Origin of the sequence: Paenibacillus sp. FSL H7-0714, from assembly GCF_038003765.1 — a bacterium.
Lineage (GTDB): Bacteria > Bacillota > Bacilli > Paenibacillales > Paenibacillaceae > Paenibacillus_AQ.
Genome location: NZ_JBBOPT010000001.1, coordinates 5593499 through 5649951, shown reverse-complemented (window position 1 = coordinate 5649951; position 56453 = coordinate 5593499). Strand labels below are relative to the sequence as shown.

Genomic DNA, 56453 nt, shown 5'->3' with positions numbered 1-56453 from the left:
TTTTGGATTTATTACTTATCCGATCGTGAAGCTTGCGGTGGGCAAGGGCAAGGAAGTACCTCCTGCGCTGTATGGGATTGCGGGTTTATTTGTAGCTAACTTTATTTTGCAAGCTGTGCTGTAGTCGTATGTTCGCTTGAAAGATTTGGTATTTTAGTGCTGATTATGCTACAATGGGTATCCTTTTTGCGTGAGAAGAGGGAATGAGGAGAATGAAAATTTAAGCTCGATAAACTTTTAGGAGGTAACTGAAATTGGAAGACAACTTTCAAAGTGCCTATCAAGAGGAAGAAGACAGGCTGAATCAAGCGCTTACTGAGATTGACACCTTACTGGAGAAACTTAACCAGACTCCGGTGTACACGGGACATGATTATACGGAACAGGTGTTAGAAGCGAACCGTGATCAGAAGCGCAAAGATCTTGCCAAGCTTCGGCAGGAGCCTTATTTCGGACGGCTTGATTTTCAGGGCAATGATGAGAAGCAGCGGAAGGCACTCTATATAGGCAAAATCGGCGTAGACCGCGAGCAGGTAAGCGACCGTCCGCTAGTCATCGACTGGCGCGCACCGGTAGCAAGCCTGTTCTATTCGTTTACCGGTGGTACGGAGCCTGCCTCCTATGAAGCTCCCGAGGGGCTGATAGAAGGACTGGTATACCTCAAGCGCAACGTGGTGATCCGGAAGCAGATTCTGGAGCGGGTCGCAGATACGTACAACCGGGAGAGTGACGCACCTGTGGTGTCAGATGAGTTTCTCGTCTATCGCCTGGGTGAGAACAAAGATAATCGTCTCCGCGATATCGTATCGACCATTCAGGAGGAACAGGACAAGATTATCCGGGCCGCCAAAAATACAGCATTGATCATACAGGGCGTAGCGGGAAGTGGTAAAACTACAGTTGCACTACACCGTTTAGCTTTTCTGCTGTATCAATACAAAGATCAGGTCTCTGCAGAAAAAATGATTATTTTTGCACCGAACCGAATGTTTCTGGATTATATTTCGGATGTGCTACCTGAACTTGGTGTAGGAAATATTGCTCAGAGTACCTTCCCGGATTGGGCTGCAAATGTACTAGGTCTGGAGCTTCCAGAGCAAGATGCTACGGAGACGATGAACCGTTGGTTCGAAACTCCGGGCGGCATGCCTGTGATTACAGAAGAGACACCTGGACGCTTCAAGGGTTCTACGGTGTTGATGGGAATAATAGAGTCCAGCATCAAGCTATTGGAAAGCAGCTCGGTACCTGAGGGTGATTTTATCCCATGGGAAGGCGCTGTACTGCGCCGCTTCATGATCTTGCGCTGGCATAATGAGGAGTACGCTCCTTATCCGCCAGCGAAGCGTAAGGAACGTGTAATGGCACGGATACATCGCTGGATTGAGATGGAGCTGAAGAAAAGCCCTTCAGCTGCAGCTATGAAGGATCGCAAGAAAAAAGGTGCTGCGCGAGAAAAAGCATACAGTGCAAAATGGCCTAAGTATGATCCGCTGACGATCTACAAGCAAATCTTTCGTGCGGCTAAAGTCCCGGAAGATTGGCCGGTGGATCCACCTGAGAATATTCCAGCAGCTGTGCTGAAGGAAACGGCAAAAGACCTGAAAAAAGGGATTATACGTGAAGAGGATTTACCACCGCTGTTGTATATTTATTATCTTTTGAATGGGAACGAAGGCGGCACTCGTTTTGATCATGTGGTGATCGATGAAGCCCAGGATTTCTCCCCCTTCCAAATTGCCGTGCTGGATTTATACGTGCGTGGACATTCCTTTACCATTCTAGGCGATCTGTCGCAGGGTATACACGCTTATAAAGGCGTACACGCATGGGAAGAGATGCAGACCTTATTTGCCCCTGAGAACACGGCTTACCATGCGCTGACACGCAGTTATCGTTCAACCATGGAAATTATAGACTTCGCTAATGGAATTCTATCCTCGGGAGTAGAAAGTTCATTGTTGGCTGTTCCTGTCTTTCGTAGTGGGGACCCTGTTCGGATGATCGCCTACGGAGAAATAGTCGGAGAACGGGAAGCTGAAGGAAATGCTCGTTTGAGCACTATACAATCGGCACTGAAGTCCCTGTCTGGAAGGGAATATCGTACGGTGGCTGTGCTGACACGTAGTCTACGTGAAGCCACAGAGCTGTACGCTGAACTGGAGCAGCATTTTGAAGATATTCATCTGATCGACGGTAGTATGACGCAATATCAGGGTGGATTATCGGTACTACCTGTGTATTTATCTAAAGGTTTGGAATTTGATGCGGTCATCTTAGCAGATGCCGATCAAGACCATTACGGAGCGACAGCATGGGATGCGAAGCTGATGTATGTAGGTTGTACACGAGCGCTTCACGAGCTGTGGTTACTCCATAATGGGGAAATGCCTTCCTATGTGCAAACGGCGGCTGAAAGCGATTCTGAGGGGAACTAAGACTGGTGGAGAACAGTTATAACTGTTTTTGAACTTGTAACTCCCCTACGGGTATGGCTTAATAATAAGTGTCCGGCCGGGCAAGAACACTTCTGGAAGGAGGCTGAGTGAGATGATTTCAGTATACGAGGTGGTTTCCGTCTAAGACGGAAACCCGCTTAAAGCGAGGAGGCCGTAAGGCCTCCTTATTTCAAAACATGAGATATATGTACCGATTATCCATTAGGATTACGAAATGTGAATTAGAATGTAGACGCTACCAAGAGGTTTTTATATAATGAAATTACGGATTTTTCCAAATATGAGGAGAAGAAAGGAGGCAGGTGACGTGGAAATTACTTTATCAGTAGTTGACGGACGCATAGGAACACACCTGTTGAAGGAGGAAATGCAAGTTGAGTTATGTAAATGGGAAGGATGTGCTCCCCCCTGGCTTGCTCAAAGAGCTTCAGGGATACATCCAAGGTGAACTGCTCTACATCCCGAAGAAAACGGAAGAGCGGGTTAGATGGGGCGAGAACAGCGGTTCGAGGAAAGAGATAGCAAACCGCAATGAGGAAATTTTCAGTTGTCATCGAAAAGGCGATTCCGTAGCAGAGCTTCAGAAGAAGTATCATCTGTCGGAAGAGAGCATTCGGAAAATAATATCAAAAATGCGGCTGGCAATAAATTGCTAGCGTACAATTCAAGCATAAACGCCTTTGGCGGCCCTATAAGGACGGTAAGCGTTTATGCGAGAAATAATAAGGATAAAGTATAGCGTGGAACCTATACTTTCGTATATTTTGAAAAAAGAGCATGGCTCCCGCCTTTCTAAGACGAGATCATGCTCTTTTTATTTTTTTGTGAAAAATAAGTCTATGGTATGATAATGGGAGATGTACATTGGCTTTTATAAGAATATAGCAAGGAAGTGGAGTTATGGATTTATTTTCTATGGGAGAGGACAACGGGAGCGGACGGTTGCTTGCGGACCGAATGAGACCGGAGAATCTGGATGAATATATTGGTCAAGAACATATCATAGGCCGGGGAAAGCTGTTGCGAAGAGCGATCGAGGCAGACCAGGTCTCTTCGATTTTGCTTTATGGACCTCCTGGATGTGGCAAAACAACATTAGCTCATATCATTTCTCATCACACACAAGGTGAATTCGTACGCCTGAATGCGGTGGAGGCTTCTGTGAAGGATGTGCGGGAGGTCATTGAACGAGCTCAAAATAATAAAACACTTTATGGTTCTAAGACGATTCTTTTTCTGGATGAGGTGCATCGGTTTAACAGTTCACGTCAGGATGCGCTATTGCCAGCAGTAGAAAAAGGTACCATTACATTTATTGGCGCAACTACGGAGAACCCGTTCCATTACGTTAACGGAGCACTTATGAGCCGTTCTACCTTGTTTCAGCTAGAGGCGCTAACGAGTGAACACAGTCTGGTCGCGATGCGCAGAGCTTTAGCAGACAAGGATAGAGGGCTTGGATTCATGGAGCTTCAGGTCGATGAAGAAGCATTACTGCATATTGCTACCATGGCTAATGGAGATATCAGGCGGGCTTTAAATGCTCTGGAACTTGCAGCGTTAACTACTGCTCCAGAGGTAGACGGGAGTGTGCATATCACGCTGGAGGTGGCGGAAGAGTCGATTCGGCGCCCCATTGTGAAGGCAGATGAATCGACGCAGTATGATGTTCTATCTGCTTTTCACAAAAGCATTCGAGGTTCTAGTGATGCTGCCTTGTTCTGGTTTCTGTATGCGGTAGAGAAATTGGGGATGGACCCGATGACTTTTATTCGTCGACTAATTGCAGCGAGCAGTGAGGATATCGGCTTAGCTAATCCCCAGGCTATGGTCCAAGCGGTGAGTGCGCTTGAAGCCTATAGAAATAACGGTTGGCCAGAAGCGAAGCTGAACATTGCGCAAGCCATTCTTTTCGCGGTGGAGAGTCCGAAGTCTAATGCCGTCTATACTGCTATTTCAAATGCAATGGCGAGTATGGATGAGATTAAATCCGCCGAGGTACCGCTACATTTACGTGATACACACTATAAAGGTGCTACTGCTCTAGGGCATGAAGGGTATCAATATCCGCACAATTTTCCGGGGCATTATGTGAAGCAGGAGTATCTGCCTAAGGAGATTTCTCAGCGTGTCTTTTATCAAGCGACCGAGCAAGGGAATGAAATTAAAATCCGTCATAACCAACGACTCCGACGAGAACAATAATCCACCAGTGACTGTAGTATCTTCCATTTTAATGCTAATAAGCAAATAAATTTAATGTAACACAAAAAAATATTTATTCCAAAAAAAGGCGGCCTAGAGCCGTTTTTTTGTTGTCTGCGTTACTTTTAATCACATGAACGAATTTTTTTTATAGGAAAAGATTGATAATTTACCATAAGTTAATTAAAATGAACTACAAAGTTACGGAGAAACAAGTTTTAATTCCGATGGAAGTACTTGTACTATTCTTAATGGTGTTAATAATCATAACAGTCAATGTTTGATATGTTTCATGAAAAGAATGCTGTTATATCAAAATTTACATAATATTTCATTGGGTAAATTTTGAAACTTTTGCCGTTAGGGGGATTAATTTGAGCGAAGAATTACTAGAAATCAAGAATTTGTCCACATCGTTCAGAATCGTAGATGACTATTATGCTGCAGTAGACGATGTTACCCTGTCCGTTCGTAAAAATGAGATTCTTGCCATTGTTGGAGAATCCGGCTCAGGAAAAAGTGCGCTCGCCTTTTCAATTATGGGATTGCACACAAGGGCCAAAATAGACGGAGAAATCAAATACAAAGGTCAGGATATCGTTACTATGTCTCCTGCTGCACTCAACAAGCTGCGCGGTCAAGAAATGTCTATGATTTTTCAAGATCCTTTATCCGCATTAAATCCACTCATGATTATCGGTTCACAGATTGAAGAAGTACTCATCCTACATGATTCCAAGCTTTCGAAGAAGCAAAGAAAAGAGAAGGTCATTGATCTTTTGACCAAGGTTGGAATCTCCCGTCCCGAACATACATATCAGCAGTACCCCCACGAATTATCTGGTGGAATGAGGCAGAGGGTTGTGATTGCTATTGCGATTGCCAACGGCCCCAAGCTTTTGATCGCCGATGAGCCGACTACGGCACTAGATGTAACCATCCAATTGCAAATTCTTGAACTTATAAAAAAATTAAAAAACGATATGCAAGCAGGCATTATCTTAATTACCCATGACCTAGGGGTTGTGAGTGAAATGGCTGACCGGGTTGCGGTAATGTACGCCGGGCAAATCGTAGAAATCGCAGATATTTATACGTTAACGTCTAATCCAAAGCATCCGTATACAAGATCCTTGTTGAACTCCATTCCAACCGTTAAAGAAGAGAAGTCTAGACTTCATGTGATTCAGGGAATTGTCCCACCATTACAGAACCTTCCGCGTAAAGGATGCCGTTTCGCGGCCCGAACACCTTGGATTCCGGAATGGGAGCATGAGGAAAATCCGCAGCTGCATGAAGTAGCCCCAGGGCATTTTGTTCGCTGCACCTGCCATAATAACTTTCATTTCCCGGATACTAACGAGGAGGCAATCTACAATGGGACTTCTTGAGGTTAAAAATTTAGCAGTTCATTTTCCAATCCACGGCGGCGTTTTTCGAAGAGAAATTGGCGTAGTCAAGGCAGTTGATAATGTTAGTTTTACTATTGAAGCAGGCAAAACTTACGGTTTGGTTGGTGAATCCGGATCAGGTAAGACGACTACTGGTCGTGGAATCATTGGACTCAATTCTATTACTAGCGGTAGTGTGATTTTTGAAGGACAGGATTTGGCTTCAAAGGGTGTACGTAAGCAAAAAAATATCCGCAAGGACATTCAGATGATCTTTCAGGATCCGTACTCTTCCTTGAATCCTAAGAAACGTGTGCTGGATATTATTGCTGAACCCTTACGTAATTTCGAAAAGATGTCTCCGGGCGAAGAAAAAAGACGTGTGCAGGAATTGCTTTTGCAGGTTGGATTAAGCCCTGAAAATATTCTTAAATATCCGCATGAATTCTCAGGCGGTCAACGGCAGCGGATCGGTATTGCAAGAGCTATTGCGCTCAAACCGAAGTTGATTATTGCGGATGAACCTGTCTCTGCGCTGGATGTTTCCGTACAGGCACAGGTGCTCAATTTTATGCAGGATATTCAAAAAGAACTGAATCTTACGTTTCTGTTCATCAGTCATGATCTCGGAATCATTAGGCATATGTGTGATCACATTGGGATTATGTATAAAGGACGTCATGTGGAGCAAGGGACTGCTAAAGATATTTTTGACAATCCTCGCCATATTTATACCAAACGTCTAATTGCTGCCATTCCTGATATTGATCCTAAGCAAAGAGAGAAGCAGACGGAGTTTAGAAAATCAGTAAGTCTGGAATATGAACAAGCGCACCGGAATTATTTTGATGAACAAGGCATGCCTTATCCATTGAAATCCATTTCCGAGACTCATCTGGTAGCCTTGCCTGAGAAAGGTTGAGAATATGTGGAAGATTATTGTTCGTAGAATTCTTATTATGATTCCTCAAATATTTCTATTAAGTATTCTTGTTTTTCTAATGGCGAAGGCGATGCCGGGAGATGCGTTATCAGGGATGCTTGATCCAAATATTGATCCTGCGGCCATCGATGCGATGAGAGAAAAGCTAGGCTTAAATGATCCGTGGTACATCCAGTACTGGGATTGGATCACTAAAGCGATTCAAGGTGATTTTGGTCAATCCTTCCGTTTCAAAATGCCTGTATCAGAGCTTATCGGTCAACGCCTCATGAATACACTTTGGCTGGCGATTGTCACGCTGATCCTTACATACCTTATTGCTATTCCACTTGGTATTACTAGCGGTCGTTATAACGATTCATGGCTGGATCGCCTCATTACTGGATACACCTATATTGGCTTTGCCGCACCATTGTTTATTTTCGCTCTCTTAATGGTATGGCTCTTCGGATTTCATCTTCATTGGTTTCCTACTAGCGGCAGTGTTAGTCCTGGAGAAGTTCCGGGTACGCTAAGCCACTTCTGGAGTAAGTTATACCATTTGCTACTCCCTGCTTTATCAATGGCGCTGATTGCAACGGTAGGAACGGTACAGTATTTGCGAAATGAGATCATTGATACGAAACAAAAGGATTTCATCCTCACGGCAAGAGCCAAAGGCGCTTCAGAGTCTCGTGTATATAATCGCCATATTTTGCGTAATTCCTTACTGCCGATTGCTGCATTTTTCGGGTATGAGATTACTGGGCTCATTGGTGGTACGGTGTTCGTTGAAAGTATCTTCAGCTATCCGGGTATGGGTATGCTGTTCCTCAGCTCGATAACGATCCGGGATTTCAGCGTAGTAACGGCCCTAGTTCTTCTGTATGGGGTTGCTGCCATCGTCGGTGCGTTGTTATCAGACATTATCTTAAGTATCGTAGATCCTCGTATCCGGATTAAATAAGAAGATGAACACTTTGAGGTGAATGAAATGGCAAAGACAAGCGCAGAGATAGCTCTGCTGCAGGAAACAGATAAAAGTCCATCAGGCTTCAGAATTGTTTGGCGAGAGATTATCCGGGATAAATTGGCTTTGGTCTCACTGGTTTTCCTATTTGCGATTATCGCCGCTGTTTATGGGATTTCCTTATTTTTAGATCAAAAAGAAATTGTTACGGTTGACTTGTTCGCCCTGTATGAGAAACCTTCGGCTGTACACTGGTTAGGGACCGATTATGGAGGACGGGATGTATTCGGTCAATTAATTATAGGCACACGAAATTCCATGTCGATTGCTTTTATGGTTACTTTTTTTACGGGAGTCATCGGTATTCTAGTAGGTTTGATCTCAGGTTACTTTGGTGGAACGATAGATAATATTTCGATGCGTGTTGTCGATTTCTTCATGATTTTGCCTTTTATAATGATTGTTATAGCTTTTGTGAGTGCAGTTCCTAAATACAATACGTTAACCTTCTCCTTTATCATGACTGCCTTTCTATGGATGGGGATTGCCAGGTTAATTCGTTCCAAGACGTTACAAGAGAAGGAACTGGATTACGTTCAGGCATCTAAGACCCTAGGTTCCTCCAATCTGAAAATAATGTTCACACAAGTGCTGCCGAACTTAAGCTCAATCATTATCGTCACGATGACTTTAAATTTGGCAGCTAATATTGGATTGGAATCAGGCCTATCCTTTCTAGGTTTTGGTTTTCCAGAAAGTACACCCAGTCTGGGTACTCTTGTAAGCTATGCGAGAAATCCGCAAACGCTTGAGTTCAGATGGTGGATCTGGTTACCCGCATCACTGCTGATCTTGGTACTGATGTTGAGTATAAATAATGTGGGTCAAGCGCTCAAACGTGCGACCGACGCAAGACAAAGAAAAGGATAATAAGGGAGGAAATGATTAAATGAGAAAAGCCATTCGTTCAAAAGCTCTACTAGTTTCATTGATGTTAGTAATGTTGTTCGCTCTTGCGGCTTGCGGCTCCAAGAACAACAACGGAGCGGCTGAGTCAACAGCAGCACCAAGTGCCAGTGCTCCTGCGGAAACCGCAGAAGCGACGGCAGCACCTGAAGCAGAAGACGGACTTTATAACATTAAGGATTTCAGTAACATTAAGACTAATCAAGGTGAAGCTATTGATGGCGGAACAATTACTTTTGGACTCGTTTCCGACAGTCCGTTTGAAGGTACCTTGAACTTGAACTTCTATTCTGGAGCTCCAGATTCTGAAGTGCTGAATTGGTTCGATGAAGGCTTGTTAACTTGGGACAAAGACTATGTGTACACGAATGATGGTGCAGCAACTTATGAAGTAGCAGAAGATGGACGGACCTTTACCTTTACGATTCGCGACAATGTGAACTGGCAGGATGGAAAGCCAGTGACAGCAGAAGATTGGCTGTTCGCGCATGAGGTTATTGGTAATCCGAAATATGATGGTCCACGTTACGGCTCTGACTTTACGAATATTGAAGGTATGGAAGAATACCACTCCGGAAAAGCAAAGACCATTTCTGGTATTAAAGTTCTGGGTGAGAAGAAGCTGCAAATTACTTATCTTAAATCTTCCCCTTCCCTGTTAACGGGTGGCATATGGATTTATCCATTAGCTAAACATATCTTTGGTGGTATGGATGTTGCCAAAATCTCCTCATCCCCTGAAGTTCGTCAAAAGCCAATTGGCTTCGGAGCTTTTAAAGTGGAAAGTATCGTTCCTGGTGAGTCTGTAGTATTCGTTAAGAATGAAGATTACTGGCGCGGCGCACCTAAATTGGATAAAGTAATTTTGAAGGTAATCAACCCTACGACTGTTGTGCAAGAACTGAAGTCTGGTGGAGTTGACTTGGTGGATGCCTTCCCTATCGATCAATTCCCAGATAATGCAAAAATGTCAAATGTCGAGTATCTCGGTGCTGTTGACCGTGCATATACGTATATTGGATTTAAGCTAGGTAAATGGGATGCAGAGAAAAAAGTCGTTGCTACCGATCCTAAAGCTAAAATGGCGGATGTGAACCTGCGTAAAGCCATGTGGGCTGCTGTAGACAATGATACAGTGGGTAAGAAATTCTATAGTGGTCTTCGCTGGAATGCGACAACTTTAATTCCACCTTCTCATCCGGAATTCCATGATGCTTCTAATCCAGGTGTACCTTATGATCCAGAAGCTGCTAAGAAGATCTTGGATGACGCTGGTTACAAACTTAACGGTGAATTTAGAACGAATCCGGATGGCAGTGAGCTGAAGATTAATTTCATCTCGATGACAGGATCGGACATTGCAGAACCATTGGCTCAATATTATGTACAATCCTGGAAAGCGATTGGTCTGAATGTGAATTTGGAGATGGTAGAATTTAATACGTTCTATGATCGTGTTGGACAAAATGGTGAGGATGATCCTTCTGTGGATGTTTACCAAGGTGCTTGGACTGTAGGGATTGATGTTGACCCAACAGGTCTTTATGGTAAAGACGCGATCTTTAACTTCCCGCGTTACTCGAGTGCAGAGAATGATCGTTTGCTCACCGAAGGAGTCTCCGAGGATGCATTCGATGTAAATAAACGTAAAGAGATCTATAAAGAATGGCAACAGTTTATGGTTAACGAGATTCCTGTATTCCCTACGCTTTATCGTGCGGCCCTAGTTCCGGTCAACAACCGTATACTGAATTATGGAATTGGTGATGGAACTGGACTTTACTATAATGACATTGCAGTTTCCGCGGATAAAGCTGCAGTAGCTCAGTAAGTAGAAACAACACAGAACAGCAGTTCAGGGAGAGCTTACTGAACTGCTGTTTGTTTGTTTCTCTTTGAAGCGTTCATTTGGTTATTATTCGCTTCAAAGTCGGTTAGTTGTATTTCATGCAACTAAAACCTAAATGTTAGAGCTAAGAATGTAATATAACAGTACTTCATACATCTATTTTCCGGATGTGAAGATAAATAAGGGTTATCGGGTGATTTTAACTGTATATACTACAACTAAATCGAAAAGGGATTCTGAACACAAGAAATAGCTGTATAAAATACAGCTATTTCTTGTGTTTTCGTATATTAGAGTTAATGTTGTAAGTTATAGAATACACTTAAGCTTGCGCTGAAGGAACAACCTTCTCGGCATATTCTATCGTTCCGCCACCAAGACATTGCTCACCAAGATAGAAGACAACGGCTTGGCCAGGTGTTATCGCTTTTTGTGGAACATCAAAGTCTACGTTTATCGTTCCGTCTTCCCGTGTTGTAAGGGTCACGCCTTGATCAGGCTGGCGATAGCGGAATTTGGCGGTGCATTTTAGCGGCTCAAGACCTAGCTCTTGCCCGTTAATCCAGTTTACACCGGAGGCAATCAGACTAGTGGAGTACAGGCTGTGGTGCTTGTCTCCTTGAACTACATAAAGAATGTTGCGGCTAAGGTCTTTTTCGGCTACAAACCAAGGTTCACCGTTACCGGAGCCACCAATGCCAAGGCCTTGGCGTTGACCCAATGTATAGTACATAAGTCCATCGTGGCGACCTTTGATTTCTCCAGTTGTTATATCTACCATATCACCCGATTGCGCTGGAAGATACTGGCTGAGGAATTCGCGGAAGTTACGCTCACCGATGAAGCAAACGCCTGTGCTATCTTTTTTCTTGGCAGTATAGAGTCCAGCTTCTTCGGCAATTCTCCGAACTTCCGGTTTCGGAAGATGACCAATCGGGAACATTGCTTTAGAGAGTTGATACTGTCCCAGCGCATTCAAGAAATAGGTCTGGTCTTTATTGTTGTCTACACCGCGGAGTAGCTTGTACACACCATCTTCTTCTATAACTCGTGCATAATGTCCAGTCGCTACATAATCGGCGCCAAGCTGAAGGGCTTTGTTCAGGAACTCTCCGAACTTGATCTCTCGGTTGCACATGACGTCTGGATTCGGCGTCCGGCCGGCTTTATATTCATCGAGGAAATAAGAAAATACTTTGTCGAAGTATTCCTTCTCGAAATTAACGGTATAGTAAGGAATATCAATCTGCTCGCATACGCGGCGAACATCCTCTGCATCGCTTTCGGCCGTACATACTCCGAATTCGTCGGTATCGTCCCAATTTTTCATGAAGATGCCGATGACGTCATAGCCCTGCTGCTTGAGCAGAAGCGCCGTGACGGAGGAATCGACCCCTCCGGACATGCCGACGACGACACGGGTGTCTTGTTTTGCTTTTGTCATCGTAATCACCATTTCTGTACCCAAAATACCGGTCATTCATGGAACACCCGGCTCAAAATGTATTATAACATACCTGTCTACTGTAAAGCCTTAAATAAGAGGCTGAGAATAGAAAAATGTCCACCAGGGGTGAACATTCTTGCAAAATGTTTCGTTTGCCATTTCATTTGTGACTTCGAATATGATAACATAAACTAAGAGTAATCATCGGAATACCTTGATATGACAAACGCATGACTTACCGAATCAATAGTATACAATAACTAGACACTAAACCGAAAGAGGTGCCCCTTTGAAAATATCAACCAAAGGACGTTACGGACTAACAATTATGATGGAGCTTGCACTGAAATTTGGTGAAGGACCGACCTCACTTAAGAGTATCGCTGAGAAAAATGGACTTTCTGAACACTATCTGGAGCAGCTAATTGCTCCTCTGCGTAACGCAGGACTTGTAAAAAGTATTCGTGGTGCATACGGTGGATACATTTTATCACGTGAGGCTAGTGCTATCACAGCGGGTGACATCATTCGTGTGCTAGAGGGCCCAATTTCTCCAGTAGATTTTACTGAAGAAGATGATGCAGCAAAACGCGATTTATGGCTGCGTATTCGCGATAGCATCGCCGACGTACTAGATTCCACGACTCTTCATGACTTGATTAATTATAAAGAAGAGAGCTTGGCGGACAACTATATGTTTTATATCTAAGAGGAATCAGAATTCCGCGATTTCAAAGGGATTCATAAAAAAGGTTACCCACAAATTACCCACACTTTATTGGTTGATTGCCCATTCGAAGTCATCAGCGATTTCGAATTGTCGTTGCTTTGTTACGTGAAGATAGATCAATTCAGTCACTTTGGAGTTGCTCTTATGACCGATGCGTGCTTGAATCTCTGGTAGTCCAACCCGCGGATTTGATGCAAGCAGAGAGACGTGTGTATGACGTAAGCTATGCGGCGTTAGGCTGGTCGGCAAACCAGCTTTCTCAAGAACTTTGCGCATAGTTTTCCCAACGCTCGTTACTGAGATTGGGTACCCTGGCAACGAAGGACACCAGATCAAAAAGTTATCTTTCGGGTTGAAAACCTTGGCAGAAAGCCGTTCATCATTCTGCCATTCTTTCAGAAGATCAAGAGTCTTAGCTACGGTTTCCCCGTAACTTACGATACGTTCACTTTGCTCGTTTTTTGGTGGAATGAATGAGTATTCTTGGACGCTCGTTCCATAGATTTGTCTGTTGATATCTAGAGTCCTTTTTTTTGAATTGATATCCTCCCACTGTAGTCCGGCTGCTTCGCTGATTCTTAGGCCGGTATAGGCAAGTATAACGAAGAGGGCCCATTGATTTGTTGGAAGCATAAACCTCGCAACCTGAAGAAATGTCTTCAACTCGTCCTTCTCAAGAAATTTGGGGAGGACTTGTTTTTTTTCCCCGATAATACGTGTCATTTTTTTCTCTCTGGGTATTACTGCGTCTTGAACCGGATCAGTTTCTATTAAACCTTTACGTTTTGCGTGTTCAAACATGAGTGAAGCGGCAGTGTGTATGGCAGTGACAGTGCTTCTTTTCTTGCCGTCATTCTTCAACTTATACAGAAATTCCTGATATTGGCTAGGGGTTACTTCTGGGAGATTGAAGCCACCGAATTGTTCTAGTAAAACCGTTAATCCGTATTTACGGTTTTTGATTGTGTTGCCAGCAGGTTCACGCTCCAAGATATATTCTTTTAGCCAAGTTTTACTCCAAGCACTTACTGTTAATGCGTTAGTGTGTTTCAGTTTCTTCTGTAACTTCTGTGCTTGGATTAAGATTCCAAAATCCACGGCCTCTTGAATTGAGTCAAAACGGGGAGACTCTTTACCCTTGCTACTTTTCACTTCTTTTCCATCAACATTTTTTGTAGTGGGTACCCGATATCGATAGGTATACTTCCCATCACGCTCGCGGATATTGGGTGGAAGTTTATTCGGCTTGTCTTGTTTTCTCATCCTTTCTTCTCCTTTCAACAAACATATGTTCGGTTAATAGGTGTATGTAAACAGCCTTTCGACTGGAAGGCGTAAAAGTTATATGAAAAATTCAGATAGTTCACAAGGTATACCGTTTCTGAGCAATAAATCTGAGATGGATTCATTTACCCCCAGAGAGTCCCAAGCAGTTAATAGTCTGACGGCAAAGTAATTTGCCTCACGCTCATATTTTCCAACACAGAAGAAGGTACGCTCGTCCATCCAAAAGCGGCTGATACCTGGATGGAGTAGAGCGTGGGCAAGTTCATGGGCGCAAATCACACGCTGCCAAGCTTCTGACAATCCGGAGTGGATTATAATATATTTTCGTCGCAGTGTTCTCCGAAACATCCCGCGGGTATTTTCTCCAAGATCTCTATACCAGATCTCAATGTTTAATGCTTCGGCCAGGCGAAATGGGCAATTCGTTTTGTATTTACGGAGAAGCCTTCGAATAAGCCGGTTCATTTCCATAGATGCTATTCACCCTTTTTCTTCCGTCCGTATGTTTTCTTATTCTTCTCTTTAGCGTCCCAAAAGATAGCTTCCATTACACGCTTGATCTTTTCTTTGTCTTCTTCGCTAACAGGCACACCATCAAACATAATAGGCTCGTCTTCTTCAAGTAGTTTTTTAAAGTCGCGCCTGTCTTTTTGTGTGGCCCATTCTGGGGTCCCCTTTTCGTCGGATTCTATACTATCCATAAAAAAGTCTATTGGTTTATTGAAAAAATCAGCAATTAGTTTTAAAGAGTCGATTTGAGGGTGCTTGGTTTGATTATTAAGGATTTTGGAAATCCCCGTATATGATACTCCTGTTTCTTTGGCTAATCGGTATTTTGATATACCTTGACTATCCATAAGGGCTTGCAACTTCTCAGATATATCCACGATTATTCCTCCAACTATATCTCTAATGTGTTATAACTCTACGAGGATATAATAGAACACAAAAGAGTGGTAAGTCAAGGATGTCAGAGAAATAAAGAGGAAAAAGATCTTTTTGTAACATATTTGAGTTATATATAAGGTTGATTATAAAACTATAGAGTTATAATATGTGTTCAGGAGGTGAGACGCATGGGGCTGGCAATTGAAGATAACATGCAGAGATTGATCGACGAACGAGGATGGACAGTTTATCGACTTGCTAAAGAAAGCGGAGTGACCGTATCTGCATTGTATAACATAGGCAAGAAAAAACAAGGTCCATATGCTGAAACTCTAGTGAAATTGTCGGACGCTTTGGGAGTAACCTTAGATGAGTTGGTTCGTAAAAAGACGAGAAATACTGTAATGAAAGGAGGTACATCAAATGACTAATTTGACACCAACCTTTATTATCAACGACTCGGCGTTAAGACCAACTATTGATGTACTCGATGCTGCAGCTTACCTCAATGTTAGTAAGTTTACGGTGATCAATCGGATCAAGTCTGGAAAACTCAAAGCCTACAAACAAGGAAAACACTGGAAGATCAAACGTGAGTGGTTGCTTGAATACGAGCATTCATTATTCACCTAGAGAGGTGCTAACGAATGACCATTAACATTCAAGCTGAGTTAGCTGCCGCAAAGCTCCACCTGGACTACGCCATTGAAGCTTTGATACAAGAAGAACAGGCACAACATCTTGGCAAGCTTGGTGCCGCACGATATGAGATCGTTGAAACGTTGATTCGAATGAACAAGGAGGCTGGCAACGATGCCCAAGCAAGTCGAGTCAGTTGACCAGATGTGGAGGCGGATGGAGCTTCGACGGAGACGGTGGCAAATCCAGAATGGACGCGTGTTAGTAGATGAGCCAGAAGCTGCGGTCTGGTGGCTGGATAAAGAGATTGCGGAATTGGAGGCAGACCATTGAGTAAAGTAACCAGACCACTTGAAGTTGTTGATTATTGCTCTAATCCTAAATGCGAAGCAGAAATTCTACTAGATCAAAGGGTTGTGAAGCATGGGAAGGATCTTTACTGCGGTAACAACTGTTTGTGTGAGGGCCTTGGCGCTGTTGTGATCAAGGCAGACGATAATTTTGAAAGGGGTGATGCTGAAAAACATGAAAATGACCCAACGGATTAGGGCCCATCAGGTCATTGCTTTGAAACACAACACATTATGAGGTCAGTGTATCACTGATCGAGAGGAGATTCAAGATGAAAGCTACTGGAATTGTTCGCCGTATTGATGATTTGGGTCGGGTGGTGCTTCCGAAAGAGCTGCGCCGTACGTTGGGAATTGCCGAGGGTGATCCAATAGAGATTTTCGTGGACGGTGACAAGATTGTCCTGAAGAAGTATAACCCAGGCTGCACGCTTTGTGCAGGGTTAGTTGGGATTCAATATCTATCGGGGAAACCGATTTGCACTGACTGTCTCTCTAAAATCGCTAAACTGCAGGGGCTCTCATAATGTTAGCCATTCATCCGATCCATCGTAAATTAGCCCAGGTAGTGCATATGAACCTTGATCAATATGGCAATTTTATCGTTGGCAACCTTGAGCTGCAACTGATACTGAAGCTCCTACGGGAAAATCACGATCTGGTATAAAAAATGGATGGGTTGAAAGAACTTGCCTTTATGGCTCACGAAATAGGCGACATGGACTGGCAAATGGACCTGTGTGCAAAGATTGAAGCCATCGAGAACCACATGATTTAAATAATAGGAGGACTCATATATGCCCGTACAAATAACTATAACTGGTGAAAACGCAAAGGAAGCCTTGCAGGAGATTGGTGGGCTAGCATTTGCTCTGGTTGGTGCTGCCGCACCGGAAACCAATAAGTCAGCTAAGACCCAGACGCAAACACCGCCGAAAACTACTGAGAAGAAACAAGAAGAGCCTGTGAAAACTGAAGTCAGTTCTGAGCCGGAGATTCATCAAGAAGAGGACACTGGTGATAAGGAGAACATCCCTACTATCGTGGAGCTCCGGGAAAAAGCTGCGGCTGTTGCCAAAGCAAATAAGGCAAACGGTCCAAAAATCAAGGCTATGCTTTCTGAGTATGGATATGATGCTGTATCAAAAGTGGAAGAAAAAGACCGCGCAGCTGTCATGAAAGCTTTGGAAGTTATATGAATACCCCTGCTCACAGTGAGCGGGCACATGCCCTATTAGGTGCTTCGAAAGCTAGTCAATGGCTGAACTGTCCGCCTAGCGCCAAGCTGCAAGAGACCATCCTAGAGTCCGAAAGTGAGTTTGCCAAAGAGGGTACCGTGGCTCATGAGTTGGCTGAGGTAAAGCTGCAGTTACTACTTGTGCCGAATAATTCCAAGCGACGTAAGGAGCTAGAGAAGGCGCTCACCAAGGTGAAAGAAAACCCATTCTACTGTTCAGAAATGGAGTCAGCTACTACGGATTATACCGATATCGTAGCTGAGCGATTCATGACTGCGAAAGCTCGATCTGTGGACGCCGTGATCTTATTCGAAGAACGGTTGGACTTTAGTGAATGGGTGCCGGATGGTTTCGGCACTGGAGACGTTGTGATCATTAGCGATGGTGTCATGGAAGTCATTGACCTGAAATATGGAAAGGGCGTTCCGGTGTCAGCTATAGGTAACTCACAGATGCAACTCTATGCTTTGGGCGCTTGGCAAGCTTATGACTTTCTCTATGGAGTTGAGGAGATCCACATGACTATTGTCCAACCGCGCCTGGATTCAGTCAGTACCGACGAGATGCCAACACCTGCGTTATTGGAGTGGGCAGAGAATATTGTTCGTCCTGCTGCTGCGCTGGCCGCGGCCGGAGAAGGTGAGTTTGCTTCTGGTGATCATTGCCGCTGGTGCAAGGTGAAAGCGAACTGCCGCGCTCGTGCTGATGCGAACATGGCTGCACTGGCTTATGAGTTCAAAGATCCGGCGCTGCTAACCTTGGAGGAGGTCGGTTCCATCCTGTTTGTCGCAGAACAGCTTAAGACTTGGGCGAAGGACGTAGAGGACTATGCTTTTACTCAGGCTAAGAATGGGCAGCAGATTCCACTTTGGAAGCTTGTCGAGGGGCGGAGTAATCGAGTGTTCTCAGATAAAGAGGCGGTCAAGGCAAAGTTGTTGGACGCTGGATTTGAGGCTGAGAAGATCCTCAAGCCACAAGAACTGGTGGCGCTAGGAGAACTGGAAAAGACGATTGTTGGCAAAAAGCAGTTCAAAGAGCTACTTTCAGATTTGGTCATTAAGCCACAAGGCAAACCGGTACTTGCTCCGGAGAGTGACCCACGGGCAGAGCTGAATAGTGTCGATAAGGACTTCGCAAACGAACAGTTCTAAAACGTAAATACCTGAAAAATTCATAATAGAAACCCATAAAGGAGAATGTTCAAATGGCAGAAGTTAGCACAAAGATTATTACTGGTAAGGTTCGCCTGTCCTATGCAAATGTTTGGGAACCAACAGAAGATGATGGTGGTGTGCTCTGGTACAACACATCTATCCTTATTCCGAAGGATGACAAAGACACGCTTCGTAAGATTAAAACAGTTGTAGATCATCTCAAGGAACAAGCAAAGGCCAAATATAACGGCAAGCTTCCAACGAATTTCAAATCACCGTTGCGGGATGGTGACGATGAGAAACCAGACAATCCAGAATACGCCGGACAGTATTTCTTCAGCGCTAAGAGTAAGAACAAGCCTGGGATTGCGAAGCCTGTCGGGAAGAACGGAGACGGAACAACAAAATTCCAAGAGATCAGTGATACTACAGAAGTTTACTCTGGCTGCTACGTCAGGGTCAGCATTAACTTCTATCTCTTTGATACCAAGGGTAACAAGGGTATTGCAGCTGGTCTGAATAACATCGTGAAGGTGCAAGACGGTGAGTTCTTGGGCGGACGCAGTAACCTGAATGATGATTTTGCAGGAGTGGAATTCGATGACGACATCGTAGATATCAGCGGTGATGAGGACTTTTTGAATTAATCAGTCTAGAAGGGGATGCCGCAAGGGTCCCCTTTTCTTAACCATAAATACCGGAGATGGAGGAAGGAATGTGACTGTTCTTCAAATAGATGTAGAAACATTCTCAAGCGTGGACTTAAAAAGCTGTGGTTTGCACAAGTATGTCGAATCCTCAGATTTTGAAATTTTACTATTTGCTTATGCCTATGATGATGAGCCTGTGACGGTTGTAGATCTTACCGACTTTCAAGAACTGCCAGACTTTATTCTTAATGATCTGATTGATCCAGCTATTACAAAGACGGCCTTCAATGCAGCATTTGAACGAGCATCTATTAAACGTCATTTCGGAGTCGAGTGTAATCCGTTTCAGTGGCGTTGTACAATGGTCCACTCGCTGACACTAGGGCTTCCAGGGTCGCTGGATCAATCGGCTAAGGTTCTGGGGCTTGATGCACAGAAGGACAGCAAGGGTAAGGCACTGATCAAGTACTTCAGCGTTCCCTGCAAGCCTACAAAAGCCAATGGTCAGCGAACACGGAATTATCCGCACCATGATCCTGAGAAGTGGGAGGATTACAAGAGTTATAACGGTCAGGACGTTGTTGTTGAACGCGAAGTACGGCGGAAACTGGAGCGTTTCCCTGTTCCAGAACGGGAGTGGCGATTGTGGGCACTAGATCAACGGATTAACGATTCGGGCGTCCGACTAGACCCGACACTGATCCATCATGCAATTGCTTGTGCGGAGCAGTACACCGCTCGATTGGTCGCTGAGGCTCGGGAGCTAACAGGACTGGATAATCCGAACAGCTTGTCTCAGGTGAAGGCCTGGTTAGCTGAACGCGGGCTGGAGACGCCTGACGGGATGGGTAAGGAGTTTATGCCTGTACTGTTGGACGCCGCACCTGACGAAGAGACACGGCGCATGTTGGAGCTTCGACAGGAAATGGGAAAGACCAGTAATTCTAAATATGACGCTATGGCACGGGCTCTTTGTTCGGATGATAGGGTGCGCGGGATCTTGCAGTTCTGTGGCGCGGGGCGTACCTGGCGTTGGGCTGGCCGAAATGTCCAGATGCACAACTTGCCACAGAACCACATCGAAGATCTGCAGCTTGCGCGGGAAGTGCTCAGGTCTGGAGATTATGAACTTCTTGAGCTTTTATATGGCGCGTTACCGTTTGTACTATCTCAACTGGTCCGTACAGCACTGATCCCTTCTGAAGGTAGCACTTTCAAGGTTGCAGACTTTGCAGCAATCGAGGCTCGTGTGATTGCTTGGCTGGCTGATGAACTATGGGTACTTGATGTATTCCAAGGACACGGCAAGATATATGAGGCTGCAGCTTCCCGTATGTTCGGTGTCCCTCTTGAAACCATCGTCAAGGGCCATGAGAATTACCGTTACCGTGCGCCGGGCAAAGTTGCAACGCTGGCTTGCGGCTTCGGGGGTGGGGCAGTGGCACTGGAGAAGATGGATAGGAACAAAGAGATTTCTCCCGATCAGTATGATCGACTGGTTAGACAGTGGCGAGATGCCAACCCAAAGATTAAACAACTTTGGTATCGTGCAGAGGCTGTGGCGATGGAGGCTGTTCAGTGTAAATCGACAGTGGAACTGGCCCATGGAGTTCGTTACCGCTATGCGGGTGGGACATTGTTTGCGGATCTTCCAAGCGGTCACAGCTTGGCGTACCCGCAGGCCGAGATCAAGTTCGATACGAAGTTCAATAAGGAGGGGCTGTCCTTCTACGCGCAAGATGAACGCAGTCAATGGGTGCAACAGCGGACATGGGGCGGAACACTAGTGGAGAATCTGGTCCAGGCAATTGCCCGGGACTGTCTTGCTGAGAGTATGTTCCGGTTGGACAACGCAGGTTACTCCATTCCGTTGCACGTACATGATGAAATTGTAGCGGATTGTCCTACAGGATTCGGATCGGTGGAAGAGATGACAAGGATTATGAGTGAGCCGATTGATTGGGCGCTAGGACTGCCCTTGAAGGCAGCCGGCTTTGAATGTGACTTTTATATGAAGGATTGATTCCTATGAGGCAGCTTGACCTATTTGCTGGAATCGGAGGTCTCAGCTTGGCAGCTGAGTGGGCGGGGATTACGACTATAGCCTTTTGTGAGAAGGAGCCATTTGCTCAGAAGGTACTGCGTCGCCGATTCCCGGGACGTCCAATCTATGATGATATACGAGATTTAACGAAAGAGGTGCTGAATCGTGATGGAATTACAGGAATTGATCTTGTTACCGGTGGCTTCCCCTGTCAACCTTTCAGCCATGCGGGCAAGCGCGAAGGTACGGGAGATGACCGCTACCTCTGGCCAGAAATGCACCGAGTCATTGGAGAGCTCAGACCCACTTATGTTGTTGCTGAAAATGTTATCGGACTCGTCAGTATGGCTCAGTCCGATTGGGACACTGTCATGGAAGACGAAACAACAATACGAGAGGAAGCAGAGATGGTTATCGAAACCATCCGGAAAGACCTTGAAGACATTGGTTATCAATCCGTCCCAATTATTATACCAGCTTGCGGTGTCGGCGCCGCGCACCAGCGTTACCGAATTTTCATTGTGGGCAACACCTCAAGCCCGAGATTACCAAAACGGAGACAATCCCGAGGGGCTAAGGGCTACTCCGAATGCATCGGATGTAGTGGAGGATCACGGAGATGGACAGACCAAGAGCTGGCGAACAGAGGTTTACAACACTTGTTACAAACTATGGCCGACACCAGCAGCTCAAGACAGCAAGAATGCCACACTACCGCGTTCACAGATCTATCGAGACACTGTTCCAGGTGCGGTAATGAGGGAGGGGCATACGGGACAACTCAATCCGGAATGGGTGGAGACCCTTATGAACTTTCCGATTGGTTGGACGGATTTGGAATGAATCCACTTGACGCACTTATAAATTTTATCTCTTCATACCCTCAGCCTGCTCTTATGGGGCAAGCCCAGCATAATTGGGAACCGCCAAGAGTAGCAACAGGGAAGAAAAATAGGGCCTCCCGCCTTAAGGCACTGGGAAATGCCGTTGACCCGTTGCAGGCACTTCCTATTTTTTATGGACTAAAGATAGTCCATTGTTTCTCACGGTATGAACAATCCTAGAAGTAGCGAGCCTTTATTTTTGGATGCTTTTCTAAAAATCGCTCTAACTCATATTTTGACCACGTAACAGTTTTAATCGATAGGTTTCTTTTAACGCCATCTAATTTGTCAAAAAGAGTACTGTCAATAACTGTCGATGTCATAACACCATATCCATTCGCTCCAAATTGGGCAATCGTATCTGCGACATCTACTTTTGATCCAGCAAGTGATTTAGCTGTTGTATGTTTGCACTGAAAAATATACATTGCTGGTGATTGCTCTGATAGTTCTTTAGTCCAAGCAACAATATCCCTACCACCGTCTCGAGATCTTGATGATCCCATTTTTCTAATCGTGCTTACATCAAATTGACCTGAATAATAAATTACGTCGTAACAGAGTTCCTCGAATTTCGAGTCGTCTAGGAGTGACCAATCAAGAGAAATTGCAGCTGTATATCCCATTAATTCATCAAACGTTTCAGTTGCCGTAAGAATTCCAAAGTTGTAGACTTCCAAGTCATCTTTAGATAGCTTTTTTGGATCAAAATGAAGGAATTTGTATCCTAGAGAATCTACTCCAAGGATGACTCCTGCTTCAGAGTCTAAATAATAATCTTCTACTTTTGGCAATTGGATTTGAAAGTCCCAAGAGTCATAATCCATCAATGAGTGTGCTAGACATTGCGTAGCATTCATAAATTCTTCTTCTGCAAATAGCACCGCATTTTTACTATTAAATAGTACGTCACTTTGATTTACTTTTAATCGTTCTGCTTTTTCAAAATTCAGATGTCGTACTCCTAAGTATTCTGTTAGTATCTCAATCTTAACAGAGGGAGGAAGGATCCACATTTTATTAGAACAGAACAAATCGCCATCTAAACTTCTACTCATAGGAGATTTCCAGAACATGTATCTATGTTCAGGGTGTTTTCTGAGCTCATTCTCCACATAATCGGAATCCAACTCATAAAGTGAAAAAAGATAGTTGGCGAAATAACTTTCTAACAAGGTTGGAAATGAGATTCGGTCCGATAAATATGGATCATACGAGCCATAATGATATGTAGAATCATCATTTTCATCATCCAAGAGTTTTTCGCTAATCATTTTAAATTCTTCAAGGTTTTCCGGAACACAATGAAACTTAATTGTTACGGCTGGATAATCACCTTGGGTTCTTTCCATCGTGATGCTATTACAAATATTTGCTAGAGTCTCTCCAATAAAAGAGGCATATAAGTAATCGTCCGCAAGATCTATGTAACTAGAAGCATAATCTATTGATTCTAATGGCACCTCAATAACTTCAATCGTGTCCATAATTATCAGCTCCATTTTTTTTCTTTAATCCTAGCACATTTTCGAAAAAAAGGTTTTTAAATTATACAGTGCAAGTAGGCCTTGAAGGATGTGAGAACATGCATTTAATTGAACTGGATATCAGTTTTGGTAAGAGCCGAAGCGACACCAACTGGAAAACAGAATACTTGTCATGGGATGAATTCGTAGACCGGCTACGCAAGGTGCGTCGGACAGCGGAGACGATCGCCGAATATGACCGCTGGGATAATATCCGGCGCGGAAATGCCAAGGATGGACCTGCCTTTGTCGGCGGACTGGTTCGGGGCGGTCGACGTAAGAAGGAGAACATCGACAGTCGCTGGCTGATTACACTGGATGTGGACCACGGGGATGAAGATTTCTTCTCAATGGTAGATCTGATGATTGGCGGCACCGCCTACGCGATTTATACCACTCATAGTTACCGTCCCGATCGGCTTAAGTACAGATTCATTCTTCCTGCAAGCCGGGCAATGACACCGGATGAATACGCCGCGGTCAGTCGGAAGATGGCAGAGATAATCGGTATGTCCTATTTTGACAAGACAACATTTGAGGTGCATCGACTGATGTTCCTTCCCTCTTGCTCTAAAGATGCTCAGCCGCCTGAGATGGTGGTTGCCGAGGGTGAGCCTGTAGACGTTGACGCGTTTCTCGAAGAGTACACAGATTGCGCCGATGTGATGCAGTGGCCGAGACATCCAGATGAGAAGTCAGGCCCGCAGCTTAACAGTAAGAAGGTGCAGGATCCCCGGGAGAAAACCGGAACGATCGGACTGTTCTGCCGGGCTTATGGTATTGAGGAAGGCATAGCGGAGTTTCTTTCTGAAGAGTATAGCCCAGGCTCTATGCCTTACCGATACACATACAACAGAGGCACCAGCGGGAACGGCTTGGAGGTCTTCCCGGATCAGGAGCTTGCTTATTCGCATCAAGACAGTGACCCTGCAGCGGATGGTCGCAGCTACAACATATTTGACCTGGTCCGTATTCATAAGTTTGGTCATCTGGACGAACGGGTGAGTGAGAAGAGCAATATCTCCAAATTACCAAGCGTCACGGCTATGGAGTCCTGGGCTATACAGTTACCAGAGGTTAAACGGGAGCGCATGGCAGAGATCCAGGAGTCTTTCGGTGAATTCAACGATGATCCGGAGGAAGACAGGGAAGCTGAAGACGATTCTTGGAAGGATAAACTGGAGTTTCATAGTAAAACTGGTGATTTGCTTTCAACCGCAGGGAATGTAGAACTGGTGTTGTCGCACGAGGAGTGGCGAGGGGTGCTCGGATATGATGCTTTCGGTAATACGGAAGTGATTCGGCGCCCGTTGCCCTGGAGAGATCGAGAACGTGCTCACTCCGATTACGAACCTTGGCTTGGGGCAGATGACAAACGACTGCAACACTGGTTTGCCAAGGTACACAAATTGCGTGGTGCTGCTACCATTCAAAACGCTTTTACTGAGGTTGCCCATACTAATAAATTCCACCCCATAAAAGAATACATCGAAGAACAGACATGGGATGGAGTGTCCCGAGTAGATACGTTCTTTATTGACTATCTGGGCGCTGATGATGATCACTATGTCCGGCAGGTGACCCGAAAGTCGATTCTGGCAGCTGTTTCGCGACTCTACCGACCTGGATGCAAGTTTGACGAAATGCTAGTACTAGTAGGTCCGCAGGGAGCCGGCAAGAGTAGTCTTTTAGCTAAGCTGGGCCGGAAATGGTTCAGTGACTCCCTGCGTACGTTCGAGAATAAGGAAGCCGGGGAGCATCTACAGTCTGGGTGGATCTTTGAGATTGGAGAATTGTCAGCCATGAAGAAGTCTGAGGTGGATGAGGTTAAGGCGTTTCTATCGAAGACTGAGGATCGTTACCGGGTGGCCTATGACCGCCAGGTGTCGGAGTTTCCTCGCAAATGCGTATTCTTTGGAACAACAAACACCCGTGATTTCTTGAGAGATACCACAGGGAACCGCCGCTTTTGGCCTGTAGAAGTGTTTCCGGATAGAGCGAAGTTTAGCCATTGGGAGCACTTAACAGATAACCTGGTAGGCCAGATATGGGCCGAGGCGCTACAGCTATTTAAGGCGGGGGAATCTTTGGCGCTGGATAAGCTGTCTAAAGATGAGGCGCTACGGCTGCAAGCTGCACATATGGAAATTGATCCGCGTGAAGGTGTCATTCAGGAATGGCTGGACAGCCCTGTTGGTGATGAGTTCGGGCAGATCATGGGTGATCAGCGTAATCGGGTGTGTGCATCCCAAATATGGACAGAGTGCCTACACAATAGAACAGGGCAGCTGTCCAAGTGGGAAGCCCGGGAGATATGCGACATCATGCGACGCATGCCGGGTTGGCGCGAACGTAAAGGGAAAGCCCGTATACCAGATTATGGAGTGCAATTGGTTTTTGAGCGAGAATCTGCACTGTATCCGTATCAGCTAAAATGAGACAACTTGTGGAAACGTCGGCAACACCTGATGTTGCTAAGGTATCCATATCGTATCCACAAAATGAGAGATTGTAGATACACCGCAAACCCTTGGTATAACGGCACTTATTAGTATTTGTTTCTAATGTTGCTATATAAACTCTCTGTAACAATGAATATTAAATAGCATAGGAACAGGTAATATATGTAAACTCGTATTCCTATGCTAACGTGAATAGCGCTCTATACGCGTACACGTGAACCAACAACAACGGAGGTTTGGATTATGCTGGAAAGAGAAATAGAATCTGCGCTTGGTAAGTCGGTCAAAGCTCTCGGAGGTCTTTACTGGAAATTCGTCTCCCCCGGGATGAACGGCGTACCAGATAGAATCATCGCTTTACCTGGTGGGCTGACCGTATACGTTGAGCTGAAGAAGCCCGGAGAGCAACCCAGACCTTTGCAGCTGAAACGTCACCAAGAACTTCGCGAACGTGGGCACCTGGTATACGTGATTGATACACTTGAAGGTGTACACGCCTTTATCCAAGAGGTGTACATCCATGGAGTATAAGGCTCACACCTATCAGGATTACGCAACACTTCGGATCCTGGACACCAACTTTATCGCCTTGTTGCTTGAAATGGGTCTTGGGAAAACGGTAAGCACCTTAACAGCCATTGACCGATTACTATATGACCTTTTCGATGCGTCACGGGTACTAGTCATCGCACCACTTCGAGTAGCAGAAGACACTTGGGCACGGGAGACTGCCAAGTGGGATCATCTGCAGCATCTGCGAATCTCAAAGGTGCTGGGCAGCGCAGTCGCCCGCCGCAAAGCACTGAAAGCTGATGCAGACCTTTGGGTCATCAATCGCGAAAATGTGGAGTGGCTTGTCAGTGAGTATGGTAGCGAATGGCCGTTCGATACTGTTGTTATCGACGAATTGTCCAGTTTCAAAAATCCGAGTTCCAAGAGATTTAAGGCGCTGCGACGCGTGCGGCCTTTCATGAAGAGGGTTATCGGTCTGACGGGTACACCAGCACCAAACGGGCTAATGGATCTGTGGGCACCCATGTATCTGCTAGATCAAGGGGAACGACTTGGTAAGACGATCATCAGTTATCGGGATCGATATTTCAATGCTGGTAGCCGCAGTGGGCATGTGGTCTACGAGTGGAAAGAGAAGAAAGAAGCTGAGGATCGGATATACGAAGCGATCAGTGACATCGCCGTCAGCATGAAGGCTGAGGATTGGCTAGAGCTTCCTGAGCGAATTGATCGCACAATTCAAATTCCGTTATCTCCAAAAGCCCGAGAGCAGTACAAGAAACTGGAGCGTGAACTGTTACTGCCGTTCATTGACTCCGATGTCGTAGCGAACACCGCCGCCGTACTGTCCGGTAAATTGCTGCAGATGGCATCGGGAGCCGTGTACGACGAAGACAAGGGTGTTAAACACATCCATGATGCAAAACTGGATGCATTAGAAGACATTATCGAAGCAGCTAACGGTAAGCCGGTCATGGTGTTCTACAACTTTAAGCATAGTATAAGTCGGATCCAAACCCAGTTCCCACAGGCGCAGATTCTACGAAAAGGAGCAGCTGGTAACGAAGATATTAGGGCTTGGAACAATGATGAAATCCCGCTGTTGCTGCTTCATCCGAAGAGTGCAGGACATGGGCTTAACCTTCAAGATTCTAGTTGCCGTACTGTTGTATGGTTCGATCAGATTTGGAGCTTGGAAGAGGATCAACAGGCGAATGCCCGTGTGCATCGGCAGGGAGTTAAACATAATATCGTCGTGGTTCGGCTGGTGGCCGAAGATACAATAGACGGAGAAGCAGTAGAAGCATTGGAACGTAAAGCTGACGGGCAGGATGCCTTAATGGCAGCTGTCAAAGCACGAATTGATAAAATAGCAAAGGAGTGAGCAGCATGAGTATTATTAAAGCGACATGGATCGAAACCCTAATCTGTCAGTATACTGCGGACGCACATAGTCTGGAGCGTTATCGAGATACCTTGGATCTCAAGGATCCAGAAGCAGCGGAGGAAGCTGAGACCGTATCAGGGATGCTGGCAGATATGAGATATGCACTAACATGGATGCGGAGAGGACGCCGCCCGGGGAGCCGTAGAGGTGCTGAGATTACAGATGTGTACAGGCAGCGTGAGATCTATATCAAACTATCAGGACAACAAATGGGAGAGGCTGAGCGGTTAAAGCTGGTGGACGCACTGTTATCGCTGAGTGATCGGGAGCGTACTTGTTTCTTACTACACATGGCGCAGGGCTTGACGCTGTTAGAGATTTCGGGTAAGCTAAATCTATCAAAACGGTCCGTTCAAGAGTATGTTTTTAGGGCCAAGGAAAAGATTTCTAAGGACTTTTTGTAATCCTTGTCGTACGTACTGTCGTACAACGTGTCGTACAACCTACCTACTATAATTCTGTCTATTAATGGGCTCTCCACTGTGGAGGGCTCTTTTTTGCGTTTCGGAATAATCCTAAATGGGAATATTGGATGCCAAAGGAGGAATTAATTATGAATCAGACAACCAAAGATTTGAGCGACGAGCTATCAAAACGGGAAGGTGTCGAGGTGCTTACCGTTGAGCCCCACGAGGAATTTAAAATCACAGTAGGGCAGCAAGAGAAGATCTTTACCGGCCCCGCTGTGATTTTGGTTAATCAGGACTAGACTTTGCGATAGGAATAACTGCCCTTGATGTTTGATGCGAGATAGCCGCCATGAGATCCAGCGGACATAAGCCCGTTATACTGGCTTTGAGGTACGCCGTCATAAGCGTAGGTACTGCCATTATTAAACCTAACGTAAAGTGTAGATGTGTCAGCATCATACGCCACGGCGTCGAGGTTTGAAGATGATACGGATTTCCAGTTCATAAGAACACCTCCTTTCATAATCTGATCGGGGGTGTTTGGTTTAGTTTAGATCAATCATCTGTACTGCCTGTTCAATTCTATCCAGCTTAGATTCAACATCAGAAGTATTAAGTCGGATAGAGCTGACATCAGAGTCGATACTGCTGGTGGTGCTATTCAATTCTTTTAATTCGTGTTTTATATCTTCCAGTAAACTGATAATACGATCTGCTTGAAACTCATCCATGAGAAAGGCCCTCCTTTCTTTGTTTGTCGAAGACAAGCATATCTTAAGATATTTTGGAAGATTATGCTACTCTAAAAGTCGCAGAGAGGATGATTTTCATGCCAAATCCACAAATTGAGAATAATTTTAAGTACCATGCTCCTAAGGCGGGACAGCCTGAAATCTATGAGGAAATCCGTAACAAAGCGAAAGAGTTGGCTGAATTGATTGATGAGGTAACGCCGAAAAGTCGTGAACAATCTCTAGCGATGACGAATTTGGAGCAAGCAGTATTCTGGGCTAACGCGGCTGTAGCGAGAAACGAGTAAAAAAAACCTTCTTTTTTGATTCTTTCGACGCCAAAAGAGGGAAATCCTTCCTATTTGTCGAAATGAGACGCGGAGAAGGAGGTGTATTAACATGAATAGCTACAAAGAGTTTATAAAAAGCTTCGGTCATCCAGTAACTAGTAGGTACTCAAAATTGTTCTCCACTATTAAAAATTATGTAAATGATGATGAAGTGAAGGCATTCTACCCAAAAAATTTCTTTAATGACAATAAGGAAAAAGAGTTTTATGCTTTTACAGATAAAAACATTTTTGTATTTAGAGAAAGTGATATGGTAGTCACTATTTTGTATTTTAAAGAGGTTAGAGTTGAGAAATTACAGCTCGTTCAGCCTTATAATCGGTCAGAAGATTTACAATTTGAAGTAAGACTTGACTCTGATGACAAGTTCAATTTCGATTCAATGAAAGATTCGAATCATGATTGGGCATATCAATACGTCGATTATATTAAGGCAATCTATAAGCTGTTGAAGTAAGCATCCTTCGGGGTTCTTTTTCTTTTGCAGCGAAACAAACACAACACCGGCGATGGTGAAAATGCAGGATGGCTGAAACATCAAAACTAGCTGAACAGTCAAAAGGAATCACAAAAAGAAAGTCCGGCTTATTCACCGGACTTGTCCTTCTTAGTGTGATACGCCTTAGCTGCTTCCTTACGCTCTATAAGATCAGAACGGAAGAAGAGACGTTCATTTTTGGTTTCTTTAACCGGTTTGAGCTTACCGTTTTTTACGAATCCGTGAATGTTCTGCCGTGTAGACTCCAATATCTCCATAGCTTCCGAGACGCCGCAGATTTCGCGTGCGATCCACTCAGCTAGTTCTTCTTTGCTGTTGAATGTGTACATTACCACTTCACCAGCAATATAACGGTATTGGCGATACTGATTACAAGCGCGGCATAAGTCATTAACTCTGTAGCTCTTGCTTTGCGTGTCATGCTTCATCGCTCCTTATGAGTGTGATATACTGAAGGAAAGACGGCCCTTGATTTTCATCCCCTATGCCTTAGCCCCTTTCGGGGCCAAGGTTTCGGGTTTTCCTACTTGAGCAACAGGATGATGAGGGTGAGGATGGAGTTTATCAAGGTGATGATTGCAGTCACCATCTTGAAGGTTGACTCTCTATCCTCTTTCCGTCTTTCTCTTCGTTTCTTCATTATTATCACCTCCTCTTGATATATTAATTATAACACGATACTTTACATCTGTAAAGTATCTATTGCGATAAGTCCAATCTTTTTTTAGGTTGGGCTTTTTTGTGTTTTTAGTCTCGTCTATAAAATAATTAAGACCAAACATAAGAAGGTTGGGCTTTCTGGGTGGCCACGCGAAACAACACAACGCCGGAGGTGGTGAACATGCAGCATGACTGAGACATCAAAATTAGCTGAGCAGGATTATATGGCTGGTATGAAATATAAAGCAATCGCTGAAAAATATGCCGTCTCCATTAACACTGTGAAGTCATGGAAGAAGCGTCACGGCTGGAATCGGGATATGGATGCACCCAAAGCTGAAAGGGTGCACCCTAACCGTGGAGGTGCACCACCGGGTAATCAAAACGCTGTTGGCAATAAGGGCGGATCCGCACCGAAGCGAAACAAGAACGCCGAGAAGCATGGACTGTTCGCTAAGTATCTGCCGGCAGAGTCGCTGGCCATCATGGAGCAACTGCAGAACCGAGCTCCTCTGGATATTCTGTGGGACAACATCATGATCCAGTACACCGCCATCATTAGGGCTCAGCAGATCATGTACGTCAAAGATCGGGATGACAGCACGACCACGCTGATCGAAGAGAAGGACGGCAATGTGTCAGGCCAAAAATGGGAAGTGCAGCAGGCTTGGGATAAGCAGGCGTCCTTCCTTACGGCTCAGAGCCGGGCAATGACAACGCTCCAGGGTATGATCAAGCAGTATGATGAGCTGCTGAAGACGGATCTGGCAACGGAGGAACAGAAAGCTCGTATCGACGTGCTGAAGTCTAAGGTGCCAAATAAAGACGGCGATGATCCGAACGCGCAGATCACAGCTCTGGCGGATCTGATCAACAATCCTGTAGCTGAGCGGGTGATTGACGATGAGTGAGGCGGCTCTAATCCCCTATGCACCGCTTACTGCCAAGCAGAGCAATTATATTGCTGCAAGCCGTGACAGCTGGCTAAACGTGGCAGAAGGTGGTAAACGGGCAGGAAAGAACATCATTAACCTAATCGCATATGCAATGTGCCTGGAGGTGCACCCCGATAAGCTGCATCTGGTGGCAGGGGTGAGCTTAGCCGCCGCCAAGATGAACGCAATAGACTCCAACGGATTTGGGCTTCAGTGGCTGTTTGCAGGTCGTTGCCGCGAAGGGGAGTATAAGAACCGGGATGCACTGTATATTCAGACAAAGACCGGTGAGAAGGTTGTTATTATCGCAGGTGGTGGTAAGGCCAATGACGCAGCGCGGATCAAGGGTAACTCCTACGGCACGGTGTACATCACTGAGGTCAACGAGTGCCATCAGAGCTTTGTGCAGGAGGCAATTGACCGTACAGTCGCTAGTAGCAAACGGCAGCTCTTCTTTGATTTGAACCCGAAGCCACCGGCGCATTGGTTCTATCGTGATTTTCTGGACTTTCAGGATAAGGAGAAGAAAGCAGGCCGTAACCCAGGGTACAATTACGCACACTTCACCGTTTTTGATAACCTGTCAATCTCAGATGAACAGCTACGTATGGTTCTTGCTACGTATGACAAGGACAGCCTATGGTATAAGGCTGATATCAAGGGAATGCGTACAGCAGCCACAGGTCGGATATATACAGGCTATACTGTCAAGGACGTAATCATTGCCCGAGCTGCTATCCAGGATGAGCGGTTCATTGAATTCAGCATCGGGATAGATATCGGTGGTACAGATGCTACGGTGGCCACGCTGACAGGGTTCACGGCAAGGTATGGTAAAGTGGTGCTCCTGGATGGTTACTATCACAAGCAAGGTAAGTCAACAGGCTACACGCATGACCGTTACGCCAAGGAAATAGTCGATAAGATTGAGGAGTGGGGTAATACGTACCCTGCTTTTTTTGCGTGTGCTCATATCTTCGCGGAATCCGCGGATAAGCTGTTCCGTCAGGCTCTTCTCAATGAGCTACAGCGGCGGAAGATCTTTATCACGGTGACACCGTCATACAAGAAAGAGGGCATCGTAGACCGGATCCGACTTACCAGTATCCTTATCAATCAGGGCCGCTACAAGGTCATGAGCCATCTGAAAGAGTGGCAAGAGGCGCTGGAGAACGCCACGTGGGACGAGAAGAAGCGCATAGAGGGTGAATGGGTGCGAACCGATGACGGCAGCTATCCGGTTGACTGTTTGGATAGTAGCGAGTACAGCGTGCAGCCATTCAAGAAGAGACTGGGGGTGTAGAAAGTGGGGTGGTTTAAGAGCATGGTTATGAAAATACTGAGGATCAACCCGGCACCGGAAAGCCAGGTCATCACGATCACAGAGCCATTTAGCTACAGTACCAATGTGCTGAGGAATCGACTCTGGTATCGTGGAGATCCATCCGAGCTGGATCAGTTTTATAAGCAATCGGTGGCGGATAATGTGAGTCGATCTCGTTTCTGGGCAGCAGTACCGAGTTATGGGCTCGGCATCAGAAAGATCCACAGCGGATTGCCAGCTATGGTCGCGGATCGACTGTCTGATATCGTTATTGCTGATATGGATGCTATTACGCTTAAACAGCAAGCCGAGACGGATACATGGGTAGCCATAAGTGAGGACAATGACTTCCCCGAGCTTTTGGGTGGAGCCGTAACGGAGGCACTGACAGCTGGAGACGGAGCCTTTAAGATCACAGTAGACTCGGATGTGAGCGAATATCCACTTATTGAATTCTACAGTGGTGATCAGGTGGAGTATAAGCGTACCCGAGGACGATTACAGGAAGTTCTTTTCTATTCTGATTACACGGTTAACAGTAAGGATTATCGGCTCATAGAAACATTTGGCCGCAAGTACATTCGTTATCAGTTGCTGGATGCTTATGGCAAGCAGGTAGCGATATCCCTAGTCCCTGAGTTAGCTGATTTGAAGGACATTGAGTATGACGGTGACTTTATCATGGCCGTGCCTCTCATGGTGTTCAAGTCCACCAAGTGGCCAGGACGTGGAAAGAGTATTTTTGACAGCAAGGCCGATTCTTTCGACGCGCTTGATGAGGTGATCAGCCAGTGGGTAGACGCCATTCGTGCTGGTCGCGTGCAGAAATACATTCCGCAGGATCTGGTTCCCATAAACCCCGAAACGGGCGAGCTCATGCGATCTAATCCATTTGATAATCAATTTATCAAGCTGAACACAGGTCTTGCAGAAGACTCTAAGGGGCAGATGGACATGGTGCAACCTCAGATACTCTATGAAGCATTTGTAGCCAGTTATAGTAGCGCTCTGGATATGTGCTTGCAGGGTATCATATCTCCCAGCACACTCGGCATTGACTTGAAGAAGACGGACAATGCCGAGGCTCAGCGCGAGAAAGAGAAGGCCACGCTGTACACTCGTGGCAAAATTGTGGATCGGCTGAATGAGGTCATTCCACAATTAGTGCAGACGGTAATGATGGTCTACGACACAATGAAGAACCGTACAGCAGGCGAGTATGAGGCCAGCGTGACTTTTGGTGAGTATGCTTCTCCTGATTTCGGCAGCGTGGTGGACATCGTCGGCAAGGCCCGTACTTTCCAGATCATGTCTATTGAGCGAGCCGTCGAGGAATTATACGGTGATACCTGGACTGATGAGGAAAAGGCAGAAGAGGTGCAGCGGTTGAAGGACGAGCAGGGGATCACTGAAGAACCTGAGATCCGTAGGGACGCTGATCCGGATGATGAAGATGACAGCGAATGAAGAAGAAATATGATATTCGCAGCATTTTTTCTCAGATGGAGGTTGACCTGATCGCCAGCATGAAGCGCAATCTGACTCGTCATGAAAACGAGGAGAAGAAAGAGGGCTTCGAGTGGGATCAATGGCAGGAGAAGAAACTGCAGGATCTCAAGGAGTATAAGAAAGAGGCAGCCCAGATTGTTAAGAAGACTGAGCCTGCGGTTAATATAGCAATCGAGCGAGAGGTCAAGGGTGGGTTCCTAGATGGGATTAAACGAGCAGCTAAAAAACTGTTGGATAAGATTATCCCAGATAAGCTGGATGTTGAAAGCGTTACTGATGAAAACTTTTTCAAGCTTAATGAAAAACGAGTTAATGCCTTGACGTCAGCTGCACAAGGAGAGATGAAAGCTGCACGTTTTGCTGTGCTTAGGCAAGCAGATGATGTATTTCGGCAAACAATATTCAAATCTCAGGTTTATCTTAACTCCGGTGCTGCTTCACTTAACCAAGCTATTGACATGGCCACAAGTGATTTTCTAAATAAAGGATTTGACTGCATACAGTTTGCTAATGGGCGAAGGATGAACATTGCCTCATATGCTGAAATGGCCTTGCGTGCATCGTCCCAGCGGGCAGTATTCGAGGGAGAGGGAACCAAACGCCGTGCAGCAGGTAATCCGTTTGTCGTGGTGTCAGCTCATAACAACTGTTCGGAGCTGTGTCTGCCGTGGCAGGGTAAAGTGTACATTGATGATGTGTACAGTGGCGGGAAGGCGTCTGATGGTCCGTATCCGCTACTGAGTAAGGCAATGGCAGCAGGCTTGTTTCACCCCAACTGCCGGCACAACATGACAACGTTTATACCTGGTAAAAGCCGCATGCCGGATCCAGTGGATGATGCGGAGGCGTTAGGCAATTACAAGGCCGAGCAGCGGCAGCGTTACATGGAGCGTCAAGTGCGCAAGTACAAGCGTCGTGAGGCTGGCAGTGTTGATCCAATTAACCAGGCTGCTGCTGCGGCTAAGGTGAAGGAGTGGCAAGGGAAGCTCCGGGAACACGTAAAGGTAAACAAGCACTTACGGCGGGACTTTAGCCGGGAGAAATTTAAGATTCCTGTGCAAAAAACACCTGATAACGGTCTGCATAATAAGAACAAGCCTTTTATTATTCAGACTGAAGTGATCAAACATGCATCTAGAGGTGAATTTACTAATCCTAAGAACCCGAAAAAACAGGCAATAGGTAATTTTAGCAAGGGCGGACATGGGGAAGAGAACATTCAGCTGTTGATAGGGCATGGAATCGAGTATAATGTCGTTAAAGAGTATAAGAACGGCGTGCGCATTGGTAATGTGCCTTCGCATAAGGACAAGTTGAAGAAATCGGGCACAAAACAATCCTGGTTTCCGAAGAGTTGGACCGCAGAGGACATTGAGAAAGCTGGTATGTATGTGGCAAACCTTCAAGATCCAGATCAGTTTCAATTGGAGCCGAAAAAGGTTAATGGTGAGCTCATTTCAATATTCAAATATGCAAACTATCGTAGCGTGACTGTCGGGGTCGTGTACGATACCCAAAGAAAGGGCATTACAACAATATTCCCTGATGAAACGCAGAGGCTGTTAGGAGATGAAGAAAAGTGACTGGCAACGAAATAATTACAACAAATTTGCAGATCATTGATATGATGACTCAAAACGGAGCATCTCCGCCTCTGGATGAATATTGGGGTGAGATTGTTGAGGTGCTAAGTCAGGACTTTGATACAACAAAAGAATTGTTGTTGAAGTGTACGCCCACTGAAGTTAATAGGATGGGTGGCTACTTCGAGGATGTTTCTGAACGGCTACAGAGCCAGAAATTTATTGATCTGTTGCGCGAACTACAACATAAGTATCCTGACATAGACATGGAAATGGACATACAATGGGCGATTGACGCTCTCGATTGACAAGCACTCACGCATTTGCGAGGGTGCTTTTTTCATGCCTGAAAGGCGGTGATTACCCTTGTCTGATAGCGTTACGATTACTTTTATTATTTGCCTGACATTAATCATCATTTGTGGAATTGGAAATAGCAAGAAGAGATAATCATGGCCACGATTGAGACTGTTGTGGCCTATTTGCTCGTTGTCCGGAGCATCACGGACCACTCCCCTAGCTGGAGAGCAGCTATACAAATCTATGGAGGTTGATGATAAATGGATTGGTTGAAAGAACTGTTAAAGAAAGCCGGATTCGATGAGTCTAAGATTGATGGTCTGATTGGTGACGTGAACAAGGAGCTGCCAAAGCATTTTGTTCCTAAGTCACAGTATAACGATCTGTCCGACACCAAGAAGAAGTTGGAGAAGGACATCACAGAACGAGATACACAGCTTGAAACGCTAAGTAAGGACGCAGGCGCTTCAGAAACGCTGAAAGCTGAGATTGCCCGGCTACAGGGTGAAAACAAGACTGCAGCGGATAAGTATGCTGCTGATCTGAAGGATATGACCCTGACGAATGCCATCACGGCTGCGTTGAATGGTAAGGTCCATAACGAGAAGGTTGTCACCGGAATGATCGATAAGAACAAGCTGGTGATAGGAGATGATGGCAAGGTGGTGGGCCTGGACGAGCAACTTAAGGGCTTGCAGACATCGGATGCCTATTTGTTCAAGCCTGAAGACATTGGTGTCGGTAGCGGGGGGACTGGTGGCTTTCGAGTTGGAGGCGCCGGTGGAGGCTCAGCTGGAGCTGCGACTAATGAGCAATTGGCCGGTATTTTCGGTGTTGCGGATACCAAGTAAATAATAATTTTTGAGGAGAGATGTACAAATGCCTTATAACTACGTTGACAGTTTTTTGACGGTGCTGCAGCAGAAATATTCGAAGGAATTAAAGTCTTCAGGTTTGACCACGCACAACGCCAATTTTATCGGATCTAAAACGATTAAGATCCCACGTTTGGACGTTGGAGGTTATAAAGACCACAGCCGTTCAGGTGGATGGAACCGTCAGGCGATCAGCAATGATTTTGAAACGAAGGTGCTGGCGTTTGACCGTGACGTTGAGTTCTATGTGGATGCTATGGATGTTGATGAAACTAATCAAATCCTATCCGCAGCCAACACAACGAATGTTTTTGAAACAGAGCAGGCGATTCCGGAGTTGGACAAATACCGATACAGTAAACTCTATGCTGATTATGTAGCCTTGGGCAAGACACCAGATGTTACGGTGCTGACAGTTGCCAATGCGCTCCAAGTATTTGATAAGCTCATGCAGAACATGGACGAAGCGGAAGTGCCAGAAGAAGGACGGATTCTGTATGTGACTCCTACGGTTCACACGCTCCTGAAGGAAGCAGAAGACATGCAACGATTTATTAATGTTCAGGCAAACAACGGCGTTATTAACCGTACAGTTGCGAAGCTCGACGATGTCACACTGGTTAAAGTGCCTTCCAGTCGGATGAAAACGGTCTTTAACTTCACGAACGGCGCCATACCTGGCGTAGGAGCCAAGCAGATCAATATGATCCTAATTCATCCGCAAGCCGTTATTGCGCCGATCAAACACAGCGCTATCTATCTATGGGAGCCTGGCACACATACAGGTGGAGATGGATACCTGTATCAAAACCGCCGCTACACGGATTTGTTCTTGATTAACCGTAAGGTTGACGGTATCCAGATCAACGCAGAAGCCACCACATAAAAGCCCAAGAGCTGAAAGGAGAATGAAACTATGCTATACGCAGTGAAAGGGAATAAACAGCTCCAGATCGATGACGCGGAGCGGGATACTTATCTGAAGCTGGGGTATGATATCGCAACCCAGGAGGGAGACCGGCTTGAAGTGGTAGAGAATGCCCCAAGCAAAACAGTGCCTTACAAGGATCATGAGGTTGTGGTGCGGGAGAATGTCGAGTTGAAAAGGCAAGTCGCTGCTTCTGGCACGGGTTCTGCAGAGGCACAAGCGGCACTGAAGAAACAGCTTGAAGATGCTCGGAAAGAGATCGAGTCTCTGAAGGCGCAACTGGCTGACACCAAGAAGACCGCAAAAGCGGACAAGTAGGTGATCCCATGGCCTATGCAACGGCAGAGGATTATGAACGCTATGGTGATGGGCAGATTACACCGGAGGAGCTGGATAAGGCGCTGGAGAGGGCATCGGATCAAGTGGATGCACTAACCTATAACCGCATCGTGGGGCGAGGGCTAACAGGCCTCACGCCATTTCAACAGGTCAATGTTATAAAGGCAACGTGCCAGCAGGCAGACTTCACCTTTCAGTATGGGGATTATCTTAACTTCCCACTCTCTGGCTACTCCGCTGGAAGCGTGTCGCTGTCGTTTAAGGCGGTAGAGGGGGCAGGAGGTATTCAAACCAAGGAGGCTGTGACAAGCCTCCTTGCCGCTACTGGTTTGACGAGTAGGAGGTTATGTTGATGCGTGGTAAGTTGCCATTTCCACATTGGATATTAAAAACGCCTGTTAAGGTCTATCTGACCTACACTAGCGAGAATGGAGAGCCTATCGAGAAATTAATCTTCGATGGGCTTTGTTGTCATGATGAAAAGATGCGTCAGAAGCTGGACAAGGAGCGACGTCTGGTGACGCTATCAGGCAAAGTAATTATTAAAGGTGACATTAACCCTGGGAAGCTTATCGAGGGGCTTGTGAAGTTCGGAGAGATTGAGCGTCCTATCTTCAGCGCTATTCGACCACAGAATCCAGATGGTAGTGTGTTTTCCTCGGAACTGGAGTTGATGTAGTTGTGGTCAAGGTGAACACCAAGATGAACAATCAAGCTATGAACCGGCTACGCACAGCTCCGGAGAAGGCGTTGATTCAGGTAGTTGAAGGCGCCAAGGACAGCATTCTATCCGACATCATGACTTCTGAGGTTGTTCCAAAGCAGACGGGTGAGCTTGAGCGAAGCGCTACAATTGATGCGAGCAAGTCAAAGCGTGGGAAGGTAACAATTACTTATGACACACCCTATGCGCGACGGCTCTACTGGCATCCTGAGTATAGCTTCCGTAAGGATAAGAATAGGCATGCACAGGGAGAGTGGCTTAGAGCGTGGGCTGAAGGTAAGAAGACTAGAGGTGTGACTCAGGCCTTTAAGATTCTGCTAAAGAAGCTGGCAGGGGGATTTATTAAATGATGACTCTTGCTGAAGTGCGGGAATGGCTGAAGACTCAGCTAGAATGTCCAAGTTGGTACATTGGCAAGATAGACGGCAGTAAGCCGCAGTGTATTGGTTTGTATAATCTCAATTCCGGTACGCCGGTGATTGCGATCGGTGGGCTAGATAATACGAGCTATGCCGTTAAGTCCATATCTATCCTGGTGCATTGGAGCAAGAACGCAGATACGGCGGAGCAAAAGGCCCAAGAGGTCTATGCTGCGCTATTTGGGCAGTCTGGAGTAATTGCGGGTAAGCGGGTGATTAGCTTCGAGATGCGAACTGCAGAGCCCGTCAGTGTGGGAACAGATGAAGCTGGAATTTTTGAATACGTGATTGAGACAACTATTTATTACGAGAGGTAGTGATGATTATGGGAACAATGGGTGTATTTCCGGTACACAATAATCAATTCAAAATTGGTATAAAAGGTCGTACGTCGACAGCCCCCGCCGATATGGCGAAGGTGAAGGACTTGGAAAACTTCAGTCCGTCCATTGATGGTAATACCGAAGAATGGACGCCGATGGATCAGGAAGGCTGGATCCGTCGTGCCGTAACGGGTAAAGGGCTTACGATCAGTTTCAGCGGGAAACGTCATTATGGGGATCCAGGGAATGACTACATTGCTGGACTATTACTCGGTACGGGTCAAGAGGTAGAAACGAAATTTGAGTGGACGATGCCGAGCGGTGCTAAGCTGGCGATGGACTGCGTTATCAATTTAACAACACCTGCGGGTGGCGACTCCACCAACATTGATGGACTGGAATTTGAGTTGTTGTCAGACGGAAAACCAACATTTACACCGGCAGTGTCCGGAGGAGGAGCATAATTCATGTCAAAAGTAATCAATATTTCAGATAAATTCGCAGTTGAGGAAAAAGGCTCTATCAAAGTCGGTGGTAAGGTCTACGAGGTAGATAAATCGGTAGAAGCAGTGCTGCGTTTTGAGGAGATCGCGGAGACTGGTAGTGTTAAGGCACTTCTTGCTGCTATTGAGGGGGCTTTAGGTTCTGAGGTGTTTGAGGAAATTGGCGTGAAAAAAATGGGGATCGCTAACCTCAAAGTGCTTGTATCCGGGTTGCTGGCCGTCATGCAGGAACTGACCTTTGAAGAGGCAACTGCCCGATTTCAACAGTAACAGCCAGTCTGAAAACTGGTATGACTTACGTGAAGATTGGGCATTGATCGAATCCAGTATAGCAAAGCAATATGGTATTCGTATCCGGCAACACGGTGACATGCCTTGGACAGAATTTTGCACCCTAGTTGCCGGTCTTATGCCCGATACTCCACTTGGCAGTATCGTCACGATCCGGAGTGAAAAGGACCTGAAAGTAATCAAGGGATTCACGGCGGATCAACGGCGGATCCATAACGAGTGGCGTAAACGTCAGGCTGGGCGAAAACTGCTTGATGAGGTGGTGTTGGACAAGGAAATGAAGATTTTAGAAGCTGCGATGGCCCGCATGTTCGGAGGAGGTGGCTCATAAATGGCTGGAAGTAGTGCAGGGCGGATAGATTTAGATCTAGAGCTTAATTACGGAGCTTTCCAACGCCAACTCTCTGGCATATCGGGTACAGCCACAAATTTGGTAGGCAGTGCATTTAAAGGTCTCGGCGGGATAATCGCCGGGGCCTTTGCTGTTAAAGAATTAGTAACATTCGGCCGTGAAGCCATTAACTTGGCATCAGACCTGCAGGAAGTCCAGAACGTGGTTGATGTTACGTTCGGAAGTATGGCCCAGGATATTAACAACTGGTCCAAATCCATGCTTCAGGGCTTTGGATTGTCGGAGTTGTCAGCCAAAAAATATGCATCCACCATGGGTGCAATGATGAAAAGTTCCGGATTAGCAGGTGTCCAGATGGAGGGCATGTCTAAAAAGTTGACGGAATTGTCAGCAGATATGGCCTCTTTTTATAATCTCAGCAATGATATGGCATTTGAGAAGATTCGTTCCGGTATATCCGGTGAGACTGAACCATTAAAGCAACTGGGCATTAATATGTCCGTGGCGAATCTGGAAGCCTATGCGCTCTCTCAGGGCATTAGGACATCCTTCCAAAACATGGATCAGGCCAGTCAAACGCTGCTCCGATACAACTACTTACTTTCTGTGACGGGGGATGCTCAGGGCGACTTTGCCCGGACATCGAACAGTTGGGCTAATCAAGTCAAGCTTATGGGTGAGCAGTGGCGAATCTTCCAGGGCACTATGGGTGCGGGATTTATTAACATTCTGACGCCGATCCTTAAGGGCTTGAACTGGCTAATTCAAAAGTTACAAATTGCAGCGCAATACTTCAAAGCGTTCACAGCACTGCTGTTTGGTGATTCTACTTCCATAGGGGGCGGTGGGGCTGCTGTAGCCCCTATCACTGAAACGGCTGACGCTGTAGGCGGTATGGGCAACGCAGCGCAGGACGCAGGTAAGAAAACCAAAAAAGCAGCAAATGAGATTAAAGGTAGTTTAGCAGGTTTTGACCAACTAAATATGCTTGCTGATAAGACTGCGGGTTCGCTTGGAGATGCAGGGGATGCCGCTGCGGCTGCTGGCGGAGCTGATTTAGGCGGTATGGCTTTAGGTGGAGCTATTGACTTAGGTACCCTAGACGTGACCGTAGACCCCTATATGCAAAAGGTACAAGGTATTATTAACGATACCAAAACACTATTCTCAGGGCTATGGTCAACAATCGGAAGCGGTTGGTCGGAGTTACGTCCAGCTATGCAACCTTTCGTCGATATGATGACCCCTATCAGTGCTTCCATTGGTAGCATGAAGGAAACAATGACTGATCTTTGGCAGAATACGCTTGTGCCTATGGGCACGTACTTATTGGGCGACTTCATTCCAAACTTAGTTACGGGGTTCACTCAAAGTTTTGCACCTGTAATTGCTAACGCATTAGTAGGGGCGTTCCAACTGCTGGATACTACCCTTAGCCATGTATCCACTACGATGAATGAACTGTGGAATACGACTTGGTTGCCTAACCTGGAACTGGTCAAAGGCGCAATGCTTGAGGCTATGCCACAAATAGCCGCGTCACTGGATAGCCTTATTCAAAATACTATCTTACCTGCTGCTGACTTTTTCCTGAATGATTTTGCTCTACCCATTTCAAAAACTATTCTTGAAGTGTTCGTTCCTATATTTGCTACAACTGCCGCTGAAGCGATTCGTATATTTTCCGACACCTTTACCCACGCAGTTAATGAAATGAATGACTTATGGACAAATACTTATCTGCCAAATCTCACAAAACTCCGTGACGTTATACTCGAAGTATTGCCAGAGGTTGGTGCAGCCTTTGACAAGCTATTAAAGGAAGTTATACTTCCGTTTGTTGATTACATGCTGAATCAGTTTATTCTACCCATTCAAAAGGCTATCGTTGAAACACTGGTTCCTATATTTACGGATATACTAGTGTGGGCATTTCGAGAAGCATCGGACGCGTTTAAATGGTTGGTCGATCTGATTGTTGATATCTACAATACTATTTTCAAGCCTACATTTGATTTAATCAGGGACATTGTCCTTGATTGCTTAGAAATAATCAAAAACGCGTGGGAAGAGCACGGTACAAAAATACTTGAAGGGTTAACGACATTCCTTGAGAACACCAAGAAAATGTTCCGGAAATTATGGGATGAAGTGCTCAAGCCTATTATCGAACCTTTCTTGAAAATGCTAAAAGATATATGGAATGACACTTTAAAGGGATTAGTAGAAAAGGCGGTTGACTTGGTGTTGAAACTGACCCAAGCAGCAATTGATATTTATAACAAGTTCATACAGCCTATACTCGATGCAGTAGTTAAATATTTAGGTCCTTTAGTGGTAGATACCTTTAATTCAATGTGGGAAGGTATTAAGTTAGCCGTTGGTTGGATAGGTGACATATTAAGCGGCCTTATGACTATTCTTGATGGATTGATAGACTTTATCGCTGGGGTGTTTACAGGTAACTGGAAACAGGCTTGGGAAGGCGTAAAAGGTATTTTCAAGGGGGTATTTGAAAGCTTATGGGGTATTGCTAGAACACCGCTAAATGCGATCATTGATATGATTAATAAAGTTATTGACGGGCTAAACTCCATTGATATTGATATTCCTGAGATGTTCGGTGGAGGTCACTTTGGGCTTAATGTGCCACGTATTCCGCGTTTGGCACGTGGTGGTATTGTTTCATCACCTACCATAGCGCAGATAGGTGAGCGCGGCAAAGAAGCAGTCGTACCGTTGGAAAACACAGCATTCGTTGATACATTAGCCAGTGCTCTGGGCACAGCAGTTATGGCAGCTATGCAAATGAATCAAACTAGCAACAGTTCTTCGTCAGGAATTCAAAGTGAGGAATTGGTTATGCAGTTGGATGGTACAGTACTGGCCCGTTTGCTGGCTCCCTATCTTGCCAAAGAACAACAGCGTACCGGTACATCTTTGATCCGAAACATTACAACAACGTAAGGAGGGAGTAACTTATATGATTGCCATTAACGGTACTCCTTTGCCCAGCCCTACGAGTTATAAGGTAAGCATTCAGGACCTATCGAAAGGGGAACGTAACGTAAATGGTCTATTGCTGCTTGAGCGGATAGCCACTAAGCGCAAGATTGACTTAAGCTGGAAAATGCTTACTCAAGCCCAGTTCTCAGCCATACTTTCACTGGTATCAGGAGTGTTCTTTCAAGTGGAGTACCAAGATCCTCAAACTGGTGTTAGAACAGGCACCTTTTATTGCGGAGATCGTACCGCACCTGCGCTTAGCTTTGTTAAAGGAGTTGTGCAGTATAGTGAAGTATCGTTTAGCATAATCGAAAGGTAGGAGGCGCAGTATGATCGAGGTATCCAATCTATACAAAAAAGCGGTATACGCGCCCTCCCGGAAAACATCGGCTGTAGTCGAGTTTCAGATTTTAAATAATGAGGCGTACACGGAGGTGGATGCGTTAAACGCTACCTCCAACGCTCCACAAAGCCGTATATCACAGATCATCAATAAAGTGCGGCGTATGTCCAAACGTTACGCCACCTTTGAACCTAACTACTGGTTACTGGATGGTAGTTTCTACATCCTACCAAGTAATAATGAAAACTTATCCAGTGAATTAGGATGGTGGAGTGATTCCATATGTAATGATAATGGTATTTTTCCAACCGTTCAGGATCTAGAAATTAGCTTTTCAAAAAAACAAGAGAGTATTGGACTGACCCTTACCTTTGATCCTGTAGCGGGTGAATATCCGGCCGATTTTACCCTGAGTTTTTACGGTCCTGACGACGAACTGGGGAATCGGGGAGAATTAGTCGCTACAGTCGTAGTAACTAATCACCAATCGCCGTTCTATGTCTATTCAACCCCAATTAGTGGATATTGGAGCATCGTCATAAGTATTACGAAGTGGAAAACGGGAAATCGCCGGGCTCGGGTAACTGAAATTGACTTTGGTGTGATCCAAACATATGACGGTAACAAGCTTATGAATGTGAGTTTCCTTGAGGAAATGAACGTTGTGGGTGATACCCTGCCTTCCAATGAAATCAAATTCGTAGTCGATAACACGGACAAAACATTCAACATTCTTAATCCACAGGGGTACTATAAGTTCTTGGAACGTAATCAGGAAGTGAGCTTATCCTTGGGACTTGAGGTTGTGCCAGGCACCTTTGAGTATGTAAACATCAATAAATACTATTTGACTGATTGGCAAAGTGATGAGGGCACATTCACAACCACGTTCACGGCAAGAGATTTCCTTGATGCCTTAGAGAAGATAGAGTACATCAGTATTGCTGATACTACATTATATGCATTGGCAGAAGATATTTTAATCAAAGCAGGCATAAGCAATTATCAGATTGATCCGGAGTTGCAGAAAATTAGGACCCAGGGTTTTAAGACAAAAGTGGATTCGAGAAAAGGCCTGCAGTGTATTGGCATAGCGGGCAGAGCTGCAGTGTATCAAGATAGACGACTAGGAATTCCAGTCATCAGGCGATTTGCTGAAATGGATGCACGGACAACGTTTTTGAACTATGCGGGGGAGCCTGGCATGGTTGCTGGTGCCGGTACCTTCATGTATACCGATGGTGATTATCTAATGAAAAGCATTGACTTTGATAATGCATATAAAGAACCTCAAATCAAGCTGGATGATGCCGTGCGTAACATTGATATGTCAGTTATAACCTATGCAGAAGATACGTTTGACCAAGTGTTAAACACAGCCGTTACTGTGAGAGGTAAGGCGAAGGTATTCCTTGAGTACCAAAAACCAATCATATCAACCTCTGCACAAATAAACATTACTGGGGCTAAATCTCATACGACATTGAAAAATTACGACTCCGGTATTGAAATGGAAATTGTAGCTGATGGAGAAGTGGTTATAGTTATATCTGGTAAAACGCTGGCAGCCAATACTACCGTGTACACTCTATCTAATCCAACCATTAAGGAAGGGACTACACTACTTGTTGAAAATCCTTTGATCAATACGCCGGAACTCGCCCTTGAGGTAGGCTCTTGGCTGGCCTCAGAATTTGCTGCCCGCGCAGTTTACTCCATAAGTTGGAGGCAAAATCCGGCCTTGGAGTGCGGGGATATTGTCTTGATCGAAGATAGCTACGGGAACAAAAAGCAGTCCCGTATTACGAAACAAGAGTATACCTTTCAAGGGTATTTGAGGGGGAAGTCAGAGACCAAGGGAGGGGTATAGATGGACTGGGGTATTAAAGGATCATCAAATAGTGGAGACAAGAAAACTACAGTTAGAGCCGAGGGAACCATGTCGTTGTTCCCCAGAAACTCACAGCAACAAAAAACACCGTATAATTTCACAGTTATTGAAGGTATACGGGGTGGTGTGCCTTATACAGAGGTCTGGCTGTTAGTTAATGCATGGTATGACTATGACACCAAAAGGTTCAAGCGTACTGACGTTAACAACTTTAGTTTTGGTTGGCAGTGGCAAGGCGGAGGAACTTATCCTGGAGAGGAGAATATAGGTGATTTTATCAACCAAGGGATTAACCTCTGGAAAGCAAACGGAAAAAAAGCTTATGCAGAAGGGGATCCTGCGAGAGATCTAACCGGGGAAGATATTGGGGCTGAACAACCGGACGGCTCTTGGCGTGAGTTTGGTATCATGCTCGGTTGGAATAATCACTTTATGCTCGATGCTTATGGCGGTATGACCATTGGGGGAGCAGGGTTTGAGATTGATGGCTCCGGGACTTCTCCCTTTAAAAGGGTATCTCTAGGCCTGTTTAGCGGAGGCTCTGAAAATTCCTCCAGACCAGTAACGGAATATAAGTTTGCGTATAACGGTACCATGTGGAACACTCAGCATGGTTTATGGAACAAGGATGAAGATCAGTTGGATGGATACTATTACGGGTTTGAGTCACCTGTTAACTTCTATGATCAAGGGGATACAGTTAACTTAGGATCTGCTAGAGCCTTGATGCAAAAAATGAAATTTGTCATTAAAAAGCTGCCCGGGTACATACGTCCGTATGTAGAGAACTGGAAGAATCTTTTATCCATTGACCAAGATGGAATCATGGAAATTAATGGCGAAGAAACAATCGCTACTATTTCTAGAGACGATAATCCAAATGGGGCAACGACGTTATTGATTCCTTTTCCTGATTCTTCTTGGAACAAGGATAACATGGTTATTACTTCTTTTATCGGTAAAACCTTGTACTATGACGAACATATGAAAAACAAGCCGCAGACTTGGACATCTGATGGATTATTGCTTGATTTACAGTTCGGGTATTATACAAACATCCATACATCTTTCAAAAAAGTTAAGAAGAATCATATGAGTATTAACCCTGGATCTGGAATCACTATTAACGGAGCACCTCTGAATGAAAAAAAAGTAGTGCCTGTATCCTTGATAGCAGGGACAACCGATTTCAACATTAATTTTCCTGATTCCTCCTGGAGCAAGGATAATACTTTGGTGGTTGCTATCATAGGGACTCTAGCAGACGGTAATACTAGGCAGTTAGCTACTAATGCTACTATGACTCCCTATGGGATGTACGGTGGGTTAGGGACCAATGATTATGTGTCCGCTAAGGTTATTCTGCAAAAATATTAAATAAGGGGCTGATATCATGGCATGGACCGTGCCAAACCTTAACTGGACCGCAGCCGATTATTATAACCACGCAGATATGAGCAGGGTGGAGATTAATACGAAAGCCGTGCAGGACTTAATGGCTTCCAAGGGCTTCGCCGTCACTATTCAGGAAGGGGTATATAGCCGGAATATTTGGTGGGTGCCGTTTAAGGAGGAGTTCACTCGAATTGAAGCGAATCTGGAAGCCCTGCGTAAACGCTACACTCCTGTAGGGTGGAGGACTAGGGACTTGCCATGGACGGCAGATTCGCCTTTTTCCTACATTGATGCAAATCGTTGGGAAAATAATCTAAACTTACTTTGGAAATATTACAGCGGTCTATAGGAGGGCAATTATGGCGTACAATCGTACCGAATGGGAGAATCGCGAGGTCGAGAATCCACGTACTTATATTATTGACACTAACGGGGATGGAACCGTTACGTTGGTTCCAGCAGAGGGTACCATTATCGCGGCGGGAACACCGATAGCGGCGGCTCCTCTGAATAATATTGAAGAAGGCATACTTACAGTTGAGGAAGCTTTGTCACAATCTAATGTAAACTATATCAGGCAGCCAGGATTCGCCTCTACATCCGGGACAGGAGTTGCTTATAGCGCGGCATTAGACCCCGTACCTACTGCATATTATGAAGGTTTTGGGATTACAATTGTGCCTCACGTTGCAAATGGAGCAAATGCAACTTTGAATGTTAACGGGCTGGGCGCAATACCTTTGAAAGATCAGCGTGGTAACGCTTATGCTGCCGGCAGATTGTTAGTAGGTAAGCCTTATACTTTTAGAAAAGTAGGATCGGATTTTTTGGCAGATAGCGCGGGTGGTAACGGTTCAGCGCAACCCGCGCACGTACTATATCCATACAGCTTTACGAATGACTTTGGTGAGTTCTCAGGTACTATGCCACATATTACGGAAGGGGCTGACCCAGCTATTGGAGTAGGTCAATGGGGAGATGGTGCGTTAGCTGTTTACCCACGTGAGGGATACCGTAAAGGCGGTTCCGGTGCGGGTGAAATCAAAGTTTCTCTTGCACAGCTTCAAAGTGTTGAACCTCAGTTAAACCCTAGTGTAGTACTTGAAGGTAATAACCTGTTTGGCATGAATGGGGCTATTCCAAACTTATCCGCACGTAACGAACACGCTCCAGGATCACAGGTCACAGTGTGGCAAGGAGATAGGCTTTTCATTCAACCACCCGCAGGTTACTTTAATGGGGTTACATGGGTTACTACACCCGTTCCGCAACTGGTAGCAAACAACCTAGTTGAAGGGGCTAACGTGGCGGGTGTGGTGGGTACAGCACAGCGGAGAGGTAAGTTCGCATCCAGTAACGGTTGGCAAAACATGGAGGCAAACCAAAACGTACCTTGGAACATTAATGTCGGTTTTAGACCACAGATAGTGTATTATCAGTACTGGTGTTACTACAGGTGGAATAACGTGAATAACGAATACGGAATGTACCAAGTATTTGGATACGGCATGATGTCAAAAGGTACAAGCGGCTCCATTGAAAAAAGTATAGCGGCTAACGGTTTTGTGGGCGGTCCTACATCGGGCTTCAGCTTGTATAACCTTGCGTGGGATAATGACCCTATGAATTTTCCACGAAATGCTATTGATTGGGCAGGTAGAGAAAACATTAACGGTCCTACTCTAACTGTGAATTCATCAACGTATATAACGGATACAGGTTTCACAATGAACCGTGGATATGACTTTATAAAATCTGATGGCAGTAATCAGGCGCAACTTAACTGGTACTGTATCTAACCTAAACCAACTAAAGGAAGTGTGAAATGGACCTCAGATCATCCTAAAAACCTATAACTTCGTAATAAAAGAGACAGAAAGCCTTGCCCTCCATGCTACTTCGAGGGCTATTTGTGTTGAGGAGGGAAAGGTATGGAGATTACAACAATCACAGCGATGATTGCAGCTTTAAGTGGGATCGCGTTGGGGTGGATGGGCCGGACAACGGCTCTTAAGAAAGATGTTGCACAAGAGGCTGGTAGCGGTGCGGCGTTACGTACAGATGTCGAGTACATCAAACGTGGTGTGGACGATATCCGAGCTGATGTCAGACAGCAGGGACAACGGACAGATGTACTCTCTGAGCGAGTGACACGACTTGAAGAGTCTTCTAAGCAGTATCATAAACGACTTGATCGATTCGAAGAAAAGCAAAAGGGGTGATCTGTAATGGAATGGAATGCGGTTGCTAATTTTATCAAACCGGAGCTGCTACTTATCGTTGTTGGATGTTGGGTGATCGGATATATATTAAAGCAAACACCGCGAGTGCATGACTGGACCATTATTTATTGGGTCACACTGGCAGCTATTATCAATGTTTGCTTTACCCTTGGATTTACTATTGATAGTTTTGTACAAGGTATCTTGTGCGGGGCAGTAGCTGTATATGGTAATCAGTTTATAAAACAAGCGAAGAAAAGCGGTGATAATCAATGAAAAAAGTATGGATTGACGCAGGGCATGGTGGTAAAGACTCCGGTGCAGTAGCAAACGGATTGAAGGAAAAAGATATCGTGCTGGCAGTGTCACTGGAGATTAAAAAGCGGCTTGAGTCAAATTATGACGGAGTGCAGGTTATGCTCTCTAGGAGTACCGACGTATTTTTAGAACTGAAGGAGAGAACAGATCTCGCGAATAAAGCAGGCGTTGATCTCTTGGTATCCATCCACTGCAATGCTGGGGGCGGTTTGGGCGGTTTTGAGACATATAGACATACCAAAGCTTCCGCTGCATCTATGGCGCTACAAAATGCCTTGCACACAGCTATTATGGATATGCTCCATAAGGTTACTATTGGCATGATCAGCCGAGGCCAAAAGGTAGAAAACTTACACATGGTACGAGAGAGCAAAATGCCTGCAGTTCTGACAGAAAACTTGTTTTTGGATGTTGCGACAGACGCAGCTAAGCTTAAAAAAGATGTGGTAATCCAAGCAATTATTGATGGCCATGTGATCGGGATTGCAAAGTATCTCGGACTGAAAAAGAAGGAAGTGGTAACATTAAATACAGAATTGAAAGTGACAGTCAACGTAAATGGCAAAAAGGTTGCTGACGGAGTGCTAGATAACGGCACTACCTATACACCAGCTCGGGCGGTAGCAGAGGCACTAGGGGCGACAGTAATTTATGATGCAGTAAGTAAGACAGTCAATATAACAAAGTAATTTCCCAAATGTTTGGGAATATGAACAGCCCTGCTGACCATAATAGTCGGCAGGGCTGTTTTTTAGTTTGTTTTGAACCAGACACCACCAGAACCGTCATATTTTCTAGCAAAGCTAATAACTGGCGAAAGATCATCTTTCTTGACCTGGAACGCCACCCACCCCTCAGCAGATGAGCCTGCATATACTTTTGCATCTATACCAGGGTCAGGTAGAACTGCTAATAATGTATCATAATCAGTCCCAGCACTAGAGACAAGAACAAAGTCTCCTTTCCAGATATCGACTGCTGCATCTGCATTTTTTTTGTTTGAGACGATTTTGACGTTGGCTTTAGCCAAAATGTATTCATATCCTTCTTTCGGGGGTGTATTAAACGTATTTGCTTGGCTTATTAATTTCCATGCTTCATCCCCGCGAATGACTTGAGTGATGGAAACTTGTCCGGTATGTTTTTTCAAAGCAGTATCGACCGTAAATGATTGAGTAGATCCTATAGAAGCAGGTTTTGTTCGGCTTGACTGCACAGTGTCATTCGTAGAGGGAGAAGTTGTGTTTCCTTTGCTAGTGATAGTGGCTGTTTTTGTTTTGCTGTCATACTTCACATTTGCTCCTAATAGATTTCCCACATCTTTTAATGATACATAAGGAGCACCCTTAATTTCTTGAATATCAGCGGACGTAGTTTTTCCATTTACAATCAAATTAATTTTTGTCGCAGCGTATGCGCCAGCGGAAAACGTAGATACAAGGACAAAGCTGGCAATTGCAGCGGTAATCAATCTCCTTTTATTCATACTTACCTCCATATTTGGTTGATGGAGTAAGTTTATCAAATATAGGTAATATTTACTATGGAATTTTGCAGATATTAGTAGAATGAATAAAGCCCCCCCTAAGCATTATGCCAGCGGAGGCTGAATTAAAAATCATACTTCAAACTCTTCCCATCCTGGTGGTAGTGGATCTTCAGGTGCAGGTTCTAAATGTTCCGGTAGTTCACTGATAAGTAAGGGTTCTCCAATGTCGAGCAGGACAATTTGTGTTTCTTTCGCCAGCACGATGCCAATCTTGCCAGAGCGGAAACCGGCGATGATACGGATGCGAAGGCCCAACGTAATATCATTTATATTCATACGATCGCTCCATTTCGTTACCCACATTTTACCCACAAAGAGGCTTGTAGATTGCTATTTTTGGGTGTAGGTACTACTCCGTGAGAAATCGCGAAAACCCTGATTCCATATAGTTTTTTCTCGACTGTTCCTATTCGCTGTAGGTGTCGAGTTATATATGTTTTATATTTAAAGCTATTTGTAGAAATAGTTTAACGCGTCCTTCTCAAGAAATTTGGGGAGGACGTTTTTTTTAGCTTACGTATCGGTATTTAATTAATTTTTCAGTAGAAGGTCTGACATTTAATCGGAAAAAAATGATATAATTATTAGATCAGTGTGTAGAGATATTGGTCTTTGTTATTGGGCCAAAAATATATGTCTCATGATACGTCTGCCATCTGAAATTTATTCACGGAGATGACAAATATGCATGGAGACACAAGACTGCCCAGAAATGGAAAAGAAGGTATATTATTTCTACTCATTATTTCAATCATTTCAGTAAACACTATTGCCCCTATTATTGTGGGGTTGGAACGCGGCTTCAGTAAGGAAGTGTATATAGATACACTAAAGATTATTCCGTTTATGTGGATGATCGTAGTTTTATCCGTAAGATTAGTTGCAGGACCGATTGTTGGGAAAGTGATGCCAAAGTTTATAGGACAAACGGATGGGTTTAATGCTAGGGTTCTATTAAACACATTATTGAATGTCTCAGTATTATCGATTTTACTTTCGATTATTGGCACATGGGTCGGGACAAAACATATAAGCCTCGATCCACTAAAAAACTTCCTTCACATCTGGCCTAGAAACTTTGGCATAGCATTTTGGATTGAACTATTGGTCGCGCAGCCGATAGCCAGACTTGCAATGAAAACATTACATGCACGGCAAGATCGTAAAACAGAAACTGTGAATGCGTAACTGGCAGGATTGTTAACAAGGGCACCTGTATTCTTCAAGAGAATAAAAAACACAAGAAATAGCTCGTTAACCTTAACTGGTCGGCGAGCTATTTTGTGTTTTGTCGGAGTGAACCACGCTTCTCATAAGAAGCGAGAAGAAAGGAGACTATTTCGTGGCCAAAGCATACAATGGTGACGATATGGGTAATAAGCGTTACTCAGATAAGGAGGTTTATCATGAAAAAATCAACGATAACAGCAAGCCTTGTTCTGCTGTCTACCCTGATTCTGGGCGCATGCAGCAACAACGAGGCGGCTAACGAAGAGAAGTTAACAGCGACTACCACACCAGCAATTCCCGTTAATGAGATAACTGTCACCCCTAAACCATCCAATCCTCCAGAAAAAAACCAGCCTCAGCCATCTGATCGTCCTCTAACCCAAACGTTCGATGAACTGGAGGGGGGTGTTCCTGCTCAGACGGGTACACTAACACAGGGCGAAGGATATTCGCTATATATATTTGAGGGGTTCTCCTTGAATGCGAAAACTGGCCGATTATCGCTGGTCAAAGACCCTAACTATTATGCGGATATTGAACCATTGTCGTCTGGCTACGATCTCGTTTCCTTGAAGCAACAAGGCCAAGCTGAGCTGTCTGCCAACGGAGAGCCAAACGACTATAGTGGAGAACTTATCGAGCATCCGTTAGGCTATGCAGAACTTTACTTGCAAACAAGCAATGCGAACGGCTTGGTGGACTACATGGTTTGGAAAAATCAAGCCGGAGAGTCCTATCTTTTCCATACACATAACCCAAAAGGTGAGTTATCAGAAAAATTTGCTCCATGGTTAATGGTTTCGTTGTCAACAATTGAGGCGAATTAACCTCTGATTTATTGAGTGAAATGGAGAGAATGAAAAATACCATAAATCAGGATTTCAAATGGCCATGCGTTTTTTATTAAGTCAAGCTTTATAGATATAACAAGATCTCCATTTATGAAATAACTATATCAGAATATCCTGCAAAAATAGTCTGTGTACCAGGGCTAGTATCCGTCCATACCCCGATGTATCCACCTGGAGGAACGGAAGTAATATCAATATAATCTCCAATTAAGGTGACCGGTCCAACACCACCAGCATTCGGATCGAAGGAGACGTTCGTTATTCTTGTGTTCGTAAATGTCTGACCACCGTTGATGGACCGTGCGACATATACATCTAATAAGAATCCGTTAACTTGGTTGCTGTAATAGATCACATTTACAACGCCAGTCAAAGGATCAACATCGATCGCAGGGAAGAAGTTCTGGGATCCTGCGGGTGCACCGGTAATGCTTACTGGAGTGCTCCAAGTCATGCCCCTGTCATTTGAAATGGACATGAATACATCAGAATACCCTTGGCGGAAATCCTGCCAGATGGTATACACACGGTTGGTAAAGGGTCCGACCGACCGATCCGTTGAAATATTCGCAAACGTTAAGACACGGAAAGCATAACCAGGAACGGGCAGAACTATGGGTACAGGCACGATTAAGGACACGAGGACAGGTGCACCAAACGTTGTTCCACCATCCAGAGAGGTCCTGATCACAAATCGGAATTCTGGATTTGTTGTAATCCATGCGCCGTACACCGTGCCTACCAAATCCACCGCAACATCGGGACGTTCTACCTGATTAGCTTCACTGGATAGTAGAATTGGTGTATCCCATGTCGCTCCATTATCTCGGGACCGGCTTAGGAATGCTGTTGAATTACCGCCGTTGGCTACATTGAACTGATGATTGTAGGAAACATAGATATTTCCTAAATATGGGCTGGATTGCCCTACATCGATTGTGATATTCGTTTCATCATTATTAATGTAGGTTCCATATCCCATATTCACTATTACTGGACTACTGAAGGTAGTGCCGTTGTCGGTAGAAATATAGAATACAGTCGTTCCATCAGAAGCGCCGGGAAATACATGTGCAGCAATGGCAAATGTATTGGGAAAGGAATAGGCAACAGCAGGCGCTTCCGCTCCTGTAAATCCTGGTGGCAGAGGTAGTAAACTTTGCGACCAGTTTGCACCTCCATCTAGAGAGCGATACATCCCTATTAATGGAACTCCGGTCGTAGTGTCGACAGCTACTGCGATCATAATTCCTGGAATAAGCAGATTCACAGCAATATAAGGTTCGAACTTTGGCGGCAAACCTGTTGTGACCTGAAAATTGAAGTTTGTCATTGTCACCTCTCCTTTTTCCTCTTTCATTCTATGTTATGTGATATGGGGAAAGTGAACTGTGTACATGTCTAATTAGCTATTTATCCACGCTTTTCCCATTCCTCTTGCCTCACAACTTCCAAATTATTCCTGAATATATTGATAGAAAATGAGGGAAGGAGTGATGGAAATGCCTTATACCACTGGTCTTATTACGAATACAAGAGCAACAGGAACTGCAGCAAGTTATGTGGCTGTTAGTGTTCGTAATACTAGTAATGCGAACGCAATGATCATCGTCGAAATCTTCGGTGTTCCGTATTCAACGCTTGTACTAACACCGCTTTATGTCACAGGATATTATGTTCCAGCAATGAGTTCTGATATCAGAGAGTTCTTCATTGCGGGGAATGTATCTTACGAGGTTCAGATAAGTACCCCTTTTCCATTAGCAAATGTAGTATGCTCTACGTACGGTTTGGATGAGTTCGGAAATCTTGTTACCGATCAGAGAGTGCTTCAATCGGAATTAACGGAGATTACCGCCCTTTCTATACCTGTATAGAGTAATTGTTTAGACAATCATGCAGTAATCAAGAAGCAACCACCGATAGAAACAGGGTGGTTGCTTCTTTTTTTAGGCGCAATAAATCTCATAAAGGCATTCACACAGGCACAAAGGTGGAATTTAAATATACTAATTTTATACTCCAATGTAGAAAGAGGTAAAAATCATGACGGATGTAGGAGTAGTTATGCCTTTGTATACCCAAAAACCGGAATTCCTTCGGCAAGCTCTGGAGTCTGTTCTGCGCCAAACCTTCACCGAATTTCGACTGATCATTGTAATTGATGGTGCGCCAGATATGGAACCGCTTGTGAGATCAATAATTGCCGAGGATCCAAGGGTAACTATTATCTCTTATGTACAGAACAGGGGTATTGCACATGCGCTGAATACGGGCTTTGATCTTTTATTTAGCGAACCCAGTATTCAGTATTTGAGCTGGGTCTCCAGCGATAATGTTTATGAACCCCGTTTTCTCGAAATCCTTCGAGGGGCACTAGTGAAGGGGCCGCAGGAGCTAGGAATCGTGTACAGTTCTTTTCAAAGTATAGATAACGAGGGAAACCTACTTCATAACGAGCATCAGCTAGCTACTCAGCGAAATTACCAGTCACAGCCCAAAGAGAGATTGCTGGATTACTCGCTTATTGGTGTTTCTTTCATGTACAAATCGCAGGTTGCGAAGCTTGTTG

General features: G+C 45.0%; 69 protein-coding genes (2 of these 69 running past the window's edge). 58 read left to right on the top strand and 11 right to left on the bottom strand.

Annotated features, from left to right (window positions below; genetic code table 11):
* From NST34_RS25385 to NST34_RS25345, 9 genes are all read left to right on the top strand, one after another.
* On the top strand, positions 1–124 hold the final stretch of the coding sequence (locus NST34_RS25385) for an NCS2 family permease (RefSeq protein ID WP_341129016.1). It extends 1175 nt beyond the left edge of the window; 124 of the gene's 1299 nt are visible here — the last part of the coding sequence; its start codon lies off the left edge, out of view; its stop codon occupies positions 122–124.
* Between the two features lie 130 nt (positions 125–254).
* A complete protein-coding gene (locus NST34_RS25380; protein ID WP_341129015.1) occupies positions 255–2438 on the top strand; it encodes a HelD family protein in 2184 nt (727 codons plus the stop codon).
* A 395-nt stretch (positions 2439–2833) separates the two neighbouring features.
* Entirely contained in the window at positions 2834–3115 is a 282-nt protein-coding gene (locus tag NST34_RS25375) for a CD3324 family protein (protein WP_042191081.1), read from the top strand.
* Positions 3116–3359: 244 nt separating this feature from the next.
* Positions 3360–4664 carry a replication-associated recombination protein A gene (locus NST34_RS25370; RefSeq protein ID WP_076284834.1) on the top strand — a complete coding sequence of 435 codons (1305 nt, stop codon included), beginning with the start codon at positions 3360–3362 and terminating at the stop codon, positions 4662–4664.
* Positions 4665–5038: 374 nt separating this feature from the next.
* Positions 5039–6055: an ABC transporter ATP-binding protein gene (locus NST34_RS25365; RefSeq protein ID WP_076284833.1), complete on the top strand. Its 1017-nt coding sequence runs from the start codon at positions 5039–5041 to the stop codon at positions 6053–6055.
* Complete coding sequence (locus NST34_RS25360; protein WP_076284832.1) at positions 6042–6977, top strand: ABC transporter ATP-binding protein; 936 nt, start codon at positions 6042–6044, stop codon at positions 6975–6977. Before NST34_RS25365 ends, NST34_RS25360 begins: the two co-directional genes overlap by 14 nt.
* Before the next feature lie 4 nt (positions 6978–6981).
* On the top strand, positions 6982–7944 hold the full coding sequence (gene opp4B / locus NST34_RS25355) for an oligopeptide ABC transporter permease (RefSeq protein ID WP_076284831.1): 963 nt from the start codon (positions 6982–6984) through the stop codon (positions 7942–7944).
* 27 nt (positions 7945–7971) lie between these two features.
* On the top strand, positions 7972–8877 hold the full coding sequence (locus NST34_RS25350; RefSeq protein WP_076284830.1) for an ABC transporter permease: 906 nt from the start codon (positions 7972–7974) through the stop codon (positions 8875–8877).
* A 19-nt stretch (positions 8878–8896) separates the two neighbouring features.
* The gene (locus tag NST34_RS25345) at positions 8897–10744 is read left to right on the top strand and encodes an oligopeptide ABC transporter substrate-binding protein (protein WP_076284829.1); all 1848 of its coding nucleotides are present in this window, start codon (positions 8897–8899) and stop codon (positions 10742–10744) included.
* Positions 10745–11084: 340 nt separating this feature from the next.
* On the opposite strand, the gene mnmA is transcribed toward NST34_RS25345, so the two are convergent.
* Positions 11085–12206, bottom strand: a complete 1122-nt coding sequence (gene mnmA / locus NST34_RS25340; RefSeq protein WP_076299721.1) for a tRNA 2-thiouridine(34) synthase MnmA — start codon at positions 12204–12206, stop codon at positions 11085–11087.
* Positions 12207–12498: 292 nt separating this feature from the next.
* On the opposite strand from mnmA, the gene cymR reads away from it, so the two are divergent.
* On the top strand, positions 12499–12918 hold the full coding sequence (gene cymR, locus NST34_RS25335) for a cysteine metabolism transcriptional regulator CymR (protein ID WP_042191066.1): 420 nt from the start codon (positions 12499–12501) through the stop codon (positions 12916–12918).
* 66 nt (positions 12919–12984) lie between these two features.
* Here the strand turns inward: cymR and NST34_RS25330 are convergent, their stop codons facing one another.
* The 3 genes from NST34_RS25330 to NST34_RS25320 form a co-directional block, all read right to left on the bottom strand.
* The gene (locus NST34_RS25330; protein WP_341129014.1) at positions 12985–14202 is read right to left on the bottom strand and encodes a tyrosine-type recombinase/integrase; all 1218 of its coding nucleotides are present in this window, start codon (positions 14200–14202) and stop codon (positions 12985–12987) included.
* A gap of 78 nt (positions 14203–14280) precedes the next feature.
* The gene (locus NST34_RS25325) at positions 14281–14691 is read right to left on the bottom strand and encodes an ImmA/IrrE family metallo-endopeptidase (protein WP_341129013.1); all 411 of its coding nucleotides are present in this window, start codon (positions 14689–14691) and stop codon (positions 14281–14283) included.
* Between the two features lie 11 nt (positions 14692–14702).
* Positions 14703–15113: a helix-turn-helix domain-containing protein gene (locus NST34_RS25320; protein WP_341129012.1), complete on the bottom strand. Its 411-nt coding sequence runs from the start codon at positions 15111–15113 to the stop codon at positions 14703–14705.
* A gap of 189 nt (positions 15114–15302) precedes the next feature.
* Between NST34_RS25320 and NST34_RS25315 the strand changes: the two genes are divergently transcribed.
* The 13 genes from NST34_RS25315 (at position 15303) to NST34_RS25260 (ending at position 22253) form a co-directional block, all read left to right on the top strand.
* The gene (locus NST34_RS25315) at positions 15303–15545 is read left to right on the top strand and encodes a helix-turn-helix domain-containing protein (protein WP_341129011.1); all 243 of its coding nucleotides are present in this window, start codon (positions 15303–15305) and stop codon (positions 15543–15545) included.
* Entirely contained in the window at positions 15538–15747 is a 210-nt protein-coding gene (locus NST34_RS25310) for a helix-turn-helix domain-containing protein (RefSeq protein ID WP_341129010.1), read from the top strand. The genes NST34_RS25315 and NST34_RS25310 overlap by 8 nt, the downstream gene beginning before the upstream one ends.
* A gap of 14 nt (positions 15748–15761) precedes the next feature.
* On the top strand, positions 15762–15953 hold the full coding sequence (locus tag NST34_RS25305) for a hypothetical protein (RefSeq protein ID WP_341129009.1): 192 nt from the start codon (positions 15762–15764) through the stop codon (positions 15951–15953).
* Complete coding sequence (locus tag NST34_RS25300; RefSeq protein ID WP_341129008.1) at positions 15928–16086, top strand: hypothetical protein; 159 nt, start codon at positions 15928–15930, stop codon at positions 16084–16086. The genes NST34_RS25305 and NST34_RS25300 overlap by 26 nt, the downstream gene beginning before the upstream one ends.
* A complete protein-coding gene (locus NST34_RS25295) occupies positions 16083–16301 on the top strand; it encodes a hypothetical protein (protein ID WP_341129007.1) in 219 nt (72 codons plus the stop codon). Before NST34_RS25300 ends, NST34_RS25295 begins: the two co-directional genes overlap by 4 nt.
* A gap of 74 nt (positions 16302–16375) precedes the next feature.
* Complete coding sequence (locus NST34_RS25290) at positions 16376–16630, top strand: AbrB/MazE/SpoVT family DNA-binding domain-containing protein (RefSeq protein ID WP_341129006.1); 255 nt, start codon at positions 16376–16378, stop codon at positions 16628–16630.
* The gene (locus NST34_RS25285; RefSeq protein WP_341129005.1) at positions 16630–16770 is read left to right on the top strand and encodes a hypothetical protein; all 141 of its coding nucleotides are present in this window, start codon (positions 16630–16632) and stop codon (positions 16768–16770) included. Before NST34_RS25290 ends, NST34_RS25285 begins: the two co-directional genes overlap by 1 nt.
* Positions 16771–16773: 3 nt before the next feature.
* Positions 16774–16881 (top strand): DUF7667 family protein, encoded by a 108-nt coding sequence (locus tag NST34_RS32190; RefSeq protein WP_445667677.1) that lies wholly within the window; start codon positions 16774–16776, stop codon positions 16879–16881.
* 19 nt (positions 16882–16900) lie between these two features.
* Positions 16901–17302: a hypothetical protein gene (locus tag NST34_RS25280; RefSeq protein ID WP_341129004.1), complete on the top strand. Its 402-nt coding sequence runs from the start codon at positions 16901–16903 to the stop codon at positions 17300–17302.
* A complete protein-coding gene (locus tag NST34_RS25275) occupies positions 17299–18492 on the top strand; it encodes a DUF2800 domain-containing protein (RefSeq protein ID WP_341129003.1) in 1194 nt (397 codons plus the stop codon). Before NST34_RS25280 ends, NST34_RS25275 begins: the two co-directional genes overlap by 4 nt.
* A gap of 53 nt (positions 18493–18545) precedes the next feature.
* Positions 18546–19142: a DUF2815 family protein gene (locus NST34_RS25270; protein WP_339211873.1), complete on the top strand. Its 597-nt coding sequence runs from the start codon at positions 18546–18548 to the stop codon at positions 19140–19142.
* A gap of 70 nt (positions 19143–19212) precedes the next feature.
* Positions 19213–21168: a DNA polymerase gene (locus NST34_RS25265; RefSeq protein WP_341129002.1), complete on the top strand. Its 1956-nt coding sequence runs from the start codon at positions 19213–19215 to the stop codon at positions 21166–21168.
* A gap of 5 nt (positions 21169–21173) precedes the next feature.
* Complete coding sequence (locus NST34_RS25260; protein ID WP_341129001.1) at positions 21174–22253, top strand: DNA cytosine methyltransferase; 1080 nt, start codon at positions 21174–21176, stop codon at positions 22251–22253.
* Here the strand turns inward: NST34_RS25260 and NST34_RS25255 are convergent.
* Positions 22250–23560 carry a hypothetical protein gene (locus NST34_RS25255; RefSeq protein WP_341129000.1) on the bottom strand — a complete coding sequence of 437 codons (1311 nt, stop codon included), beginning with the start codon at positions 23558–23560 and terminating at the stop codon, positions 22250–22252. The genes NST34_RS25260 and NST34_RS25255 overlap by 4 nt on opposite strands.
* 98 nt (positions 23561–23658) lie before the next feature.
* Here NST34_RS25255 and NST34_RS25250 point away from each other — a divergent pair, with 98 nt between their 5' ends.
* The 5 genes from NST34_RS25250 to NST34_RS25230 all read left to right on the top strand — a co-directional run bounded on the left by NST34_RS25250 (position 23659) and on the right by NST34_RS25230 (position 28730).
* On the top strand, positions 23659–26037 hold the full coding sequence (locus NST34_RS25250) for a virulence-associated E family protein (protein ID WP_341128999.1): 2379 nt from the start codon (positions 23659–23661) through the stop codon (positions 26035–26037).
* A gap of 267 nt (positions 26038–26304) precedes the next feature.
* The gene (locus NST34_RS25245) at positions 26305–26592 is read left to right on the top strand and encodes a VRR-NUC domain-containing protein (protein ID WP_341128998.1); all 288 of its coding nucleotides are present in this window, start codon (positions 26305–26307) and stop codon (positions 26590–26592) included.
* Positions 26582–27958 (top strand): DEAD/DEAH box helicase, encoded by a 1377-nt coding sequence (locus tag NST34_RS25240; protein ID WP_341128997.1) that lies wholly within the window; start codon positions 26582–26584, stop codon positions 27956–27958. Before NST34_RS25245 ends, NST34_RS25240 begins: the two co-directional genes overlap by 11 nt.
* A gap of 5 nt (positions 27959–27963) precedes the next feature.
* The gene (locus NST34_RS25235) at positions 27964–28425 is read left to right on the top strand and encodes a sigma factor-like helix-turn-helix DNA-binding protein (protein ID WP_341128996.1); all 462 of its coding nucleotides are present in this window, start codon (positions 27964–27966) and stop codon (positions 28423–28425) included.
* A 149-nt stretch (positions 28426–28574) separates the two neighbouring features.
* Complete coding sequence (locus tag NST34_RS25230) at positions 28575–28730, top strand: BC1881 family protein (RefSeq protein WP_341128995.1); 156 nt, start codon at positions 28575–28577, stop codon at positions 28728–28730.
* On the opposite strand, the gene NST34_RS25225 is transcribed toward NST34_RS25230, so the two are convergent.
* Both NST34_RS25225 and NST34_RS25220 read right to left on the bottom strand, forming a co-directional pair.
* Entirely contained in the window at positions 28727–28936 is a 210-nt protein-coding gene (locus NST34_RS25225) for a KTSC domain-containing protein (protein WP_341128994.1), read from the bottom strand. The genes NST34_RS25230 and NST34_RS25225 overlap by 4 nt on opposite strands.
* Positions 28937–28976: 40 nt before the next feature.
* Positions 28977–29162 (bottom strand): hypothetical protein, encoded by a 186-nt coding sequence (locus NST34_RS25220; protein WP_341128993.1) that lies wholly within the window; start codon positions 29160–29162, stop codon positions 28977–28979.
* Between the two features lie 98 nt (positions 29163–29260).
* Between NST34_RS25220 and NST34_RS25215 the strand changes: the two genes are divergently transcribed.
* Together NST34_RS25215 and NST34_RS25210 are read left to right on the top strand one after the other, a co-directional pair.
* Complete coding sequence (locus tag NST34_RS25215) at positions 29261–29470, top strand: Acb2/Tad1 domain-containing protein (protein WP_341128992.1); 210 nt, start codon at positions 29261–29263, stop codon at positions 29468–29470.
* A 91-nt stretch (positions 29471–29561) separates the two neighbouring features.
* Positions 29562–29969: a DUF3908 family protein gene (locus NST34_RS25210; RefSeq protein ID WP_341128991.1), complete on the top strand. Its 408-nt coding sequence runs from the start codon at positions 29562–29564 to the stop codon at positions 29967–29969.
* A 128-nt stretch (positions 29970–30097) separates the two neighbouring features.
* Here the strand turns inward: NST34_RS25210 and NST34_RS25205 are convergent, their stop codons facing one another.
* Entirely contained in the window at positions 30098–30340 is a 243-nt protein-coding gene (locus NST34_RS25205; RefSeq protein WP_076273446.1) for a hypothetical protein, read from the bottom strand.
* A 519-nt stretch (positions 30341–30859) separates the two neighbouring features.
* Here NST34_RS25205 and terS point away from each other — a divergent pair.
* The 24 genes from terS (at position 30860) to NST34_RS25085 (ending at position 50940) form a co-directional block, all read left to right on the top strand.
* The gene (gene terS / locus NST34_RS25200) at positions 30860–31582 is read left to right on the top strand and encodes a phage terminase small subunit (RefSeq protein WP_341128990.1); all 723 of its coding nucleotides are present in this window, start codon (positions 30860–30862) and stop codon (positions 31580–31582) included.
* Entirely contained in the window at positions 31575–32909 is a 1335-nt protein-coding gene (locus tag NST34_RS25195; RefSeq protein WP_341128989.1) for a phage terminase large subunit, read from the top strand. The genes terS and NST34_RS25195 overlap by 8 nt, the downstream gene beginning before the upstream one ends.
* Positions 32910–32912: 3 nt before the next feature.
* Positions 32913–34397, top strand: a complete 1485-nt coding sequence (locus NST34_RS25190; RefSeq protein WP_341128988.1) for a capsid protein — start codon at positions 32913–32915, stop codon at positions 34395–34397.
* Positions 34394–36022 (top strand): phage minor capsid protein, encoded by a 1629-nt coding sequence (locus NST34_RS25185; protein WP_341128987.1) that lies wholly within the window; start codon positions 34394–34396, stop codon positions 36020–36022. The genes NST34_RS25190 and NST34_RS25185 overlap by 4 nt, the downstream gene beginning before the upstream one ends.
* A complete protein-coding gene (locus NST34_RS25180; RefSeq protein WP_341128986.1) occupies positions 36019–36330 on the top strand; it encodes a hypothetical protein in 312 nt (103 codons plus the stop codon). Before NST34_RS25185 ends, NST34_RS25180 begins: the two co-directional genes overlap by 4 nt.
* A 252-nt stretch (positions 36331–36582) precedes the next feature.
* Positions 36583–37173: a phage scaffolding protein gene (locus tag NST34_RS25175; protein WP_341128985.1), complete on the top strand. Its 591-nt coding sequence runs from the start codon at positions 36583–36585 to the stop codon at positions 37171–37173.
* Positions 37174–37201: 28 nt separating this feature from the next.
* A complete protein-coding gene (locus NST34_RS25170) occupies positions 37202–38083 on the top strand; it encodes a capsid protein (RefSeq protein ID WP_341128984.1) in 882 nt (293 codons plus the stop codon).
* Between the two features lie 30 nt (positions 38084–38113).
* The gene (locus NST34_RS25165) at positions 38114–38443 is read left to right on the top strand and encodes a hypothetical protein (protein WP_341128983.1); all 330 of its coding nucleotides are present in this window, start codon (positions 38114–38116) and stop codon (positions 38441–38443) included.
* Between the two features lie 8 nt (positions 38444–38451).
* Positions 38452–38817, top strand: a complete 366-nt coding sequence (locus tag NST34_RS25160) for a hypothetical protein (protein WP_341128982.1) — start codon at positions 38452–38454, stop codon at positions 38815–38817.
* Positions 38817–39143, top strand: coding sequence for a hypothetical protein (locus NST34_RS25155; protein WP_341128981.1), 327 nt, complete (start codon positions 38817–38819; stop codon positions 39141–39143). The genes NST34_RS25160 and NST34_RS25155 overlap by 1 nt, the downstream gene beginning before the upstream one ends.
* A gap of 23 nt (positions 39144–39166) precedes the next feature.
* Complete coding sequence (locus tag NST34_RS25150) at positions 39167–39538, top strand: hypothetical protein (RefSeq protein WP_341128980.1); 372 nt, start codon at positions 39167–39169, stop codon at positions 39536–39538.
* Complete coding sequence (locus NST34_RS25145; RefSeq protein ID WP_341128979.1) at positions 39535–39924, top strand: minor capsid protein; 390 nt, start codon at positions 39535–39537, stop codon at positions 39922–39924. The genes NST34_RS25150 and NST34_RS25145 overlap by 4 nt, the downstream gene beginning before the upstream one ends.
* A gap of 2 nt (positions 39925–39926) precedes the next feature.
* Positions 39927–40394: a phage tail tube protein gene (locus NST34_RS25140; protein WP_341128978.1), complete on the top strand. Its 468-nt coding sequence runs from the start codon at positions 39927–39929 to the stop codon at positions 40392–40394.
* 3 nt (positions 40395–40397) lie between these two features.
* Positions 40398–40703: a hypothetical protein gene (locus tag NST34_RS25135; RefSeq protein WP_341128977.1), complete on the top strand. Its 306-nt coding sequence runs from the start codon at positions 40398–40400 to the stop codon at positions 40701–40703.
* Positions 40672–41055, top strand: a complete 384-nt coding sequence (locus tag NST34_RS25130) for a Gp15 family bacteriophage protein (RefSeq protein WP_341128976.1) — start codon at positions 40672–40674, stop codon at positions 41053–41055. Before NST34_RS25135 ends, NST34_RS25130 begins: the two co-directional genes overlap by 32 nt.
* Entirely contained in the window at positions 41056–44043 is a 2988-nt protein-coding gene (locus NST34_RS25125) for a phage tail protein (protein WP_341128975.1), read from the top strand.
* 16 nt (positions 44044–44059) lie between these two features.
* On the top strand, positions 44060–44401 hold the full coding sequence (locus tag NST34_RS25120) for a DUF6711 family protein (protein WP_341128974.1): 342 nt from the start codon (positions 44060–44062) through the stop codon (positions 44399–44401).
* Between the two features lie 10 nt (positions 44402–44411).
* Positions 44412–46295, top strand: a complete 1884-nt coding sequence (locus NST34_RS25115; protein WP_341128973.1) for a hypothetical protein — start codon at positions 44412–44414, stop codon at positions 46293–46295.
* Positions 46296–47693: a hypothetical protein gene (locus NST34_RS25110; protein WP_341128972.1), complete on the top strand. Its 1398-nt coding sequence runs from the start codon at positions 46296–46298 to the stop codon at positions 47691–47693.
* Positions 47694–47709: 16 nt separating this feature from the next.
* Entirely contained in the window at positions 47710–48060 is a 351-nt protein-coding gene (locus NST34_RS25105; RefSeq protein WP_341128971.1) for a hypothetical protein, read from the top strand.
* 10 nt (positions 48061–48070) lie between these two features.
* Positions 48071–49510 (top strand): hypothetical protein, encoded by a 1440-nt coding sequence (locus NST34_RS25100; RefSeq protein WP_341128970.1) that lies wholly within the window; start codon positions 48071–48073, stop codon positions 49508–49510.
* Positions 49511–49642: 132 nt separating this feature from the next.
* Positions 49643–49933, top strand: coding sequence for a hypothetical protein (locus NST34_RS25095; protein WP_341128969.1), 291 nt, complete (start codon positions 49643–49645; stop codon positions 49931–49933).
* A gap of 6 nt (positions 49934–49939) precedes the next feature.
* A complete protein-coding gene (locus NST34_RS25090) occupies positions 49940–50209 on the top strand; it encodes a phage holin family protein (protein WP_341128968.1) in 270 nt (89 codons plus the stop codon).
* Positions 50206–50940, top strand: coding sequence for an N-acetylmuramoyl-L-alanine amidase (locus tag NST34_RS25085; protein ID WP_341128967.1), 735 nt, complete (start codon positions 50206–50208; stop codon positions 50938–50940). The genes NST34_RS25090 and NST34_RS25085 overlap by 4 nt, the downstream gene beginning before the upstream one ends.
* Positions 50941–51002: 62 nt before the next feature.
* On the opposite strand, the gene NST34_RS25080 is transcribed toward NST34_RS25085, so the two are convergent.
* Positions 51003–51737, bottom strand: coding sequence for a stalk domain-containing protein (locus tag NST34_RS25080; RefSeq protein ID WP_341128966.1), 735 nt, complete (start codon positions 51735–51737; stop codon positions 51003–51005).
* A 132-nt stretch (positions 51738–51869) separates the two neighbouring features.
* Positions 51870–52103, bottom strand: coding sequence for a hypothetical protein (locus NST34_RS25075; protein WP_341128965.1), 234 nt, complete (start codon positions 52101–52103; stop codon positions 51870–51872).
* Between the two features lie 381 nt (positions 52104–52484).
* Here NST34_RS25075 and NST34_RS25070 point away from each other — a divergent pair, with 381 nt between their 5' ends.
* Both NST34_RS25070 and NST34_RS25065 read left to right on the top strand, forming a co-directional pair.
* On the top strand, positions 52485–52988 hold the full coding sequence (locus tag NST34_RS25070; RefSeq protein WP_341128964.1) for a hypothetical protein: 504 nt from the start codon (positions 52485–52487) through the stop codon (positions 52986–52988).
* Positions 52989–53206: 218 nt separating this feature from the next.
* Complete coding sequence (locus NST34_RS25065) at positions 53207–53857, top strand: hypothetical protein (protein ID WP_341128963.1); 651 nt, start codon at positions 53207–53209, stop codon at positions 53855–53857.
* A gap of 112 nt (positions 53858–53969) precedes the next feature.
* Here NST34_RS25065 and NST34_RS25060 read toward each other — a convergent pair whose 3' ends face one another.
* Positions 53970–55214 (bottom strand): sialidase family protein, encoded by a 1245-nt coding sequence (locus tag NST34_RS25060; RefSeq protein ID WP_341128962.1) that lies wholly within the window; start codon positions 55212–55214, stop codon positions 53970–53972.
* Between the two features lie 169 nt (positions 55215–55383).
* On the opposite strand from NST34_RS25060, the gene NST34_RS25055 reads away from it, so the two are divergent.
* Positions 55384–55758, top strand: coding sequence for a hypothetical protein (locus NST34_RS25055; protein ID WP_341128961.1), 375 nt, complete (start codon positions 55384–55386; stop codon positions 55756–55758).
* A 169-nt stretch (positions 55759–55927) separates the two neighbouring features.
* Positions 55928–56453, top strand: partial view of a glycosyltransferase family 2 protein gene (locus NST34_RS25050; protein ID WP_341128960.1) — the 5' portion only. 683 nt of this gene lie beyond the right edge of the window; the window shows 526 of its 1209 coding nt (coding positions 1–526); its start codon is at positions 55928–55930; the stop codon falls past the right edge of the window.

Coding starts and splice junctions, on each gene's coding strand:
- NST34_RS25360 (WP_076284832.1), top strand. CDS start 6,042: ATGGGACTTCTTGAGGTTAAAAATTTAGCAGTTCATTTTCCAATCCAC.
- NST34_RS25290 (WP_341129006.1), top strand. CDS start 16,376: ATGAAAGCTACTGGAATTGTTCGCCGTATTGATGATTTGGGTCGGGTG.
- NST34_RS25240 (WP_341128997.1), top strand. CDS start 26,582: ATGGAGTATAAGGCTCACACCTATCAGGATTACGCAACACTTCGGATC.
- NST34_RS25300 (WP_341129008.1), top strand. CDS start 15,928: ATGCCCAAGCAAGTCGAGTCAGTTGACCAGATGTGGAGGCGGATGGAG.
- NST34_RS25345 (WP_076284829.1), top strand. CDS start 8,897: ATGAGAAAAGCCATTCGTTCAAAAGCTCTACTAGTTTCATTGATGTTA.
- NST34_RS25270 (WP_339211873.1), top strand. CDS start 18,546: ATGGCAGAAGTTAGCACAAAGATTATTACTGGTAAGGTTCGCCTGTCC.
- NST34_RS25160 (WP_341128982.1), top strand. CDS start 38,452: ATGGCCTATGCAACGGCAGAGGATTATGAACGCTATGGTGATGGGCAG.
- NST34_RS25170 (WP_341128984.1), top strand. CDS start 37,202: ATGCCTTATAACTACGTTGACAGTTTTTTGACGGTGCTGCAGCAGAAA.
- NST34_RS25305 (WP_341129009.1), top strand. CDS start 15,762: ATGACCATTAACATTCAAGCTGAGTTAGCTGCCGCAAAGCTCCACCTG.
- NST34_RS25155 (WP_341128981.1), top strand. CDS start 38,817: ATGCGTGGTAAGTTGCCATTTCCACATTGGATATTAAAAACGCCTGTT.
- NST34_RS25210 (WP_341128991.1), top strand. CDS start 29,562: ATGAATAGCTACAAAGAGTTTATAAAAAGCTTCGGTCATCCAGTAACT.
- NST34_RS25285 (WP_341129005.1), top strand. CDS start 16,630: ATGTTAGCCATTCATCCGATCCATCGTAAATTAGCCCAGGTAGTGCAT.
- NST34_RS25140 (WP_341128978.1), top strand. CDS start 39,927: ATGATTATGGGAACAATGGGTGTATTTCCGGTACACAATAATCAATTC.
- NST34_RS25315 (WP_341129011.1), top strand. CDS start 15,303: ATGGGGCTGGCAATTGAAGATAACATGCAGAGATTGATCGACGAACGA.
- NST34_RS25350 (WP_076284830.1), top strand. CDS start 7,972: ATGGCAAAGACAAGCGCAGAGATAGCTCTGCTGCAGGAAACAGATAAA.
- NST34_RS25100 (WP_341128970.1), top strand. CDS start 48,071: ATGGCGTACAATCGTACCGAATGGGAGAATCGCGAGGTCGAGAATCCA.
- NST34_RS25125 (WP_341128975.1), top strand. CDS start 41,056: ATGGCTGGAAGTAGTGCAGGGCGGATAGATTTAGATCTAGAGCTTAAT.
- NST34_RS25055 (WP_341128961.1), top strand. CDS start 55,384: ATGCCTTATACCACTGGTCTTATTACGAATACAAGAGCAACAGGAACT.
- NST34_RS25330 (WP_341129014.1), bottom strand. CDS start 14,202: ATGAGAAAACAAGACAAGCCGAATAAACTTCCACCCAATATCCGCGAG.
- NST34_RS25165 (WP_341128983.1), top strand. CDS start 38,114: ATGCTATACGCAGTGAAAGGGAATAAACAGCTCCAGATCGATGACGCG.
- NST34_RS25095 (WP_341128969.1), top strand. CDS start 49,643: ATGGAGATTACAACAATCACAGCGATGATTGCAGCTTTAAGTGGGATC.
- NST34_RS32190 (WP_445667677.1), top strand. CDS start 16,774: ATGGATGGGTTGAAAGAACTTGCCTTTATGGCTCACGAAATAGGCGAC.
- NST34_RS25085 (WP_341128967.1), top strand. CDS start 50,206: ATGAAAAAAGTATGGATTGACGCAGGGCATGGTGGTAAAGACTCCGGT.
- mnmA (WP_076299721.1), bottom strand. CDS start 12,206: ATGACAAAAGCAAAACAAGACACCCGTGTCGTCGTCGGCATGTCCGGA.
- NST34_RS25195 (WP_341128989.1), top strand. CDS start 31,575: ATGAGTGAGGCGGCTCTAATCCCCTATGCACCGCTTACTGCCAAGCAG.
- NST34_RS25105 (WP_341128971.1), top strand. CDS start 47,710: ATGGCATGGACCGTGCCAAACCTTAACTGGACCGCAGCCGATTATTAT.
- NST34_RS25120 (WP_341128974.1), top strand. CDS start 44,060: ATGATTGCCATTAACGGTACTCCTTTGCCCAGCCCTACGAGTTATAAG.
- NST34_RS25250 (WP_341128999.1), top strand. CDS start 23,659: ATGCATTTAATTGAACTGGATATCAGTTTTGGTAAGAGCCGAAGCGAC.
- NST34_RS25245 (WP_341128998.1), top strand. CDS start 26,305: ATGCTGGAAAGAGAAATAGAATCTGCGCTTGGTAAGTCGGTCAAAGCT.
- NST34_RS25310 (WP_341129010.1), top strand. CDS start 15,538: ATGACTAATTTGACACCAACCTTTATTATCAACGACTCGGCGTTAAGA.
- NST34_RS25235 (WP_341128996.1), top strand. CDS start 27,964: ATGAGTATTATTAAAGCGACATGGATCGAAACCCTAATCTGTCAGTAT.
- terS (WP_341128990.1), top strand. CDS start 30,860: ATGACTGAGACATCAAAATTAGCTGAGCAGGATTATATGGCTGGTATG.
- NST34_RS25370 (WP_076284834.1), top strand. CDS start 3,360: ATGGATTTATTTTCTATGGGAGAGGACAACGGGAGCGGACGGTTGCTT.
- NST34_RS25110 (WP_341128972.1), top strand. CDS start 46,296: ATGGACTGGGGTATTAAAGGATCATCAAATAGTGGAGACAAGAAAACT.
- NST34_RS25070 (WP_341128964.1), top strand. CDS start 52,485: ATGCATGGAGACACAAGACTGCCCAGAAATGGAAAAGAAGGTATATTA.
- NST34_RS25205 (WP_076273446.1), bottom strand. CDS start 30,340: ATGTACACATTCAACAGCAAAGAAGAACTAGCTGAGTGGATCGCACGC.
- NST34_RS25185 (WP_341128987.1), top strand. CDS start 34,394: ATGAAGAAGAAATATGATATTCGCAGCATTTTTTCTCAGATGGAGGTT.
- NST34_RS25145 (WP_341128979.1), top strand. CDS start 39,535: ATGATGACTCTTGCTGAAGTGCGGGAATGGCTGAAGACTCAGCTAGAA.
- NST34_RS25115 (WP_341128973.1), top strand. CDS start 44,412: ATGATCGAGGTATCCAATCTATACAAAAAAGCGGTATACGCGCCCTCC.
- NST34_RS25075 (WP_341128965.1), bottom strand. CDS start 52,103: ATGTGGGTAACGAAATGGAGCGATCGTATGAATATAAATGATATTACG.
- NST34_RS25220 (WP_341128993.1), bottom strand. CDS start 29,162: ATGGATGAGTTTCAAGCAGATCGTATTATCAGTTTACTGGAAGATATA.
- NST34_RS25275 (WP_341129003.1), top strand. CDS start 17,299: ATGAATACCCCTGCTCACAGTGAGCGGGCACATGCCCTATTAGGTGCT.
- NST34_RS25080 (WP_341128966.1), bottom strand. CDS start 51,737: ATGAATAAAAGGAGATTGATTACCGCTGCAATTGCCAGCTTTGTCCTT.
- NST34_RS25060 (WP_341128962.1), bottom strand. CDS start 55,214: ATGACAAACTTCAATTTTCAGGTCACAACAGGTTTGCCGCCAAAGTTC.
- NST34_RS25215 (WP_341128992.1), top strand. CDS start 29,261: ATGCCAAATCCACAAATTGAGAATAATTTTAAGTACCATGCTCCTAAG.
- NST34_RS25225 (WP_341128994.1), bottom strand. CDS start 28,936: ATGAACTGGAAATCCGTATCATCTTCAAACCTCGACGCCGTGGCGTAT.
- NST34_RS25325 (WP_341129013.1), bottom strand. CDS start 14,691: ATGAACCGGCTTATTCGAAGGCTTCTCCGTAAATACAAAACGAATTGC.
- NST34_RS25175 (WP_341128985.1), top strand. CDS start 36,583: ATGGATTGGTTGAAAGAACTGTTAAAGAAAGCCGGATTCGATGAGTCT.
- NST34_RS25280 (WP_341129004.1), top strand. CDS start 16,901: ATGCCCGTACAAATAACTATAACTGGTGAAAACGCAAAGGAAGCCTTG.
- NST34_RS25150 (WP_341128980.1), top strand. CDS start 39,167: ATGAACAATCAAGCTATGAACCGGCTACGCACAGCTCCGGAGAAGGCG.
- NST34_RS25065 (WP_341128963.1), top strand. CDS start 53,207: ATGAAAAAATCAACGATAACAGCAAGCCTTGTTCTGCTGTCTACCCTG.
- NST34_RS25255 (WP_341129000.1), bottom strand. CDS start 23,560: ATGGACACGATTGAAGTTATTGAGGTGCCATTAGAATCAATAGATTAT.
- opp4B (WP_076284831.1), top strand. CDS start 6,982: ATGTGGAAGATTATTGTTCGTAGAATTCTTATTATGATTCCTCAAATA.
- NST34_RS25230 (WP_341128995.1), top strand. CDS start 28,575: ATGAATCAGACAACCAAAGATTTGAGCGACGAGCTATCAAAACGGGAA.
- NST34_RS25260 (WP_341129001.1), top strand. CDS start 21,174: ATGAGGCAGCTTGACCTATTTGCTGGAATCGGAGGTCTCAGCTTGGCA.
- NST34_RS25135 (WP_341128977.1), top strand. CDS start 40,398: ATGTCAAAAGTAATCAATATTTCAGATAAATTCGCAGTTGAGGAAAAA.
- NST34_RS25090 (WP_341128968.1), top strand. CDS start 49,940: ATGGAATGGAATGCGGTTGCTAATTTTATCAAACCGGAGCTGCTACTT.